Genomic DNA, 57,471 nt, shown 5'->3' with positions numbered 1-57,471 from the left:
GCGCGCACCGCGAACGAGACGTCGTCGACCATGGTGACGCCGCGGCCGTCGCGCACGGTGAGATTCTCGACGCCAAGCCGCACCTCGCGCGGCGCCGCGGGGCCCTTGTCGACGCGCAGCAGCACCCGGCGCCCGACCATCAGCTCGGCGAGTTCTTCCACCGTGGTCTCGGCGGTGCGCCGGGTCGCCACCAGCTCGCCGCGCCGCATCACCGAGACGGTGTCGGTGATCGCCATGATCTCGCGCAGCTTGTGCGTGATCAGGATCACCGTCTTGCCCTGCTCTTTCAGCACTTTCAGAATGCGGAACAGGTGGTCGGCCTCGGCGGGGGTGAGCACGCCGGTCGGCTCGTCGAGGATCAGGATCTCGGCGCCGCGGAACAGGGCTTTGAGGATCTCGACGCGCTGCTGCCGGCCGACCGGCAGCTCCTCGATCACCGCGTCGGGGTCGACGTCGAGGCCGTATTCGCGTTCGATCCGCTTCAGTTCCTCGCGCGCCGCCGCCGTGCCGCGGGCGAGCGTCGCGCCGCCCTCGGCGCCGAGCATGACGTTTTCCAGCACCGTGAAGTTTTCGACCAGCATGAAGTGCTGGTGGACCATGCCGATGCCCGCGGCGATCGCCGCGGCGCTGTCGCGGATCACGGTTTTTTGCCCGCCGATCAGGATGTCGCCGCGGTCGGCCTGGTAGAAGCCGTAGAGGATCGACATCAGCGTCGACTTGCCGGCGCCGTTCTCGCCGATGATGCCGTGGATCGAGCCGGCCGCGACGGCGAGGTTGATGTCGCGGTTGGCGTGGACCTGGCCGAAGCTCTTGTCGATGCCGACGAGTTCGATGGCGGGCGGCGCGGCTGCGGTCTGGGTCAAGATCGGCTCCGGCCTCCTGCTGAAATCACCGCCTGGACCTGGTCCGCCGGCCGGTCGGAGGCCACGGCCTGCCGCCGACGCGCCGGTCGCCGCGTTCACTCGGGCAACGCGCCCACCCTGCCTCATCCTGAGGAGGCCCGAAGGGCCATCTCGAAGGGCGAGGCAGCCCCTCGGGCACTGGGGCATGGCATCCGGGCCACCCCCGTCCTTCGAAACGCGCGCTTGCGCGCGCTTTTCAGGATGAGGTGGGGCGGGGGCGTCAGGCATGAAGCCGAACGACCCGCGCCCCGCCACTTCCCGGCCGGCTCAGAACGGGCAGGCGTTGTCCTTCATGTAGTCGTGCACCATCACCGTGCCGGCGATGATGTCGGCTTTCGCCTTGTCGACCGCCGCCTTGATGTCGTCGGTGATCAGCGCCGCGTTGTTGTCGTCGAGCGCCCAGCCGACGCCGTCTTCGGCAAGGCCCAGCGAGACCATGCCGGGGGTGAACTTGTCGTCCTGCACGTCCTTGAACGCCTGGTAGACGGCGACGTCGACCCGCTTGATCATCGAGGTCAGCACCGAGCCCGGGTGCAGGAAGTTCTGGTTCGAATCGACGCCGATCGAGAACTTGCCGCCGTCGGCGGCGGCCTGCAGCACGCCGAGGCCGGAGGCGCCGGCCGCGGCGTAGACGACGTCCGCGCCCTGGTCGAACTGCGACTTGGCGAGCTCGCCGCCGCGCACCGGGTCGTTCCAGGCGGCCCCCGTGGTGCCGATCATGTTGCGGAAGATCTCGGCGTTGGCGTCGGCCGCCTTGGCGCCCTGGGCATAGCCGCAGGCGAAGCGGCTGATCAGCGGAATGTCCATGCCGCCGACGAAGCCGACCTTCTTCGTCTCCGACTTGAGGCCGGCGACGAGGCCGACGAGATAGGAGCCTTCCTCTTCCTTGAACACCACCGAGCGCACGTTCGGCAGGTCCACGACCGCGTCGACGATGACGAACTTCGTGTCGGGGAACTCGGCCGCGACCTTCTCCATCGCGGAGGTCCAGGCGAAGCTGACGCCGACCACCGGGTTGAAGCCGCGCGAGGCGAAGTTGCGCAGCGCCTGCTCGCCCTGGGTATCGCCGGTCGGCTCGAAATCGCGGTATTCGACGCCGGTCTCGGTCTTGAACCGCTCGGCGCCGGCATAGGCCGCCTCGTTGAACGACTTGTCGAACTTGCCGCCGGTGCCATAGACCACCGCGGGCTTCAGCTCCTGCGCGAGGCTCGGTGCAGCGGCCAGCATCGCGGCCACGGCGACGCCCATCATCTTCGCGAACATCCTAAAGTCCTCCAACGATCAGAGACAGCCGACCCGGCCATGGCATGGCCGCGCGCCGGTCGAGCCTCCCGCCCGGCGATCCAGCTTGAGTAAATACGAAAATTCGATCCGGGCAATCCGCTTCCGTGGCGATTTTTTTGACAGTCGGACAATTTTTCCGGGCGATTTTTCGGCACCGGTCCGGCGCGCGGGGCACTTTGTCAACGCTGCCGAAAGTCGGTATACCCCGCTGACACCCGCCCGCCCCGCGCGGAACGAACCGGCCGCAGCCACGTTCCGAACGACACCAAACCTCTCGGAGACCGGATGCGCGAGACCCTGGATGCCCTCAGCTTTCCGGTGCTCTTCGCCGACATCGGCGGCACGAACGCGCGCTTCGCGCTGCTCGAGACGCCGGACGGCGAGCCGGTCTATCCGGGCAATCTCGAAACGCGCGACTTCGCGACACCGGTCGACGCGGTGCGCGACGGCGTGTTGCCCCGCACCGACCTGGTGCCCAGATCGCTGGTCTTCGCCGTCGCCGGCCCGATCCAGGAGGAGCGCACGCCGCTCACCAACTGCCACTGGATCATCGAGCCGCGCGCGCTGATCGACGCCTTCGGCCTCGACCAGGTGCTGCTGTTCAACGACTTCGAGGCGCTCTCGCTCGCGCTGCCGACGCTCGCCGGCGACGACCTCGCGCCGATCGGGCCGCAGGTGCCGCCGCCGACCGGCAACCGCATCGTCGTCGGCCCGGGCACCGGCCTCGGCGCCGCCGGCCTGCTCAACGTCGGCGGCAGCTGGGTGCCCGTCGCGGGCGAGGGCGGCCACATCGACCTCGCCCCGATGACCGACCGCGACAACGCGATCTGGCCGCATGTCGAGCGCACCGGCGGGCGGATTTCCGGCGAGACGCTGGTCTGCGGCTCGGGCCTGCTGCGCCTCTACCGCGCGATCGCGGCGACCGACGGCCTGCCGGCGCCGCTCGACACCCCGGCCGCCGTCACCGCCGCCGCCGAGGCCGGCGAGCCCGCGGCGCGCGAGGCGGTCGAACTCTTCGCCGAATACCTCGGCCGCACCGTCGGCAACCTCGCCCTCGTCTTCCTCGCCCACGGCGGCGTCTATCTCGCCGGCGGCATCGCGCCGCGCATCGCCGACGTGCTGCGCAGCGGCCGCTTCCGCGCCGCCTTCGAGGACAAGGCGCCGCACAACGCGCTGCTCGCCGGCATGGCGACCGCGGTGATCGTGCATCCGCGCCCGGCGCTCGCCGGCCTGATCGGCTACGCCCGCAATCCGCGCGCCTTCCTGATCAACCTCGACGGCCGCATCTGGTCCTGATCAATCCACGAAGGTCATCAGCTCTGACCGGGCTGGCGGTCACTTCCAGTGAGGCGGGCAAAAGCCTAGCCTCCGTCATTCCCGCGAAAGCGGGAATCCAACTCACCAATCGACGAGCCTGCATCAGGCGCTCGTCGTTGCCACGCGTTGCCCAACGGCGGGGCGCCTCACGCCTGGAGAGTTGGATTCCCGCTTTCGCGGGAATGACGACTGACAGTCAGCGCAAAAGGGATTGACCGCGGACTTCGTGATCGTTGCTCCCCCACGCCCCCACCGCAGCGCTCTCGCCTAAAAAACAGGCATGATTCGCCTATCTTTTGATATGGCGCGGAATCGGGCGCGGTGCGAAGATTCAGCTATCGGAGTTGTCGCGTGTCGAAGGTTCCTCCCGAGCTTACGTCCGACTCTTGACCTTTCCTCCCAGACTCAGGCCGGCAATGCCGGCCTGTTTTTTTGACCGGGGTGCCGTCTCGGCCTGACTTTTTCCGGACTGAACCCTAGCCCCGTCCGATCCTCACATCGCGCGTAGCGAAACCACCGGACCGCCCGCCGCCGCGGCGTCCTCCTCGTCGTGCGTGACGAGCAGCACCGGCAGCCGCCGCGCCCGCGCCACCCCGAACACGAGATCGCGCACCTGGCCGCGCAGCGAGCGGTCAAGCCGCGAGAACGGCTCGTCGAGCAGCAGCGCCCGCGGCCGGGCGATCAGCGTGCGCATCAGCGCGACGCGCGCGCGCTGCCCGCCCGACAGCGTCGCCGGATCGCGGTCGCCGAAGCCCTCCAGCCCGACCTCGCCGAGCGCAGCATCCACCGCGCTGCGCCGCGCCGCGCGGCCGCGCACGGCTGCGGGCAGCGCGAACAAGAGGTTGCCGGCGACATCGAGATGCGGGAACAGCAGGTCATCCTGAAACATCAGGCCGAGCCGGCGCGCCTGCGGCGGCAGCCGGGTGAGGTCGTCGTCGCCGAGCCGCACGCGGCCTTCCGCCATGAACGCCGGGTCGAGGAAGCCGGCAAGGAAGGCGAGCAGCGTCGACTTGCCCGATCCCGACGGACCCATCACCGTCGTCGCCGTACCGGGCGCGACGGCAAAATCGGCGCCAAGCAGCACCTCGCCGCCGCGCGTGATGCGCACCCCTTCGAGCCGCAGGCAGTCCGGCTGACCGCTCATCGCACGCCCCCCGCCGCGCGCTGTCCGCGATGCACGAGCCGCGGCAGCAGCGCCGCCGCCACGAACCCGGCGAACGGCAGCAGCGTCTGGGCCAGCGCATAGATCGCCAGCGTGCGCCGATCGCTGCCGCCGGCGCGGGCCACCGCCTCCGTGGTCAGCGTCACGACCCGCCCGCCGCCGGCGAGCAGCGTCGGCAGGTAGACCCCGACCGAGACCGCGAAGCCGACGGCCGCCGCCGTCGCCACCGGCCGGGCGAGCAGCGGCAGCCGGATCCGCCAGAAGATCCGCGCCGGGCTGGCGCCGAGCGCCGCCGCGGCGCGCGCATAGCGCCGGTCGAACGCCTGCCAGGGGTCTTCCAGCGACAGCGCCACATAGGGTACGACGAAGACGAGATGCGCGAGCAGCACCGGCGCGAGGCCCGGCGTGACGCCTGCGGCGAGCAGCAGCACCTGCAGCCCGAACAGGAACGCCACCTGCGGCACCAGCAGCGGCAGATAGATCAGCCCCGCCCCGGCGAGCCCTTTGCTGCCGCGCCGCTCGGCCGCCTCGAGGCTGCCGAGCACCAGCACCAGCGCGATCGCCGTCGAGGCTGCGGCAAGGGCGGCCGTGGTGCCGACGGTGGCGACGAGCTCCGGCAGCGCCGCGGACCAGCGCTCCAGCGAAACCGAATCCGGCAGGCCCGCCGGAAAGCGCCACTGTTCCGCGACCGACCAGAGGCCGAGCGAGACGAGCCCCGCGCCGACCGCCGCCGCCGCCAGCCCCGTCCCGGCGAGGCCGGCGGCGGCGAGCGCGTTATCAAAATGGTCGCGTCGCCCGCGCCGCGCCGCGCGGCGGGCAAGCATGGCCGCCGCCCGCTCGCCGAGCATCCAGATCGCCAGCGCCGAGGCCGTGACGCCGAGTTGCAGCAGCGCCGCCGCCGAGGCCTCGAAGCGCACCGCGAGGTCGGGGTCGGCGGCGAGCCGGACGAGGGCGACGGCGAGCGTCGGCGGCGTCGTCGGGCCGAGCACCAGCGCCATGTCGACGGTGCTGGTCGCATAGGCGATCACCGCGAAGATCGGCAGCCGGATCTGCGGATAGAGCCGCGGCAGCACCGCGAGCAGGAAGCCGGTGACGCGGCCGTAGCCGAGGCTCGCCGTCACCATCGCGGTCGCCGCCCCGCCGCCGCGCCCGAGCGCCGCCAGCGTCATCAGCATCAGGAACGGCACTTCCTTGGCGGCAAGGCCGAGCAGCAGCGCCGTCCCGGCCGGGTCGTTGATCACGAGGAGATCCGGCGGCCGGGTCCAGCCGGTCGCCCACGGCGAGGCGAGGCGGATCAGCCAGCCGGACGGCGAGACGAGGAAGGCGAGCCCGATCGCCGCCGCCGCATGCGGCAGCGACAGCAGCGGTGAGATCAGCCCGCGCAGCACCGAAAACGTCCGTGTCCCGGCAAAGCCCGCGACGAACAGCACCGTGGCGACGAAGGCGAGCAGCGCCGAGCCGAGCCCGGTCCACAGCGACAGCAGCGCCGAGCGCGCGATGCCCGGCCGCTCGGCCAGCGCCGCGAAGGCGCCCAGCGACAACCGCTCGCCGCCGAGCGCCGGCAGCCAGCCGAACGCCGGCAGCGCGACGCCGGCGAGCCCGGCGAGCACGGGGGCTGCGAGCAGCGCGATCAGCGCGACGGGAAAGAGGCCGAGGGCCGGGGAGCCTGCCGCCGCCGGCTCAGCTCGCGCCATAGCGCGCCGTCCACGCCGCCTCGATCCGCTCCATCCACGAGGGGTGCGGCTCGGGCAGGGCGCGGCCGAGCTCGGCGGGCGAGGGCGTCGCGACGCCGCGGGTGGCGGCGGCAAAGCGCGCCTTGTCGGCGTCCGGCAGCGCTTCGACGGCGAGCACGGTCGGGTCGCCCCAGACGGCGGCGTCTTCCTTCCGCGCCTGGGCTTCCGGCGACATCAGGAAGTCGGCGAGCACCATCGCGCCCGCGGCGGCGTTGGCGTTGAACGGCACCGCGACGAAGTGGGTGTTGCCGATCGTGCCGCCGTCGAAGACGTAGCCGCGCACGCTCTCCGGCAGTTCCCCGCTGGCGATCGCGTTCGACGCCGCGGCCGGGTTGAAAGCGAAAGAAAGGTCGATCTCGTCGTCGGCGAAGAGCTGCATCAGCGCCGTCGAGCTCTGCGGATAGGCCTTGCCCTGGCGCCAGAGATGCGGCGTCAGCGCGTCGAGATAGGAAAACAGCGGCGCGGTGACGGCATCGAAGCTCGCATCGTCCACCGGCTGCTGCAGCACGGCCGGGTCGGCGACGAGTTCGGCCGCGAGCTGCTTCAGGAAGGTCGAGCCGACGAAATCCGGCGGCTGCGGATAGGTCAGCCGGCCTAGGTTGGCCTCGGCATAGGCGAGCAGGGCGGCGGCGCTCTTCGGCGGTGCGGCGACGGTGGCGCTGTCATGGAAGAACACCAGCTGCGCCATGCCCCACGGCGCCTCCAGCCCCTCGACTGGAATGGTGAAGTCGAGCGTCGTCGTCGGCTTGCCGGCGGTGTCGACGTAACGGAAGTTCGGCAGCTGGTCGGCCCACGGCGCATCGCGCAAGAGGCCCTGCCGCTTCATGGCGGCGAAGTTCTCGCCGTTGATCCAGACGAGGTCGACGCTGCCGCCCGTGGTCCGCCCGGCCGATTTCTCGGCAAGCACCGTCTGCACCACGGTCGCCGTATCGCCCACCTTGACGTGCTCGACCGTCACGCCGTAGCGCGCCGCCATCTCGCGGGCCGCCCAGGCGAGGTAGTCGTTGATCGGCTCCGAGCCGCCCCAGGCATGGAAATACACCGTCTCCCCCTTCGCCTCGGCGAGCAGCCCGGGCCAGTCGGACGGGTCGGCCGCGGAGGCGCTCCCGGCGAGGCCGGTGGTGAGGCAGGCGGCGGCGGCGAGCAGGCGAACGGCGGCGGGGATCTGCGGCAAGGTCTGCTCCAGGGACAAGCGACGACTAAGGGCAAGTGACGACAAGATCTCAGATAGTGCTCGCCGGGGCGCGGCGGCGGGTCAAGACACGTGTCGTTGAAACGCCGTTGATGCGCCCGTCAGTCGCCGGCGATGCCGAGCGCCGCGGGAAGCTCCGCCACGCTCTCGAGTACCATGTCGCTCGCCGGGCCGAGCGTCGCGGCCGTGCCGGTGCCGGTGAGCACGCCGATGCGCAGGCCCGCGCCGCCGGCCTTCGCCATCGCCATGTCGTGCAGGTTGTCGCCCGCGACCGCCACGTCCGCGGCCGGCACGCCGACGGCCGCGGCGAACGCGGTCACCATGCCGCCGCCCGGCTTGACGCCGTGGCCGCTGTCGTAGCCGGCGATGAAATCGAGCAGGCCGTCGATGCCGTGGTGCGCGGCGAAGCGGCGGATCGCGCCCTCGCTGTCGCTGGAGGCGATGCCGAGCTTCAGCCCGCGCGCCTTCAGCGCCGTAAACAGCGCCGGCAGGTCGGTGACGGCAAAGCCGCCGTCGGCCGCGGCGGTGAACAGCGCGTCGAGCGCGGCGGTGAGTTCGTCCTGGCCGAGCGGGCTGCCGGCGGCGATCCAGCCGGCGGCGATCTCGGCGGTGTTGGCGGCGGCGAGCAGGCTGTCGGCGCGGGTGATGCCGGTCGCGTCGTCCATGCCGCCGACGCTGAGCAGCCGGGCGGCGAGGTCCGCGTCGCCGGCGCCGGCGATCGCGGCGGCGCCGCGGTTGATCGGCCCCCAGGTGCGGTGATAGTCGAGAAGGGTGCCGTCCTTGTCGAACAGCACGGCGCGGATGCGGGCCGCCATGGCGTCTCCGGTGCGGGGCCGGCGTGGCCGGCGGTGGGGCGTGGCGCCGGGTCTGCGACGCGGCTCCGGTCATAGCGCAGTTTTGCGCCCCGTGCCGCCCGCGCGATGCGACGCGCGGCTTGCCTCGCAGCGACGCCGGCCGCGAGACGGCCCCCGATGAAAGGTTCCGTTGCGATGCCCCGCGTATTCCTGATGGTCCTCGATTCCTTCGGCATCGGCGGCGCGCCGGACGCCGCCGCCTTCGGCGATGCCGGCGCCGACACCCTCGGCCACATCGCCGCCGCCTGCGCCGCCGGCCAAGCCGACGGCCACGGCCGCGCCGGGCAGCTGAAGCTGCCGAACCTCGAGGCGCTCGGCCTCGGCATGGCGGCCCACGCCGCCACCGGCGCCTTTCCGGTCGGCATGGCCGAGGTCTGGCCGACGGGGGTCTGGGCGGTGGCCGCCGAGCGCTCGAAGGGCAAGGACACGCCGTCGGGCCACTGGGAGATCGCCGGCGTGCCGGTGCCGTTCGACTGGGGCTATTTCCCGAACACCGTGCCCTGCTTCCCGGCGGGCCTCACCGACGCGCTGATCCGCGAGGCGGAGCTCCCCGGCATCCTCGGCAACTGCCACGCCTCGGGTACCGAGATCATCGCCGAACTCGGCGAGGAGCACGTCCGCACCGGCAAGCCGATCTGCTACACCTCCGCCGATTCGGTGCTGCAGATCGCGGTGCACGAGACGCATTTCGGCCTCGATCGGCTCGACGCCGTCTGCCGCATCGCCCGCCGCCTCGTCGACCCGCTCGGCATCGGCCGCATCATCTCGCGCCCGTTCACCGGCGACAGCGCCGCCACTTTCGTGCGCACGGCGAACCGCCGCGACTACGCCGTGCCGCCGCCCGAGCCGACGCTGCTCAGCCGCGTCGGCGCCGCCGGCGGCCGGGTGGTCGGCGTCGGCAAGATCGGCGACATCTTCGCCCACGTCGGCGTCGACGAGGTGGTGAAGGCCGGCGGCAACGCCGCGCTGATGGACGCGACGCTCGCCGCGATCGGCCGCGCCGGCGCCGGCGACCTCGTCTTCACCAACTTCATCGACTTCGACATGCTCTACGGCCACCGCCGCGACGTCGCCGGCTACGCCGCTGCGCTGGAGGCCTTCGACCGGCGCCTGCCGGAGCTCACCGCGGCGCTGCGGCCCGGCGACCTCCTGATCCTCACCGCCGACCACGGCTGCGACCCGACCTGGCCGGGCACCGACCACACCCGCGAGCAGGTGCCGGTGCTCCTCGCCGGCCCCGGCCTCGAACCCGGCTCCGCCGGCCGCCGCGACAGCTTCGCCGACATCGGCGAAACCGCCGCCAAATGGCTCGGCCTCGCCCCGGGCCGGCATGGCACGGCGATGATCTGAGGCCGGCCGGGGACGTCGTCCAAGGCTGTCTGGTCGGTCGTCGGGGGATAGGCCGGCGCACCCGGTCTCGCCCTTCGAGACGGCCCGTTCCGGGCCTCCTCAAGATGAGGCCTTCGAGGGGGTTTCTTTCGTTCTTTCAGACGCTTGTTCTTTTCCCTCATCCTGAGGAAGGCGCGAAGCGCCTGTCTCGAAGGGCGAGGGAAAAGCCGGGGCATCGGCGCGATCGGCACTGAGTCCTTGTCATCAACCCGTAGAACAGGATCGATGCGGCCGAAACAGGACAGCAGTAAGTCGGTTCCAGGCGGCTGCCACCTCGGCCCATCACTCGCCGCTCACATCCCCGCCGCCCCCTCCGCATAGGCCGCCACATATTCCCCCGACGGCGGGATCGGCCGGATCACGTCGATCAACACGCCGTTCGGGTCGGCGGTGATGAAATGCCGCTGGCCGAAGGCTTCGTCGCGCAGGGTGAGCAGGATCGGCAGGCCGGCCGCCGTCGCCGCGGCATACTCCGCGTCGACATCCGCCACCTCGAAGTTGAGCAACAGCCCGCGCGCCGTGGCCCGGCCTGCGGCCGGGATCGTCTCGTGGGTCGCCGCGACCAGCCCGAGGTTGACGCTCTCGTCCTCGGCCGACTGCAGATGCGCGTACCAGTCCGCCTCGAACAGCGGGCGGAAGCGGAAATGGCGGACGTAGAAGGCGGCGGTCGCCGCGACGTCGTCGACCATCAGCACGGGATAGTAGGAGGTGGAACGCATGACGGGCTTCCCTTCACATCACTGGAAACATACAGTCTGCATGTCAATAGCGATCAAATAACATACAGGCTGCACGCATGCAAGTTCCCCCCGCCCGCCGCAGCAATCGCGAGCGCAGCGACACGACGCGGCAGGCGCTGCTCGGCGCGGCGCGGGCGCTGTTCGTCGCGCGCGGCTATGCCGAGACGGCGACACCCGACATCGTCGCCGCCGCCGGCGTCACCCGCGGCGCGCTCTACCATCACTTCGAGGACAAGGCGGCGCTGTTCCGGGCGGTCGTCGCAGCGGAGTTCGAGGCGGTCGCAGCCGATATCGCCGCCGCTGCCCCGGCGGCGATGGACCCGGTGGCGGCGTTGAAATCGGGCGGCGCGGCGTTCCTTGCCGCCATGCAGGCAGAGGGGCGAACCCGGCTGCTGCTGCTCGACGCCCCGGCCGTGCTCGGCCGTGCCGGTGTGGATGAACTCGATGAAGCGCGCGGCGGGCTGAACGAGCTTCAACTCGGCGTCGAGGCGGCAATCGCGGCTGGCCGGTTTCCCGTCGTGCCGGCCCGCCCGCTGGCGCTGCTGCTGTCGTCCGCGTTCGATCGTGCCGCGCTCGCCGTTGCCGACGGCGAGGCGCCGGCGACCATGCAGACCGTAATCGAGGCCGTGATCGACGGCCTCGCCGCCGATCGGACCGATCCGGCCGGCACGGTGCGCCTGTAGGTCGAAACCGCAGCCGCAGCGGGATCGTCACCACTCGCAAGGGGGGATTCGACGATGAGCAACGACCAGACTTTGCTAGCGGACATCGACGCGTCCATTCGACAGACGCGGTTCGCGGCGCGACGAAACTATTTTTCGAGCCAGCTCATGTTCGTGGCGGCGATCATCGGCAGCGCGGCGGCCGGCGGCACCATGCTGGTCACCGACGAGTACCGTGTTCTTGCCGGCGTCGTGGCACTGGTTCCCGGCCTCTGCCTGACGCTGAACAAGGAGCTGAAACTGACGGCGCGCGCCAACTGGTATTATCAGAAGCTGCAGCGCCTGCGTGGATTGCGCCGGCAACTCGTCTTCGAGGGCGTGGCGATCGAACGGGTTTCGCGGCGGATGTCGGAACTGGAGATCACGCTGGAGCCGGGCATGCCGAGCCTCGACGACGACGTCGGCGGCGAAGCCCTGTCTCCGTCGGCGCCCGTCCGGCAGGTTGCAAGTCCGCCTGTCCTCACCCTTCCGGCGGCAAACCAGTCGGCAGCCCCGCACGCCGCGCCGTCGCAGCCGGCGCGCGCCAACGCCGGCTAGGCCGCTTCCCGCACGGGACAGCCAGACGGGCTCAGCGTCCGTCCGGCTCGGGCTTGGTGTCCCCCTTCATCCGGTAGCGGAAATCGCAGCGCTTGCCGCCCTGCATGATCGTGGTCGTCCGCTCCATGGTGATCGCCGGGTTGTAGCCGGTGCAGAAGCTGGCGTCGCGCTGGCAGGAGAGCACGTCGCCGATCTCGCCGAGGCCCATGCCGTGGTACATCTCGGCGTAGCGACAGCGGGTGACGTCATAGTCGAAGCGGTCCGGCGTCTCGGCCAGCACCTCGATCTCGAGCGCGTCGTCCTTGCGCCAGAGCGGCTGCAGCGCCGCAAAGCTGGTGAGGTCGACCGGCCCGGCTTCGGCGCCGGCGAAGCGGGCCCCCGCCGCGATCGCCGCTTCGGTGATCGCGGCGCGCAGCACCTCGCGCGCCGCCTCCGCGCCGAAGCGACGCTTCATCTCGGCGTGGATCGGCCGGATGATCTCCGCTTCGATCCGCCGCCGCGCCAGGATGCCGAGCCCGTCGATCGCCGCCTGCACGGCATCGGCCGCCGGGGTGGCCATCGGCGGGCTGTCCGGGGCGCCCGTGCCGGGAAGGGTCGGGTCGTCCATGCTGCTTGTCCTTCATTTGCATCGAATGTCATGGATCGTCCGCCGCGCCGCCCCGGTCAAGCCGCGAGACCGGCCCGTTGCGCCGCCCGCCGCCGCCGTGCCACTTTCGCCGCAGTCCCGCCGCCGCCGGAGGCCATCTTGCCGCTGTCGCCCCGCCTGCCCGATCCCGCCCTGCCGAAGCTCGAACTCCACTGCCACCTCGAGGGCGCGGCGCCGCCGGATCTCGTCCGCCGCCTCGCCGCCCGCCACGGCATCGACCTTTCCGGCCTGTTCACGCCGGCGGGCGGTTACGCCTGGAGTGATTTCACCAGCTTCATCGCCGCCTACGACGCCGCGGCGCAGGTGTTCCGGACGCCGGAGGACTTCGCCGAGCTCGCCGAAACCTATCTCGCCGCCTCCGCCGCCGAGGGCGTGATCTACACCGAGGTGTTCCTCTCGCCCGACTACGCCGCCCGCCAGGGCCTCGGCTATGCCGACTACGTCGCCGGTGTCGCCGCCGGCATGGACAGGGCCGAGGCCGCGCACGGCATCGTCGGCCGCATCATCCCGTTGGTCGAGCGCCACTTCGGCCCCGACCGCGCCCGCGCCGCCGCCGAAGCGGCGGTGAACAACCCGCATCCGCGCGTCACCGGCTTCGGCATGGCCGGCGACGAGCGCATGTTCGACGTCGCCGCCTTCGCCCCGGCCTTCGCGATCGCCGCCGAAGCCGGGCTCAGCCTCACCGCCCATGCCGGCGAGGTCTGCGGCGCGGACAGCGTGCGCGCGACGCTCGACGCGCTGCCCGTCCGCCGCATCGGCCACGGCGTCCGCGCGATCGAGGATCCGGACCTCGTCCGCCGCCTCGCCGCCGACGGCATCGTACTCGAGGTCAACCCGGGCTCGAACGTCGCGCTCGGCGTGTTCCCGAGCCTTGCGGAACACCCGCTGCTCCGCCTGCGCGATGCCGGGGTGAAGGTGACGATCTCCTCCGACGACCCGCCGTTCTTCGCCACCAGCATGGGCCGCGAGTATGCGGCGGTCGCCGAAACCTTCAAATTGGACGAGGCGGCGCTGCTCGCCTTCAGCCGCACCGCGGCCGACGCCGCCTTCTGTGACGCGGCGACCCGGGCGCAGCTTCACGCCCGCCTCGACGCCTTCGCGCCGGACCCCGCGGGGGCACCCTTCCCAACGTCATGAGAAACCGCCATATTTCGACTTTGAACGAACTGGAGGCGCCGGGTCTCGCACCCCGCGCGATGTGCAGCGCATGAGCGACAGCGGCAACCGGCCGACCCACATCCGCCTGACCTCGCATCCGGGCGCCGGCGCGCCGGTGCGGTTTCCGCTGCAATGGGGCGCCGCCAACCCGCGTGACCGCGGCCCGGTGATCGGCACCGTCTCGCGCCCCGGCGACCGCAACACCATCGGCAGCCACGGCGGCTCCTATTCGCTCTACCGCGCGCTCGCGGTCTCGGCCGGCGCGCTCAACCCGATCCAGCGCCCCGATCTCGCCAACACGATGCCCGTGGTGCCGTTCGGCCCGTTCCCGCAGTGGTCCGAGCCCGGCCGCATCGTCTCGCTCGATCCCTTCGGCCACACCGTCGCCGACGCTTTCGCCGACCTGATCGCGGAAGGCGTCGACATCCGGCCGACGATCGCCGTCACCAAGGCGCGGCTGACGCTGTTCGAACTGCAGCAGGCGATCCGCGACAAGCGCCTCGCCGTCGACGGCGAGATCGTCCGCGAGCACGGCGACATCTCGGTGATCAAGGCCGCGGTCGATCCGGTCTGGCATCTGCCGGGCATCGCCGCGCGCTTCGGCGTCTCGGAGGAGAAGCTGCGCCGCACGCTGTTCGAGCAGACCGGCGGCATGTACCCCGAGCTCGTCACCCGGCCCGACCTCGAAGCCTTCCTGCCGCCGATCGGCGGCATCAGCCTCTACATCTTCGGCGACCCGGCCGCGATCGCCGACCCGCGCCGCCGCCTCACCTGCCGCGTGCATGACGAATGCAACGGCTCCGACGTGTTCGGCTCGGACATCTGCACCTGCCGGCCCTATCTCGTGCACGGCATCGAGGAGTGCGTGCGCGAGGCGCAGGCCGGCGGCGCCGGCCTCGTCGTCTACAACCGGAAAGAGGGCCGGGCGCTCGGCGAGGTGACGAAGTTCCTCGTCTACAACGCCCGCAAGCGCCAGGAGGGCGGCGACACCGCCGCGAAATACTTCGAGCGCACCGAATGCGTCGCCGGCGTGCAAGACGCGCGGTTCCAGGAATTGATGCCCGACGTGCTGCACTGGCTCGGCATCACCCGCATCGACCGCTTCGTCTCGATGTCCGACATGAAGCACGACGCCATCACCCGCTCCGGCATCGCGGTCGGCGAGCGCGTGCCGATCCCCGACGACCTGATCCCGATCGACGCCCGCGTCGAGATGGAGGCGAAGAAAGCCGCGGGGTATTTTACCCCCGAGACCCCGCCCGACGCCGAGGACCTGCTGGCGACCCGCGGCCGGCCGATCGAGGAGTATTGAGGGTGGGGACGGGCGGAAGAGAAGCGCGAGCGGCGTGCGCGGTGTCTGCGGCGCGTCCCCCCCTCCCTGTCCCTCCCCCTCGAGGGGGGAGGGGACCACACGGCTGGCGCAGCGGCTCTTGCTTCCCCTCCCCCCTCGAGGGGGAGGGACAGGGAGGGGGGGAGCCCGTTGGGCACGACCGCCTCTCCGCCAGCTCCGATCCCCCCGCCCCCGTCCCCGGAGCCCGCCCATGACCCCGGCCGACCTGCTCTCCGCCGCCGCCGTCCGCGCCCGGGCGCACGCGATGCTCGGCCTCGGCCTCGACGGCCGGCTGGATCACTTCACCGTCGACCTCTCCCGCCTCGACGCCGCGGCCGACTACGTCATCGCCGTGATGCGCGCCAACTACTCCGACCTCGATGTGCCGTTCCACGCCCGCTGGCGGCATTTCGAGGCGGGCGGGCTCGACCGCTGGGCCTTCATCAGCGACGTGCGCGATTTCGCCGATCCGGCGGAGGCGGCCCGCGCCGCCTTCGACCTCGCCATCGTCTCCGTGCTGCTCGACGCGGGTGCCGGGCCGAAATGGAGCTATGCCGACGTCATCACCGGCGAGGTCTTCACGCGCTCCGAGGGGCTGGCGGTGGCGAGCGTCGCGATGTTCGTCTCGGGCCTGTTCTCGGCCGATCCCGGCGACCCGTTCCGCGCCGACGCCCGCGCGCTCGCCGCGCTGTCGGCCGAGGAACTCGCCACCGGCTTCCAGGCCGACGCCGCCAATCCGCTGGTCGCGCTGGAGGGGCGCGCCAACCTGCTCAACCGCCTCGGCCAGGTCGTCGCCGGCGCGCCGGAGGTGTTCGGCATCGTCGACACGCCGCGCCCGGGCGGCCTCTACGACGCGCTCGCCGCGAAGGCGGTGGCCGGCCAGCTTCCGGCGCCGGTGATCCTCGAAACCGTGCTCGCCGGCCTCGGCGGCATCTGGCCGGGGCGGATCCGGGTCGGCGGCGTCGACCTCGGCGATTGCTGGCAGCACCCGGCGCTGGTGACGGCCGACGAGACTTCCGGCCTCGTGCCGTTCCACAAGCTGTCGCAGTGGCTGTCCTATTCGCTGATCGAGCCGCTGGAAGCGGCCGGCATCAGGGTGACCGACGTCGACGGCCTGACCGGCCTCGCCGAGTACCGCAACGGCGGCCTGTTCGTCGATCTCGGCGTCATCGCCCTGAGAGATCCGGCCGAGGCGGAGGTCGCGCACGCCGTCGACTCGGCGCTGGTGGTCGAGTGGCGCGCGCTCACCGTCGCCCTGCTCGACCGCATCGCCGACGCGATCCGGGAGAAGCTCGGCCTCGACCGGGTCAGCCTGCCGCTCGCCAAGGTGCTCGAAGGCGGCACCTGGGCCGCCGGCCGGCAGATCGCGCGCGAGACGCGCGAGGGCGGCGGGCCGCCGATTCTCGTGGTGAGCGACGGAACGGTGTTTTGACACTCTCGCTTGCAGTTTTCAGGGGCCTCGGATGAACGATCTGGTCAAGTCCATCAACGAGTACTATGCCGCGCACGATAGCAAGCTCCGGATCGAAGACCCGTCGCCGGCCTTCCTCAGGGTGCTGGAGCGCGTCCGCATCCGTCAGTTCCTGCCCTTCACCGCCCGGCTGAGCACGGAAGAGCGCGCGGCTGTCCCGGAAACCGTTCTTCCCATGCTGTCGCTCGAAGAGTTCTTCGACGGCAATACCGACGAGGGCTGCATCTGGGGCAATCTTTCCGACCCCCCGCCGCCGCTGGCGGACATTCGCAGCTTTCTGGAATCGATTCGCGACCGCGCCGATGTCGACAATGTCTACGTGATGGTCACGAGCTGGGATGGTGGCAACTACTGGCCGTTTTCGGACACCATCTGGATCGTGACTTCGGCATCGGAGGAAGAGGTCGCGGACTGGATCCCGGAGGAGTATGCGCCGGACGAGATCAGCACCGGCTTCTTCGACCACTACAAGTGCGAGCAGCTGCCGATCCCGCCGGGCATGGCCGCGGTGAGCCTCTGGTACGACTGATCGGGCCGCGCGATCGCCGTGGACGCCGCGCAAAGGCGCTTCTTTCCATGGCTACAGCGGGATAGATTGCCCGCGACATCACGGGCAACGGGGGTTTCATGGACGGCGTCACGGTCATCGGCCATCCGCTGGTGCAGCACAAGCTCACCATCATGCGCGACAAGGAAACCTCGACGGCCGGCTTCCGCCAGCTGCTGCGCGAGATCGCGACGCTGCTCTGCTACGAGGTGACGCGCGACCTCGAGCTCGAGCTCGTCGACATCGACACGCCGCTCGGGCCGATGCAGGCGCCGATGCTGGTCGGCAAGAAGCTGGTGTTCGCCTCGGTGCTGCGCGCCGGCAACGGCCTGCTCGAAGGCATGCTCGACCTCGTCCCCGCCGCCCGCGTCGCCCACATCGGCCTCTACCGCGATCCAAAAACGCTGACGGCGGTCGAATATTACTTCAAGGCGCCCGAGGATATCGCGAGCCGGCTCACCATCGTCGTCGATCCGATGCTCGCCACCGCCAACTCCGCCGTCGCCGCCGTCGAGCGGCTGAAGGAGCGCGGCGCGAAGGACCTCCGCTTCGTCTGCCTGCTCGCCGCCCCCGAAGGCGTCGAGCGCTTCCGCGGCGCCCACCCCGACGTGCCGATCTACACCGCCTCGATCGACAGCCACCTCAACGAGAAGGGCTACATCGTGCCGGGGCTGGGGGATGCGGGGGACCGGATGTACGGGACGAAGTAGGGGCGCGGTGCTCTTCGGGCTCGCGCCGCGACAGGCCGCCGACGCCGAAACCCCTCCCGACCCGGCTGCGCCGGGCCACCCCTGCTCCGGAGCCACGGGTCTCCTCCGCCTGCTGCACATCCCCACAAGGGGGAGGGATTCCTAACGCACTGACGCTGCGGTGAAAACATCCCTCCCCCTCGTGGGGAGGGTGGCCCCGCGAAGCGGGGTCGGGAGGGGTCAGCAGCCTCGCCGCGTCCTCCGTCCCCTCCGCCGTCATCCCCGCGAAAGCGGGGATCCAACTCTCCGCGTGGGCGGAAGTTGCGGCCCGTGCCGAGGACCATCCACCAACGCCTCTCGTGCGGACAGTTGGATCCCCGCTTTCGCGGGGATGACGACCGATGAGACGTAGCCGTGAACGAACTGATCCCACCCCTCGACGCGAAGCTGGGTCGGGAGGGGTCAGCAGCGGCGGCGGGAAACCTCCGCACCCGCAACGACCAAACCCCAAAACCTACCCCCCCACCACCGCCGGCACCTTCTCCGCCGGCGGCGTGTTCCGGCTGCGCCCCGTCCGCACCACGCCGTCGATCACCGTCATGCCGATGCCCGGCAGGTCGCCGAGCCGGATCGAATCGAGGAAGTCCGTCCCCGCCGAGTGCTGCGCCTTGTCCATGAACACGAAATCCGCCGCGCGGCCGACCTCGATCAGGCCGCAGTCGAGGCTGCGCATGCGGGCGGTGTTGCCGGTGGCAAAGCAGAAGGCGATCTCGGCCGGCACGTCGCCGAGCGACGACAGCATCGAGACCATGCGCACGATGCCGAGCGGCTGCACGCCCGAGCCGGCCGGGCCGTCGGTGCCGAGGATGACGCGGTGCAGCTCGCCGATCTCGCGCGCGGTGCGCATCGCATAGAGCGCGGCGCGCTCGTTGCCGTTGTGCACGAGTTCGAGGCCGGCCTTGCAGCCCTCGCAGATGCAGCGGATTTCCTTGTCGGGCAGGGCGGTGTGGCCGCCGTTGATGTGGCCGACGACGTCGGTCGCGGCCTCCAGCACCACGTCGGCGCCGATCAGCCCGGAGCCGGGGATCGACGGCCCGCCGGTGTGGATGGTCGACTGGATGCCGTATTTCCGCGCCCAGGCCACCATTTCGCGCGCCGTCGCGCCGTCCTTGACGCCGCCGAGGCCGACCTCGCCGAGCAGCTTCACGCCGGCGGCGGCGAGCTCCTTGAAATCCTCCTCGACCATGCCCGGCTCGATCACCGGCGCGCCGGCGTGCACCTTGACGCCGCTCGGGCGGAAGGCGGTGAAGGCGCGCTGGGCGAAGATCGCCATCGCCTTCAGGCCGACGATGTCGCGCGGACGGCCGGGGGTGTGCACCTCGCCGGCCGAGATCATCGTGGTGACGCCGCCGTGCAACGTGGAATCGATCCAGCCGAGCTGGTTCTGCCGCGGCGTCCAGTCGCCGGCGACCGGATGCACGTGGCTGTCGATCAGCCCGGGCGCCAGCACGGTGCCGTGCGCGTCGATCACGGTCTCGGCGCCGTCGAGGTCGAGGTCCTTCGCCTTGCCGACCGCCGTGATCCGCCCGCCGGCGGCGATGATCGTGTCGGCGTCGAGGATCGGGTTGCCGATGTCGCCGCTCAGCAGCAGGCCGATGTTGCGGATCACCAGCTTGCCGGTACCGGAAGCCTTCGCGGGTTCGTCGTGCGCCATGCCGCGGTCCTCTCGTTTCGCGCGGAGCCCGCGCCGTCGATGATGCCAGAGTGTTCATTGGTGCACGAACAAAACCGCACCGCAAGACCGAAGCGGCCCGCAGCGGTGGATTGGTGGCGCAGGCAATGAGGATAGCAGCGCCGCAGCGCGGCGCTACTCGCGGCGCAGCTGCAGCGAGCGGAACACCCGCGGCCGCATGAAGGGCTCGCCCCAGGCGACGGGCAGGGTGGCGAGCCGCGGCTGCTCGCGGCGCACGTCGCCGACCGTGCGGCCCTTGCCGAGCATCTGGATGTCGGGCTCGCTGTCGGCGAGGATCAGCGTCGCCCCGTTCGGCCGCGCCTCGATGACGAGCCCCTCCACGTCGCGGCGCTGGTGGGCATGGCGGAAGATCAGCGGGTAGTGCCAGCGCGCCGCGCCGCGCGGTGCCGGCTCGGCGCGGAGCTCGCGCCGTGCCGGGAGACCGCTGCTCGGTCCGGGCCGGTCGATCTCGGCGAAGGCCGTCTTCGGGAAGCGGTAGGCGGTGGCGACGAAGAAGCCGACCACCAGCGCGTAGAGCGCGGCCAGCGCCAGCAGCAGCCGCAGCAGACAGTCGAGCGCGGCGGTGCGAAGGTCGATCGCCGCGCGCACCGGCGCCGTGGCCCGCGCGCTCTCAGGGCCGCCCGGCGCCAGCACCGCGTCGATGCCCGTCGGCAAACGGCCGAACACCTGCAGCAGCCCGAGCACGCAGGCGCAGCGCGCGCTCGAAACCGTCGCGGCGACGCTGCGCCCGTCCGGCCGCACCACCACCGTCGCAGCGAGCCAGCCGGGTTCCGGCACGACCACATCTCCGGCCTCCAGCCGCTCGCCCGGGAACAGCCCGCGCACTTCGAACACCAGCGCGATGCCACGGCTCAGCGCATCGAGGTCGAGCACCGCCGGTGCCGCCGCAGCGGCCTGCGTGCCGACGTCGTCCGGAGCCGGGTCGGACAGGGCTCCGGCACCGTCGACCCCGGCATAGACGAGCGACAGCCCGCTGCGATCGACCCGGAAGCTGCCCGCGACCTTGGCGCTGCCGCGCAGCGGGGCGACGGCCTCGAGCCGCAGCTCCAGCGACGCGTCGCCGCGCGGCGGCGGGCCCGTGAACGGCCGGCGCACGATGGCGAGGCGGCGTTCGTCGCCGGGGCCGAGCGGGAAGGGGCCGTCCACGGCGCCGCGGTCCTCCGGGACGAGGGCAAGGCCATCGGGCAGGCTCTCCGGAACGAGGCGGACCTCGCCGAGTGGCCCCCCGTCGCTGCGCCGGATCACCAGCGTGCCGAGCCGCCGCTCTCCGGCCGGATCGCGGCCATCGTCGACGAGGTCGCCGCCGCGGCAGGCCGTGCAGTCCGGCGCCGGCTCGATCGTCATGGCCAACCCGGCCGCCGGCGGCACCACCTCGATCACCAGCGGTCGCGCCGTCTTGATCACGAAGCCGGGCAGCGAGAACTCGGCGAGTGCCGCCATCCGCCCGGGCACCGTGGTGCCGAACGGCGCCAGCGCCCGGTCGCCGCCGTCGTCGCGCGCGAAGGCGAGCGGCATCGGCGCGGCGCCCTCGATGCGGCCGCGGAACGCCGTCGAGGCGGGGAGTTCGGCGAACGGCACCCGGCGCGCGCCGCGCGGGGCGGCCGGGTCGCGGTCGTAGAGCAGCGCGGCGATCCGGTAGGCGCCGCCGGCGACGACCTCGACGACGCCGTCGGCCCGTGGCGCAACCGGCGCGCCACCGGTGTCGACCACCCCGAGCTCGATGCGGGCCTGGGTGTCGAACAGGAGCAGCGTGTTGGCGCCGACCGGCCGGTCAAAGTCGACGGTGACGGTGCCGGGCGGCAGGGCGGGGTCGAAGGCGAACCGGCTGGTGCGTGCCGCGCGGGCGGGCGAGCGCCAGTTGCGGCGGACATCGTCTGCCGCCATCCGGCTGCCGATCTCGATCGGGGCGGCGCCGGAAAAACTGGTCCCGGCGACGGCCGGCAACCGCGCATCGGCCGGCCCGTCGACGACGACGGTGAGCCGGTGCAGCGAGAACGGCGAGTCGACGAGGATGCGGGCGCCGTCGATGCGGGCAAAATCGCTGCGGTCCGACCGGTCGGTCGAGGAGACCCGCGCGATGACGTCGAGCATGGCGTCGACGAGACCCGCGGTGTCGGTGACGACGCGCAGGCCCTCGTTCGCCGTGCCGTTGAAGGTGCCGAGCAGCGTCGCGGCGACGGCTTGCTGATTGACGGTCTCGAGAAACGCCCGGCTGGCATTGCCGGCCGGCGAGATCAGCACATAGTCGGCCCGCAGTCGGCCGCGCATCGCCGTGCGGTAGTGCGCGAACAGGCGGGCGAGGTCCGGCGCCCGCGGCAGGTCCGGTCCCCGGAAGCGCGTGCCGCGTTCGATCTTGCCGTCGGTCAGCACGATGAGAAAGGCTTCGTCCTCCGGACCGGTCTCGGCCGCGAGCCGCTGCAGCATCAGTTCCAGCGGCTCGAACGGGGTATCGGTGGACGGTGGCGCCGTCCACCCGTCGCGGATGGCATCGACCAGCGCCTGCTGCGCTGCCGGACCGGGCAGCGGCCTCTCCTCGACGAGGTTGCCGGCGAGGGCGGTGATCGTCGGCGCCAACGGGATCGGATAGGTCGCCGCCGCCGCCAGCCGGTCGCGCAGGGCAGGATTCGCCTCAATCGCCGCCTCGAACTCCGACAGCCGGATCGAGAACAGCCGGTCCTCCGGGCTGAGCGACGACGCGAGCACCTGTGCGCCGAAGGCGGCGAGGTGGAAGCGTCCGTCCATGCTGCCCGAATCGTCGAAAACGATCCCGACCAGCCGCTTGCGGGCCGCCGCCGGGTCGGGGGCGAACGCGGCGACGAGGGCGAGCAGCAGCAGCGCCAGCCGGGCGACCAGGGGCGCGGCCCGGCCCCTCATCACGTGCCACCCGGGTGCAGGCCGCGGATCAGGTCCGCCGCCGCCGCGAAGTCGAACTGCGGCGGCAGGTCCGCGCGGTCGAACCGGTAGTGCAGATCCGGCCGCGCGGCGTTGGCGACGAGCCAGTCGAGCCAGGCGAGCAGCGCCCGCTCGACGCTGGCGAACTGGGTCGACAGGATGTTGACGACGCCGAGGTCGCTGCCCCAGTCCTCGACCACGACCAGATCGACCGTCCGCCGCCCGTCCTCCGGCGCCACCCCGAGAAAGGCGGCGATGGTCGGCTCCAGCGTCGGGCTGAGGTCGCGCACCGCCGCGTAGGGCTCGCTGCCGAGCAACTCGCGCGAGGGCACCATTTCCATGAGATCGAGCTGGCCGTACCACGCCGACAGGAAGTCGGCGTCGACGGCGTCGTTCGGCCCCGTCCCTGCGGCCGCGGGATCGGCGGGGAGGCGGAAGTTCCGGGCCTGCGGCGAGAGCACCGCGATGCGGTGGCCGATCTCGGGCAGCAGCGTGAGGATGACGTCGGAGAGGCACGCCTGCAACGTGCAGGCGATACGGGCCAGTGCCAGGTCGCCGGGAGGCGCATCGATTTCGATGCGCAGGATCAGGAACGCGGCGCTGCCGTGTTCGGCGACCACGGGGTGGTTGCCGTAATCGACGCGGGTGTAGCGCCGGCCGTTGGGCGCCGCCGGGCGGACGCGGTCGAACTGGAAGTGGCCGAAGGTGCGGCGGCGGACGTCGGTGCGCCCCTGCCCGACGATCCGCCGAAGCCGCCCGTGCGGCTGGATGTTCGGTGCGCCGATGCGTACCGCCGGCAGTCGGGCCCCGGGGCCGAGTTCGGCGGCGTCGGCCACCCACTCGAACTCGATCCGGAAGTGCCGCTGGAAGCGGTAGCGGACCGCGCCCTCGACATGGGCGTTGCCGGCCGCGTTCACGGCCGAGCGCACGCGGACGGCGCCCTCGGGGCCGGGCAGGGTCAGCACCTCCCGGTAGTGACCCGCGGCGAGGATGAGCGTGCCCGGCGCATAGGCGAGCCCGGCGTCACCGCGGGCGATCCAGCCGATCGGCTCGCCGTCGTGCTGGCCGCGGATCGGCGCGAGGCTGCCGAGCCGGGCGAGTGCGGCCGCCGCCTCCGGCAGCCGCACGCGGTCGTCGTCGGCGCGTCCGCCGGGTGCCGCCGGGTCGTCGTCCGGGACGCGCTCCAGCTTGAAGCCGGCGCCGAAGACGAAATCGAACAGCCGCCGCAGGCCCGGCGGGGTCGGCGCGATCCGGCGGGCGCGCAGGAGTTCGGGATTGGCCCGACGCAGGATCCTGTCGATCTCCGCCCGTCCCATGCCGGCGCCGCCCTCGGCGACGAGGCGCGCGAGGATGATGCGCGCGACCTCCGCGAGCGCGATCCGCGGCCACGGCACCAGCGGCCGGAACATCTGCCGCCAGCCGCCGTCCCGGCTTTCCGCCTCCTGCCGGAAGCGGTCGACGAGGAAATCGCGGAGCGGATAGTCGGCCGCGACGACGAGGGCGAGCGCCTCGTCGGCGTCGCCCGCCGCGGCGAGATCTTCGATCGCCTGCACGAGATTGCCCGGATCACGCACGGCGACCACCGTGCGCGGATGCGGCACCAGCGGCGGCACGCTGCGGGGCTGCGTGCTCAGCGCGCGGCTGCCCGGCTCCGCGGCGGCGACCCGCAGCGTCTCGGCCCGCAACCACGAGCTCTGGTCGGGCAATTCGGTGCCGGTGAGCTGGATCAGGTCGGTCGCGGCCCGTGCCGCGGCGACGGCTATCAGCGGCAGGGTGTCGACCGCTTCGCCGGCCGCCGGCAGCGCGCCGGCGCCCTTGCCGAGCAGGTGCTGCAGCGCCTGTCTGCGGCTCGCGGCGCCGTCGCCGAACACGAGCCGGTAGGCCGTCCCGGCGGAGCCCGGAAACGACACGGGATGCCACTGGCGTTCGGTCGGCTCGAACAGGTCGAGCACGTCGTCCAGCGCGGTGCGGTCGGCCGTCTGCACCAGCACCCGCACTCGCTGCGCCGGCACGATGGCGAACAGCACCAGCATCTGCAGCCGCAGGATCGGCAGGTCGAAGCGATGGAACTCGAGAGCGACGATGAAGCGGATCCGCTCCAGCGTCCGTACCACGACCGGCTCGCGCCGCGACAATAGGTGACGCTGCAGCCCGTCCTCGCCGGCGACGAGCATGGCGTAGAGCCGGTTCGGCGCGAGGTCCCCCTCCCGCTGGCTCCACCAGTTCGCGGCGACATCGAAGGCATGGGCGCGGGCGCCGTCCTCCAGCAGCGCCACCACCTCCTCGAGCGCCTGCGCCGGGCAGAGCACCAGCACCGACCCGCCTTCGCCGTGCGCCATGGCGGCCGTGCGGCGGATGATCTCGCAGTGGTCCTCGTTGAGCGGTCCGGTCAACAGCACGTTCCGGCCGCGCGCCTCGGACCACGGCGCGACCGGTCGCAGCGGGTTCGGCGCCAGCCGCCGCGTCGCCTCCCGCACCGCGGCGTCGCGGGCGACGCTGGCGTCCTCGGCCCGGGCTTGTGGTTTCATCTCTTCCCAGTCGAGCAGGCCGCCCTCGGCCCCCACCTGGCGGTACCGCTCGTAGAGACGGCGCAGCGGTGGCAACTCGGTCACGACGAAGCCGATCACGAGGCCGGTGGTCTCGACCGGGCGCGGCAGGTCGCCGGTGCGCAGCAAGAGGATCAGCGCCGCGAGCAGCGCACCGGACCAGATCGGGCCGACCTCCGGCAGGGCAAGGCCCGCCATGCGGCCGAGGACGAGCAGCACGGCGAAGCAGCCGACCCCGGCGAGGATCGCCAGCGCCGCCGCGCGCGCGCCGCCCCGCGGCGGCGACGGATACGCCTGCGCTGCGGCGTCCGGCACGATCATGCCGAACAGGCCGGACAGCACAGCCGCCGCCACCGCGACCGCGAGCGTCCCCGGCAGCAGTCCGGCGAGGACCAGCCCCTGGGCGACGAGTTCGGCCTGCGGCGGCGGGAGCACGAGGTCGAAGTCGAGGGCGAAGAGCTCGAAGATGCGCCCGGCTACGCGCGGTCCCGCGGCGGCGATGCCCTGCAGCGTCCACTCCAGCGGTACGGACTTGAAGTTGTGCAGCGGGCCTTGCCCGATCCGGACGACTTCGGCGGTCAGGACGACGCCGGCGAGGGCCGCGAAGCCGGCGCCGACGAGCAGGGCGCGATGGCTCCACCACGGCCGCCGGGCCGTCAGCGGCGCAGCGGAAGGCGGGGATCGGCGGAAGGGCGAGGGCAGGCGCATCAGCCGGCGCCCTGCAGCGGCGCGGGCCAGACGCTGCGGACGTCGAGTTCGATCTCGCCGAGAAAGCTCGTCGTCTCGCCCGTGAACCGGGCCGCGCCGACGCCGTCGAGGGTCTCGATGATGGTGAGAGCGGCCGGGCGGCGATGCGGCGCGAGCTTCTCGTGGTCCAGCATGAAGTCGCGGATCCAGTTGCTGTCCGGTGTCGCGGGTGTCCGGTCCAGCCTCTCGTCGATGGCGGCGAGATCGCCGTCGCCGACGGCGAGCGCGGGAAGCCCGGCGCGCGCCCCGCGCGGCGCGATCGCCGCCAGGGCGTGCTCGATCGGCTCGGCCGCCAGCATTCTGGCATGCGCGTCGAGGCGCGAGAGCGCGAGCTCGGGATAGAGCGCGAAGGCGGAGATCAGCATGTGGTCCCACGCCGCCCGGGCGATCGCCGTCGCCTCGCCGACCAGCGCGTCGCGGCGGCGAATCAGGTCCTCCACCGCGTCGATGTAGCGTCGGCGCCGGCCCGCGACCGTGCGCCCGAACAGCAGCCCCCCGATCAGGAACGCCAGCAGCGAGATACTCCAGAGCGGCACGACCTCCGGCGCGAGCAGCCGCGCGAGCAGGTCGCCGGCCGGCGGGCCGACGTCCACGATCTCGATGACGACGGCGGCGAGCAGCGAGCCCGCCAGCAGCAGGCCGGCGAGCAGATAGCGCAGCGGCACCAGGCGCTCGGCGGCGTCACCGACCGCCTGGAACGCCGCGACATAGGGCGCGTAGGTGGAGAAGACCTCGATGGCGAAGCCGATCCGGCGCACCGCCTTCTGCTCCAGCGGCGCCCGCTGCTCGACGAGGCGCGGCTGCACCACCTCGAAGATGCGTTGGGCCTGCTGGGCCCGCAGCAGCCAGGCGGTGTGCAGGTCGTCGATCGGTCGGCGGCGGCGGTTCAGCTCGTCGCTGGCGCCGCTCTCGCCGGGGGCGGGCAGCGGCAGGTTGGTGATGGCGCCGCGCAGTTCGGTGTCGAGGCGGTTCACCATCCGCTCCTGCAACTCCTGCGAGGTTTGCTCGATCCGCCTGGCGAGGTCGAGGCCCCAGTTCACCAGTGCGTCGTTGTCCCGGACACGCTGTTCCTCGATCGGCCGGAGACGGCGGCGGTCGAACCAGGTCGCGATCCGGCCCGGCAGCAGCGTCGTCGACGTCCGCAGGGGATCGATCGTGATCTGGCCGATCGCCGCACCGCCGCGCTTGGCCTCGCCCAGCATCGCCTCCAGCCGGTCCCCGAACTGCTGCCAGCGGACATCGCGGTCGCGGTCGACGCTCTGCGGCCGGGCGCCGCGGCGGTCGTGCACGCCCTGCAGCACGGCGGCCAGGAACTCCGACCGCGTCGCCGCGGCGCTCACGAGGCCGATCGTGACGACGCGGCCGTTCGTGTCGCTGAAGAAGGCACGCAGCGGCTGCGCCGCCCCGTCCTGCGCGGCGGTGCCGACGGCGCGCACCGCGGTCACGAGGTCGACCACGGCGCGCAGCGTCAGGAACTGCAGTGTCGTCGCCGCGTCGTCGGACAGCCCGATCGGGCGGGTGAGGGCGAACATGCGCTCGCACGGCTGCCCTCCGTTGCGATCGGGGTCGGCGAGCAGCAGCTCGGGCATCGTCGCGGCGGGGCCGAACTCTGCGAGGTCCGGCAGCGGGCGAAGCACCGCCTCCACGGCGCCGGTGAGCCGCACGACGGCGTGGCAGCGCAGCTGGCCGAAGTCGCGCCGCACGGCGGGATCGAGCCCCGACACGAAGCGCTCGACCAGCCGGAGCCCGCTCACCGTCGCGGCCGGATCATCGGCCGCGAGCACAAAGATCACGTCGGCCCGGCGGCGCTGAACGTCGTCGGCGAGGTCGTCGAGCAGGCTCTCGGCTCCGGTCGGATCGTCCTCGTCGAGATCGTAGACGCGGGGCCAGCGGCTGCCCCACACGCTCTCGACGACGCCGGCTGCCTTCGCGGCGGCGCGCGGACGGATACTGCGCACGACGAAGCGGCGCTGCCGCCCGGCCGGGTAGAGGTCGAGCAGGAAGCGCTGGCAGAGATCGACGACGTCCCAGCCCGGATCGAGATTGACGAGGATCGTGCGGTGCGCCGGGTTCGTCATCGCCGACCCGCCCCCGCCGACGCCCTCATGCCGGCACCGGCGGCTGGGCCGCCTTGCGCACCAGCGCGCGCAATTCACGGGCGGTCTCTTCCCGGAGGCCGGCCGCCGCGGTGGCGGCGAAGGCGGCGGCCACCGCGGCGGCGTCGATGCGCTCGGCGAGGTCGGCGCGCCCGGGCGCGTCGAGCTGCGGCGCAAGCCGCCGCACCACCGTCTCGAGCAGTTGCCGGCGCCCCTGCAGCAGGACGAGACAGGCCGGCATCCGGGCTTCGACGTCGATGCGCGGCGTGCCGATCGCGATCACCTCGGAGAGCAGCGTCGGCCCGGCGAGCGCCGCGACCAGCGGATCGGTCGCGGGATCGGCGACGGGGGCGAGGCCGGCGAGGCGGGCCTGCCAGTCGGCAAGCACCGCGCGCTGCAGGTCGGTGCGCTCGCGGAACGCCGCCCAGAGCTCGAACGGATCGTGGGTCGCCGCGACCTGGTCGCGGATCGCCGGCATGCCCGGCGCCGCGACGTCGATCTCGGCGACCGGCCGGTCGTAGCTCGTCTGGCGGCTGAGCAGCCCCAGTCCGAGCGCGACGAGAAACGCCACCGCCGCGTCGAGCCGCTGCCGCAACTGCAGTTCGGGATGGATCTCCGGCAGGTGTCCGCCGCGATGCCAGTCGCGGTGGATATGCGGCGTCAGCACCGACGCATAGCGCCGCGTCGTCCCCACCTGCCGCAGCACCAGTTCCTCCGCGATCAGCCGGTCGATCCGCGCCGCGTAGGCGCGGTGGTAGGCGCCGATGCCGGCCTCGTTGACGTTGCCGCGCACCGGCGGCGGGTTGAACTTCGCGAGGTGCTCGATCGAGAGGTTGACCCGGCTGGAGACGCAGAGCAGCTCGGTGTCGGCGAAGGCCGCTTCCTCCAGCGGCTGGGTTCCCTGGTCGCCGCTGAACAGCACGTCGAAGCGGCCGTCGTCGCCGTAGTCGGCGCGCGTGCGCGGCGACATCGCCCAGAAGGTGAGGTTCTGGCCGCGGCCCGGGTCGTCGAGGGTGAGGAACGGCCGCGCCTGCGCCGCGGCGATGTCCACCGCCCGGCGCAGCAGTTCGCGCCAGTCGCCGGCGGCGTCGCTGCCTTCGAGGTCGGCCTCGCGGCGCGCCGCCTCGATGATCGGGAAGTCCCAGACGCGGCGCTGGTCGCGCCGGACCACCTGCGCGACGAAGCCGTCGATGACCGTCTCGGTGAACAGCGGGCCGAGGTCGGGGGGCCGCTTGGGCGCCCGCGCGCCCGACGCGGCGCGCGCCAGCCGGTAGAGCGCCTCGTTGAGGCGCCCGTTCGCCGCCTCGTCGAGCCGCAGCGCCGCCGTCTGGCGGCGCAGGTCGTCGAAGGCGGCGCGCTTGGCGGCCGGCGAGGCATGGAGGAACAGGTTGCCGCCGGTCGCCGCCCCCTGCACGACGTGGCGGTTCTCCGCGCGCTCGACGTCGTCACCGAGACGCTCCAGCACCTTGCCGATCTCGCCGAACATCCGGGCATAGACGCCGAGCAGGGTGTCGACCTCCTGCGCGAGCACGTCGAGCACCTTGGTGGTGATCGTCGCTTCGGCATAGCTGCGGATATGCGTCGCCGACGCATTGGCATAGTCGACGTAGGTCTCGATGAAGGTCTGCTGGCGCCGGCGCAGGCGGTCGAACAGCGACGGATCGGCATGGCGCCGGGCTTCGGTGAGGATCGCCGGGTTGGAGCGCGGCCGGCTGCGGTCGGCCCCGGCGGGACCGGCATCGGCCTCGCGGTCGAACAGCGCGCCGGCGTCGAGCACGAGCTTGCGGGCGGCGGCGGGGTCGGTGCGGCGGCGCAACTCGTCGATCGCGCGGGCGAGCCCGAACAGGAACAGCCGCGCCTGCACCGGATGCTGCCCGCCGGCGTGGAGGTAGAGCCCGAGATGGTGCGCCCGCAGCTCGCCGGCCGCGAGCGTGTCCTCGTTGGCGAACACCGAGATGGCGATGTCTTCCGGGCGGCGGATCAGCGCCGCGTCGACGGCGCGCAGATCCGCGTCGAGCATCGTCTCGATCTGGCGCACCTGCGTCTCCAGCCGGGCGAGCGGCTTCAGGTTGTCGGTGCCGAACGGCGGCCGGGCGCGGATGTCGGCGAGCGCCGTGGTCGCCCAGAACGAGTCGCGCACGAAACCGAGCAGCGCGCCGAGATAGATTTCCGTCAGCGGCCGCGCGGTCTCCTCGCCGTGCTGGTCGCGGCCCGTGACGACGAGGGCGGCGCGAATCTCGCCGAAGAACGGATGGCGCTCGCGCAGCGCCAGCTGGTCGAGGTCGCCGAGGAAGCTCTCGCCCTGCTGCGGTTTCGGCTCCAGCGTCGCCCCGGCGGCGCGCTGGTCGTCATAGGCGCGCAGCCGCTGCTGGTAACTGCGGTCGAGCCGCAGCCAGTCGCCGGTGATCATCTCGCGCGCAAGGCGCAGCACGAGATAGTCGGCGACCTCCTCGGCCGGGTAGATCACGCCGCAGATGCCCATCCCGGCGTACATGTTGCTGGTCTCGGCGGCGGCGGCGCCGAGCTTCGCCTGGGCGTCGTTGATCGTCCGGCTCGCGGTGCGGTCGCCGATCGGGGTGAAGATCTGCAGGAACACCGCCCGCGCCACCATCGCCTTGTAGTGCGCGATGTTGGGGCCGAGGTTGCCGCCGGTGACATTCTCGTAGTCGATCAGCGTGATGCTGCGGAACGGCAGCTCGCCGTCGGCGAGGAACAGGCCGGGGGCGAACTCGTACTGGAAGCCGCGCGCCGACGGGTGACCTTCGGCCCGGGCGATGGCGGCGTTGAGTTCGCGCAGGCTGGCGTAGCCGTTGGCCCGCACGTTGTCGATCTGGTCGACCCCCAGCCCGGCCGCCTTGATGAACACGTCCGGCAGCATGAACACGCCGGAGACGTGGATCTTGATGCCGCGCTCCTCGGCCTCGCGGCGGAGCAGTAGCGCGATCTGCACGAAGCTGCCCGAGCCGGTCGCGCCGGCGAGCGAGCCGGTGACGATGACGTTGACGACGCCCTCGAAGCGGGTGCGCGCGTCGTTCCGGGCGATCTGGGCGAGCACGGCGCCGAGCTGGCGCTGCAGGTTGCCGATCTCCTGCCGCGTATAGAGCGCCATGTGCGAGAACATGCGGATCTGCGCCGCGCCCTCGATCAGCCGCATGTTGAGCAGCGTGTCCGGCAGCGACTGCTGCGGCACGCTGAACCGCGCCTCGACCGAGGGATGCTTGCGCATGATCTGGTAGACGGTGTCGGTCGACGAAAAGCGGATCCGGTTGCGTTCCGGGATCGCGCCGCGCGCGGCCATGTCGCCCTGGTCGGTATCGAGGCCCATCACGGCGACGCGGGAGGCGAGTTCGCCGTGCGCGCCTGCGGCCTCGCTGTAGACCCGCTCCGCGATCTCGCAGCCGGTGCCGCCGATGCCGACGATCAGGGTGGGGCGCAATTCTGGAGCGGCCATGCGCAATGAGACCTCGGGCAGGGGATGGGATCAGGACGAACCGGACGGCGGGCCGGGCTGCGCGCCGGTGAGGAAAAAGCTCAGGAACAGCGACGAGCCGAACACCAGCGTGAACATCACCGGGATGAACGCGGCTTCGAGATAGACGAGGAAGAGATCGCCGACCGTCAGCCGCTGGCCATGCGGGGCGGTGGCCTCGACCCGGTGCTGCATCGCCGCCGCGATCGTGGTCGCGACCTTCTGCGACGCGGCCTGCAGCCGGGCGATATCGTTCTGCGACACCGTCGAGAGAAAGTCCCGCCGCTCCGTCGGCCGGAAGACGTGCAGCAGCGCCGCGTCGAGATCGCCGGCGCTGTCCTGCACCGCGGCGAGCCGGATCGGGGCGAGCACGAGGTCGCGCCGCCGCAGGCGCTCCAGGCGATCGGCGAGCTCCGTGAAGGCGGCGCGCGCCGCGGCGACGTCGCTCGGCGCGAAGGCGGTCGGCAGCAGGTAGGGCATGCTGTCGCGCAGCGGTGCGGTGAACGCCGGGCAGGCGGTCCAGGCCTTGCGGCCCTCGCTGAAGGCCATCGCAGCCTCCTGCGGCAGGGCGGCGAGCGCGGCGTCGGCCTGCGCCAGCTCCATCAGGCCGATCAGCGGGGCATGCGCCATGCGCAGCCGCGCGCCCGGAACGGGCGCGGCGTCCTCCCAGGCGTCCATCATCCGCACGGCGGCGCGCAGGCACGAGGTCAGCGGATCGAGCACCTCGCGGGCGACGATCCGCTCGCGCTCGGCGGCGGGCGGGTCGCCGACGAGCACGTGCACCGACCGCTCGACGACGCTGCCGCTGCGGAAATCCATCAGGTCGAAGAGGTTAGCCGCCGAGGGCTCGGGCCCGCCGCCACCGCGGTCGAGGATCGCGAACACCCCGGCGTGGTCGCGGATGACGAAGTCCTCATAGGCGATCTGGTCGCGTCGATCGGAAATGAACCAGCCGAAGCCGAGCAGAAACCCGATCACGACAACGGCGGTTCGGATCGCAAGGCCACGGTTGACGCGCAGGGTCTGCAACCATGGGCTGCTGCTAGGGGGGCGGCATGAGGCATCCGTGGCGTGGCGGGGGCGTGGCGACGAAGCGGGGTTGTCACGAGCAATAGCGTATTTTAGATTGCATTAATTGGCATCTTGCAACCATAAAGTTTGAGACGGCTGCCGTGAATGCGGGATTGGAAATGCAATCTGAAGTTGCCATTTTTTCAGGGGCATGGGCAGTCGTCGTCGCCGCCTGTCGGGCTGCCTGCGCCGGTATCGCGCTCACCGCCGCGCTCGCCTGCCTGGTGGCGACACTGCCCGCCGCGGCGCGCGAACCCTGGCGGGTGCCGGTGGATGATCTGCCGCGCGTCGTCTACTCGGACGCCGAGCGCCTCGACATCCACGATGCGCAGGTCGGCATCGTCACCGGCGCCCATGTCGGCAGCTATGCCGAGCTCGGCGACGACATCGTCCGCCTCCTCAACGACCGCGCCGGCCGCTCGCTGCGCATCCTCGCCGTGACCGGGCAGGGGTCGATCAACAGCGTCGACGACCTGCGCAACCTGCGCGGCATCGACTTCGCGATCGTCCAGTCCGACGTGCTCGAAGCCTACGAGGGGACCCCCGCCGGCGCCGAGCTTCGCCGCACGCTGCGCTACGTCAGCCGCCTCCACACCGAGCAACTGCATGTCCTCACCCGCACCAGCGTCGCCGGCGACGACGCCGTCGACGTCTGCGCCCTCGCCGGGCGCCGGATCACCGTCAACGTCGGAGGCCCGCGCTCCGGCACCGCGCTCACCGTGCGCACCATCATGCAGGGCATGCTCGGCCTCGACCTCGCCTTCGATCCGAGCACCTCGGGCAGCGAAGGCCTGAAGCAGCTCGCCGACGGCCGCGTCGACGCGCTCGCCTTCGTCGTCGGCAAGCCGGCGTCGCTGTTTCGCGACATTTCCCCCGAGGACTTCGACCGCCTCGGCCTGCGCTTCCTCGCCGTGCCGGTCGCGCGCCTCGAAACCGGCTGTGCCGGTGGTCCGCAGCCCGCGGTCCGGCTTTCCGGCACCAGCTACGAGGCGAGCGCCATCACCGCCGCCGACTATCCGGCGCTGCTCGCGATCGGCGAGGAGATCCCGACCATCGGGGTGCCGGCCGTGCTCGCCGCCTATGCCTGGCCCGAGGGCAAGGGCCGCTTCGCCCAGGCGCGGCGCTTCGTCGAGGCGCTGTTCGCGCGCGGCACCGCAGCGAGCGGCGGCTTTGGCGACGCTGCCCGCGGCTTTTCACCGAAATGGTGCGGCATCGATTTTGCGCGCGACGTTCGCGGGCTCGAGCGCTTTTCCGTCGCCGCCGATCTCGTCGCCGCCGCCGCTCCCGGCAGCCTGCGGATCGATTGCGCCGGCGCGACGAGGTCGCTCGCGCCGGTCGCCCCTGCGCCCGACTGCGGCAGCGAGGCTGGCGTGCTGAAGGCCTTCGCCGACTGGTACGAGACGCAGCCCGATCGCAGCACCGCGCCGGATCTCGTCGCCCGGGCCTACACCGACTTCCGCGCCCGCGTCTGCCGGCCTTGAGCGACGCATGCGGCCCCGCCCGGTCCAGACCTTCGGCTCCGCCCGCCCGCGCCCTGTCCTCTGGCGGGCGCTGTCTCTGGCGCTGCTGCTGCTCGTCGGCGACCCGGCGCGGCTGCACGCCGCCGAGCCCGATGAGATCGAGTATCTGATCTTCCTCGACGGACGCGCGCTGCCGCGGCCGGCCGAAAGGTCCGGTTCGACCACCGGCTGGCCGATTACCGAGAAGCTCCAGCACTATCTGATCCGCCGCGCCGCCGCCGCAGCCGGCCAGACCTCGGTCGTCGGCAGCCGTGTCGTCTTCATCCCCATGATCAATCATGGAAACTGGCCGCAGCTGGTGCTGGACGATCCGGACGATCCGCCGGATCGGGACGCCTGTACCCCGGGCAGGGCGTCGGCCATCCCCCCTCTGCCGTCCGCGATCGACCGGATCGTCGTTCGGGTCGGCTGCTTCATCGAGCGGGCGGCGCGCGAGGCTCCCGACGTGGACCGCGACCCGCCCCGGATCGAGAACATCGTCACCCGGATCGCCCGCATCGTTCGCGAACGGACGGACGTCAGCCGGGGGCCGCGCATCTTCTCCGTCCATCTCGTCGGCGACGACTGGCGGATCGGCACGGCAGCGCCGGTGCTCGGCGTGGCGCAGCAGCCGCCCGGCAACTTTCCGGCCGCGGACCTCCGCCGCTATCGCCTGTCGCGCGGCTGCTTCGTTGGCGAGGGGCTGCGACGGCTGCTGATCGAACCCGGATCCGGCCGCCCGCCGGCCGGGCTGGTGGTGAGCGTCGTCGGCCTCACGGTCGCGGGCGAGCGCGCGGCGACACCGGGTCTCGACGCCAATCTGGCGCTGGCACTCTGGGGTTCTCCCGACCCGGGCGAGGAGGTGCCGGTGTTCCGCGACTGGCTCGACTGCGGCGGCCCCGTCGGCGAACTCTCCGCCGCGGCCACGCACGACACCACCTGCCGCGCCGGCGAGCGCTGGGAGGCGCCCGACAACCAGCCCTATGTCGGTCACATCTGTCCGGCCCTGCCACCCGCGGCGCGGCGCGAACGGGTGGCCGCGGTACTCGCGCGCCAGGCCGCCCGCCTGACGTTCCGCGAGGCGCCCGAGGGCGAGGCCGTCGATCTGCCGGATGGCGCCGGAGCCGCGGCGGCCAAGGGCGACCGGGTGGCCGAAGTCGCGGTCTCGCCCCCCGCCGCGACGCCCCCCGCCGATCCCGCCGCGCCGCCGCCGGCTGCGGTTCCGCCCGCCGCCCCGCCTTCGTCCGACACGCCGCCCGCTGCGCCCTCCGCGGCGTGGGGGCCGGACATCGCGGCGGTGCCCCCCGCGGTCGCGTCGCCGGCGCGGTCGGCAGCATCCGGCGCCATGGCCACGATGCGCAGCGTCGCGCCGCGCTTCACGTCCAATTTCCGGGGCCGGCTGCGCGAGGCGGGCAGCCGGCGGCTGCGCGGGGATATCGAGGTGTTCGGCCGCCGGGTCGGCGGCGACGCGGCGGGAGGCCCGGTCCGGCTCGATGGCGCCTGGGGGCAGGGGCGGTGGTCCGGCGGCGGCGCCGCGCACCGGATCGAACTCAGCCTGCCGGCCGGGCTCGCCTGCCCGCCGGACGGGGTGTTGCGGCTGGTCCTCGAACTCGACGGCCGGCTGCTGACCGACGGCGCGGTCGACGTCGACCTCGCCGTCCCGCTCGCCTGCGATGGCCGGCCGCGGGTCGTCGACACCGGCGTCGCGGTCCGGATCGACTGACCCACCCGCCTCAGCGGATCAGACCAGCACCTCCTGCTTCACCATCCCCCGCGTGCCGAAGACGCGGCGGTAGCGGTCGATCTCGCTCTGCGGGCCGGTCGCCTTGGTCGGGTTGTCGGAGAGCTTCACGGCGGGCCGGCCGCCGGCCTCGATCACCTTGCACACCAGCGAGGTCGCCCTGAGCAGCGTCTCGTCGCCGTTTGGAATGCAGCCGCGGAAGTCGTTGGTGAGGTGGGTGCCCCAGCCGATCGGCACCGAGCCGATCTTGCCGCGGAAATAGCGCACGCAGTGCTCGATGCTGTCGATGTCCATGCCGTCGGAGAGGATCGCCACCTTGCCCAGCGGATCGCGGCCGCGCGCCTTCAGCCAGGTGATGTATTCCTCGACCGCCTCCACCGGCTCCTTCGAATCGGGGCGGAGACCCGTCCAGTCGGCGAATTCCTCCGGCGCGCGCTCGAGGAACTCGGTGGTGCCGAAGGCGTCGGGCAGGATGATGCGCAGGTTGCCGGAATAGAACGACGCCCAGTCGCGCAGCACCTCGTAGGGCGCCTCGCGCAGCGCCGCGTCGTCGGGGGCGAGGGCGGCGTAGACCATCGGCAATTCGTGCGCGTTGGTGCCGAGCGCTTCCAGGCCGAGGTCCATCGCGTGCTTGACGTTGGAGGTGCCGGTGAAGCTGTCGCCGATCCCCTCCATCATCGCCTCGATGCACCAGCGCTGCCAGAGGAAGCCGTGCCGGCGGCGGGTGCCGAAGTCGCCGACGCGCAGGGTGGCCTCCGCCTCGAGCTTGCGCAGCCGCTCGATCTTCGCCCACAGCTTCGCCTTGGCGCGGGCATAGAGCACGTCGATCTCGAACCGGCTCATCGTCTTCAGCACGGCGCGGGCTTTCAGCTCGCTCATGATCGCCAGCGCCGGGATCTCCCAGGCCGTCGCCTCGGCCCAGGTGCCCGAGAAGCGCAGCTCGAACTGGTCCTCGACGACGCGCAGCTCGTAGTCGGGCAGCCGGAAATCCTCGAGCCAGGCGATGAAGTCGGGCCGGAAGATCTGCTTGGTGCCATAGAAGGTGTTGCCGGCGAGCCAGATGATCTCGTTCTTCTGGAAGCGCAGGCTGCGGGCGTGGTCGAGCTGCTCCTCGAGGTCGCGCCGGTCGATGATCTTCGCGAGCGGCAGGTCGTGCGCCCGGTTGATCAGCTGGAACGTCACCTTCAGGTCGCGGTGCAGCGTGTGCGACATCTGCTGCATCAGCAGCTTGTAGAAATCGGTGTCGAGCAGCGTCCGGACGATCGGATCGACCTTGAACGTGTGATTGTAGGCGCGGGTCGCGACGTCGACGATCATCGAGGGTCCGTCTGGCGGGGCGGCGGGATGGTCCTGGACGACCCGCCGCCTCGCTGACGCCGTCCTTGCCCCGGCGTGCTGCCGGAAGAGGCAGGCCTGCGGCATAGTTGCTCAACTACAGTACTTTACCGCGGTGATCCATCACCGGGTTCCAAATCCTGCGACAGAACGCCCCCGGGGTCATGCGAGCTGGTAGTGCGGCCCGTCGAGGAAATCCTTGCCCGGGTGCCGCACCTGATAGGCGTTGACGTCGGCCGACAGCCCCAGCGCCGTCTCGGACAGCGTGTCGAGCTCCCGGTCCCACACCGCACCCCAGACGAGGGAAACACCGACCTCGATGCTGGCGGTGCGCACCGCCTCGGCGATCGGGTAGATCGCCGGCCATTCCCAGCGCAGCTTGCCGTTGATGAAGGGCACGAGGTCCACCGCGTGCCCATAGCCGTCATCCTGCAGAAGATGCTTGCTTTTCATCGTCTTCGACGCGCCGGCCTTCACCAGCGCGGTCTGCTCCTTCACCGTGCGGACGCCGTCGTGCACGCCGAAGTCCTGCGTGGTGATCTGGATCGCCCGCTCGACGACCCGAACCAGGTCGGGATGGACGCCGGCGAGTTCCTTGATGCTGCTTTTCCCGAGTGAAAAACCCATGTCATTTCCCCCCAGACTGCAACGGCGTGCTGGCCACGCCGAAACCCAGAGTGGATCTCGAGACGGCTATCTGCAATCTAAAAGTGTATAACGAGACGACCGCGTCTCCAGCTTGCCCCGACGCGACGAGACGCCGCTTGAGCGGCCCGGGCGCCTCCGCTTAAGTCCGGCCAGTATCTGCTTCGATGGGGGACGGGACTTGATCGACGATCCGCGCAGCTTCCTGACCGGCCTGTTCCACACCGCCGTCGCCGCCGCCGATCCCGACCGGATCATTGCCCGGCACCTGCCCGAGAAGCCGAAGGGCCGCACCGTGGTCGTCGGCGCGGGCAAGGCGTCGGCGGCGATGGCGCAGTCGTTCGAGAACGCCTGGGAGGCGGCCGGCAACGGCCCGCTCGAGGGCATCGTCGTCACTCGCTACGGCTATGCCCAGCCCTGCCGCCATATCGAGATCGTCGAGGCGGCGCATCCGGTGCCGGACGCGGCGGCCGGCGAGGCGGCGCGGCGCATCTTCGCGCTCTGCGAGAGCCTCGACGAGGACGACCTCGTCGTGGCGCTGATCTCGGGCGGCGGCTCGTCGCTGTTGTCGATGCCGCCCGACGCCGTCGGCGCCGAGGCAAAGCGCGCCGTCAACCGGATCCTGCTGCATTCGGGCGCCTCGATCCACGAGATGAACTGCGTGCGCAAGCACCTGTCGCTGGTGAAGGGCGGCCGGCTCGCCCGCGCCGCGCACCCCGCCCGCGTTGCGACGCTGGTGATCTCGGACATTCCCGGCGACAACCCCGCCCTGATCGCCTCCGGCCCGACACTGCCCGACGCCGCCGGCCGCGCGGAGGCGCTCGCCATCGTCGCGCGTTACGGCATGGACCTGCCGCCCGCGGCGCTCGCCTGGCTGAACTCGGCCGCCGCCGACGCGCCGCAGCCGGGCGAGCCCGGCTTTGCCCGCGACACCCTCGCCGTCATCGCCGCGGCCCAGATCTCGCTCGACGCTGCGGCGGCCGAGGCGCGCGCCGCCGGCATCGAGACCCACATCCTCAGCGATGCGATCGAGGGCGAATCGCGCGACGTCGGTCTCGTCCATGCCGCGATCGCCCGCCAGGTCGCCCTGCGCGGCGAGCCGTTCGCAAAACCCGTGCTGCTGCTCTCGGGCGGCGAGACCACCGTCACCGTGCGCGCCAAGGGCAAGGGCGGCCGCAACGCCGAGTTCCTGCTCTCCTTCGCGATCGGCATCGACGGCCTTGCCGGCGTCACCGCGCTCGCCGCCGACACCGACGGCATCGACGGCTCGGAGACCAACGCCGGCGCGCTCTGCGATGGCGACACCGTGCAGCGCATCTTCGCTGCGGGGCGCAATCCGAAGGAACTGCTGGCCGGCAACGACGCCTGGAGCGCCTTCGACCTCGTCGGCGACCTGCTCGTCACCGGCCCGACCCGGACCAACGTCAATGATTTCCGCGCGATTCTCATCCGCTGAGCGGAGAGGCGCCGAACCCGGCACCGCGCGTCGTCCCTCGCCCGACCGCCTCAAAACGGCATAAATCGCATTGCTTTGCGCCGGAACAATCTGCCCCACCTCGCGTTTTTGTACTCGCGAAAGGTCGGCTGGCATGATGGATCAGGGCGTGACAGAGCGGGTGAAACGGAAGCCGAAACTGGCGGTGCGCGTCATTGAAGCCTTGAAGCAGCGCATCGAGGTCGGCGAGTTGCAGCCCGGCAATCGACTGCCGCCGGAAACGGCGCTGGTGGAATCCTTCGGCGTCAGCCGGACGGTGGTGCGCGAGGCGATCACCGCGCTCGCGGTTGACGGCTACGTCGAGCCGCGCCACGGCGCCGGCGTCTTCGTGCTCGCACGCGAGATGTCGGTCTCGCCGATGCGGCTCGGCTCTCCGGCATCGCTGCTCGACTGCATGGAACTGCGCATCGCCGTCGAGGTAGAGGCCGCAGCGCTCGCTGCCGTTCGCCGATCCTCCGCGCAGGAGGCGGCGATCCGCGAGGCGCACAAGGCCCTGCACCGGCTCGGCGAGGACGGTCGCGAGGCCCGCACGCGTGCGGATGTCGAATTCCACCTCGCGGTCGCGAACGCCACCAACAACACCTGCTTCATCGACGCCGCGGAAATGCTAGCCCACCGAGTGATGCCGCTGCTGCGCCCGAACGGCGAGACGCTCGATCCGATCAACGGGGCCGGCGAATCCGGCCAGCGGGACGGCGAGCGCCTGCGCGCCATCGTCGAGGAGCATGCTGCGATCCTCGACGCGATCTCGGCCGCCGATCCGGCCGCGGCGCGCTCGGCGATGCGGCTGCACCTTTCCAACGCCGAACGCCGGCTGCAGCGCACCCAGGCCCTCGGTCTCGCGAGCTGATCCGGCTCGCGCGCCGATCGGGCTCGGCGTGAAGTCCGGGCGCCGGGCGGGGCCGTCCGCCCCGGACCCAGCGCCGACGCTCAGGCCGCCTCGGCCCCCTCCAGCACCATGACGTCCTCGCGCGCGAAGCTGACGGTCGCGGCCGAGCCGCGCACGGGCGGCGGGATGTTCGGGTTGTTGAAGGTATCGAGCGAAATCAGGTTGTCCTTGAAGCGGACCCGGATGCGGATCACCGCGCCGAGGAAGTGCACCTCGTCGATGGTGCCGTGCATCACGTTGCGATCGGCTGACGAGGTTGCCGCCAGCGTCACGGCCTCCGGGCGCAGCGCGGCGGAGCGGATCTCGCCGGTCTTGAGGTCCGCAATGCCGCGCCCGGCGAAAATCTGCTGTCCGTCGACTTCGATCCGGCCCGAGGCCGCATCGAGCACCTTGCCGCGCAGCAGGTTGAGTGTGCCGACGAAGGACGCGACGAAACGGGTCCGCGGGAAGTTGTAGACCTCGAACGGCGTGCCGACCTGCTCGATCCGACCCTCGTTCATCACCACGATCCGGTCGGAGATCGACAGCGCCTCTTCCTGGTCGTGGGTGACGAAGATCGTGGTGATGCCGAGCGCCCGCTGCAGGCTGCGGATTTCGTCGCGCAGCGAGACGCGGATCTTGGCGTCGAGCGCCGACAAGGGCTCGTCGAGCAGCAGCACCTTCGGCTTCGGCGCCAGCGCCCGGGCGAGCGCCACGCGCTGCTGCTGGCCGCCGGAGAGCTGGTAGGGATAGCGGGCGCCGAGCTGCGGCAGCTTGATGATGCCGAGCATCTCCGCGACCCGCGCGTCGATCTCCGCCTTCGGCTTGCCGGCGATCTTGAGGCCGAAGGCGACGTTCTGCGCCACCGTCATGTTCGGAAACAGCGCATAGGCCTGGAACACCATGCCGATGTTGCGCTGGTTCGGCCGGAGGTGCGTCACGTCCTCGTCGCCGATGCGGATCCTCCCGGCCGACGGCGTCTCGAAGCCGGCGACCATGCGCAGCATCGTCGTCTTGCCGCAGCCGCTCGGGCCGAGGAAGGAGACGAACTCGCCCTGCGCGATCGGCAGGTTGAACTCGTGCACGACGAGCTGTGCGCCGTAGGCCTTCCGGACCTCCTGGATGTCGAGAAAACTCATGCTGCCCCCGGCCCGGTGTCGATCGTCGGGCGAAGCGCCCGCTGGAAGTTGCAAGGAGAGGTCATCGCGTGCCCGCCGACGAGCCGCGCGCGCCGCGCCCGATCACCTGGATCAGGCCCATGCAGGCCCAGGTGACGATGAAGGCGATGATCGCCAGCGCCGAGGGCTCGTAGGCCCGGTTGGCGCCGATGTTCTGGAGATAGGGCCCGAAGGCCGGCCGGTTGAGCAGGCTCGCCAGCGTGAACTCGCCGATCACGATCGCAAAGGTCAGGAACGCCCCCGACAGCACCGCGACGCGCACATTGGGCAGGATCACGCGGAACAGGATCGTCCACCAGCTCGCCCCGAGGCTCTCGGCCGCCTCGGTCAGCGTCTTGACGTCGATGGCGCGCAGGCCCGTGTCGACCGAGCGATACATGTAGGGCAGGGCGAGCGTCGCGTAGCCGAACACGAGAAGCAGGTCGGTCGCCCGGGCGCTGGATGTGAACGGCAGCCAGGACGACGAGTTGTAGAGCCGGAGATAGCCGAACACGATGACGATCGCCGGGATCACCAGCGGCAGCAGCGTGACGAACTCGACGAACGGCCTGAGTTGCGGCAGCCGCAGCCGGATCACATAGGCGGTCGGCACCGCGATCAGCACGCCGACCACGATGGTCGCGATCGCCACCGAGATCGAATAGCTGAAGCTCTGCAGGAAGCGCGGGTCCTGCAGCACGACGGCATAGGCGTCGAAGCTGTACTCGCCGCGACGCTTCTTCAGCGAGAATTCGACCGTGGCGGCGAGCGGAACGAGGAAATACAGCGCGCCGATGATCACCGCGATCCAGGCGCCGAGGCGGGAGGTCTTCATTTCAGCCACCTCTCGCTGCGGGTCCGAAGCCAGATGTAGGCGACGTTGGAGAACCCGGTGATCAGGATCATGCCGAGCGCCAGCGCGTAGCCGAGGTGCGGGTCGTGCAGCACGTCGCCGCGGATCTGGGCGTAGAGCAGGATGGGGACGATGTTGAGCGACGAGCCGGTCAGCGCATAGGCAGTCGCCACCGCGCCGAAGGCGTTGGCGAACAGCAGCAGCGTCGCACCCAGCAGGCTCGGCCACAGCACCGGCAGCGCCACATGGCGCCAGTATTGCGCCTTGGTCGCGCCGAGGATCGCCGCCGCCTCGCCCCATTCCTTCTTCAGCCCGTCGAGCGCCGGCATCAGGATCAGCACCATCAGCGGGATCTGAAAGTAGAGGTAGGTGATCGCGAGGCCCCAGAACGACAACAGGTTGAAGCCCGCGCCGTAGAGGTTGAAGCCGAAGAGGTCGCGCAACAGGATCGTGACGAGGCCGGCCCGGCCGAGTGTCGCGAGGAAGGCGAAGGCGAGCGGGATGCCGGCGAAATTCGACGCGACGCCCGAGAAGGTCGTCAGCGTCGGCCGGATCCACGCCGGCAGGCCGCCGCTCACCGCCGCATGGGCGAGGAAGAAGCCGATCAGCGCGCCGAGCAGCGCCGAGGCGAGGCTGACCTGGATCGAGATCTTGTAGGCGCTGATGATCGTCGGCTGGTTCAGCCGGGCGATGTTGTCGAGCGTGAAGCCGCCGGTCGGCGTCTGGAACGCGCCGATCATCAGGTCGAGCGTCGGCAGGATCAGGAACAGCGTCGCAAACGCGAAGAACGGCACGACGCCGAGCCAGGCGAGCGGCAGCGAGGCGCGGGTGGCCGGCTTCGGCGCGGAGGGCGCGGCGGCGAGGGCGGAAGCGGTCTGGTTCGGCATCGGCGCCTGTCGCTGGGGTAAGAGCTGGCGGAACGGGGCGGTCGAGGATCGGTCGGTCGGCGCGGCGTGCAGCTAGGTCGGCGTGGCGAGAACCGCTCGCTCCGCCCGATTTCAGTGTCAGTTGAACCCGCCCACCGCGCAAGCCGGCTCGCAAAAAGCAAGTCCGGGGCCGTTTGCCGGCGCCGGCGGCGCCCTGGCGCCGATCTTCCGTCCGGCCGTCGCATCCGTTCAGCCACGGCAACGCAGGGGGCGGCAGGCGGCCGAAGCAGGCAAGGCGAGGGGATCAGGCGGGGGAAATCTGCTTTGCCGGCTTACAACCGGGCAAACGACTGACGCCTGCATTCCGCAGGGCTGTCGGTTTCGTTCTGCCGAGGCACCGGAGGCGGGAGGAGCAAACCAGGTCCCTGCCACAAAAGCGGGCAGGAGCAGCCCGGCCGGGGAGACGGATCTCCCCGGCCGCACCGGACGGCGAGATTACTGAACGTTGGCGCCGACGACGCTGTCCCACTGCTTGGTGATCACGTCCTTCGACGCGGCCTGCTCCTCGAGCGACGGGAACTTGGCGGCCTCGTAGGCGGCGGCCGGCGGCAGCTTGTCGAGCAGGTCCTGCGGGATCTTGCCGTTCTTGGCGAGATCGTTGAACCGGATCGGGTGGCAGTAGCCCTTCAGCCAGATGAGCTGGCCCTCGTCGGAGTAGAGGTGCTCCATCCAGAGCTTGGCGGCGTTCGGATGCGGCGCGTAGGCGCTGATCGCCTGCACGTAGACACCGGCGACGACGCCGGTCTTCGGGATCACGACTTCGGTCGGCGGGTTGCCGGCGAGGGTGTCGCGGTCGGCGAGGGCGTTGTAGTCCCAGCGGATCACGATCGGGGTGGTGCCCTGCGCGATCGAGGCAGCCTTGCCGATGACCGGCACGAAATTGCCCTTCGCGTTCAGTTCCTTGAAGAAGGCGAGGCCCGCTTCTCCGGCCTTGGCCGCATCGCCGCCGGAGGCTTCGAGGCCGGCCGCGTAGACCGCCTGGATCGCCTGGTTCGACGCGCGCGGATCACCGGCGAGCGCCACGGCGTTGGCGTACTCGTCGCTGAGCAGGTCGGCCCAGTCGGTCGGCACGGTCTTGATGATGTCGGTGTTCACCTGGATGGCGAGCACGCCGTAGTAGTCGCCGTACCAGTAGCCGTCGGCGTCCTTGGCTTCGGCCGGGATCGAGTCCCAGGTCGCGACCTTGTAGGGCTGCAGCAGGCCTTCGGCCTTGGCCGACGGGCCGAACGACAGGCCGACGTCGATCACGTCGGGAGCCTGCGGGCCGGTGTTGCCCTTGTTCGCCTTGATCGCCTCGATCTCGTCGCCCGAACCCGCGTCGGGGTTGAGCTCGTTGATCTCCAGGCCGTACTTCTCCTTGAAGGTCGACAGCATCTCGCCGTAGTTGCACCAGTCGTGCGGCAGCGCGATCGTGGTGAGCTGGCCCTCGGCCTTGGCGGCAGCGATCAGTTCGGCCGACGGCTCGGCGCGCACGAGGCTGGTCGAGGCCATGACGGCCAGCAGCGACAGCGATGTCGCGCGTTTCAGATGGATCTTCATTTTGGTCACCCCTCGGTCGTTATCGCGCCGCCGGCATTCGCCGTGCGGCCAAATCTTTTCCGTGTTCCATCGCGGATGCAAGTCGCTACCACGGTCGTTTGAAGCTTCTGTGTCACTCGTGCCGCGCCCCTCGATCCCGGTTTTCCCGCCGGTTTCGGTTTCGTTGCAGGTGCGGAAAGCCTCGGTTCGGCATGTTACATGAATTACAGGCCCCGGAAATCCGGCTCCTGCCGTAACATTAAGCAGATGATTTGCCGCGCAAGGAAGCAGTTTCGCACGGTCGCGGTCGTCTTTCGCGCCGGAAGGTGGAACTTGATCTCGCCGTCGCCACTTCACCATGACACAAAGGACGGGAACCGGGACGGACCGGCGGATGCTGCGCCGTTACACCGTCTGGCGCGGCCGGCGCGCCGATACCGGAAAGCGCGGCGCGCGCCAGCCAGCGCAGGACCAGCGACGGGAAGGGTGATTGATGAAGGTGATGGACTACGTCTGGCCGATCGTCGGCCTCGGCGCAGTGGTGCTGTCGGGCTGGCTGCTCTATCACGAGCTGCGCGGCATCTCGTTCGGCGACGTCCTCGACAGTCTCTCGGCGATCACCGTCCTCGACTGGACGCTCGCCGCCGCCGGTGCCTTCATCGCCTATGCGGCGCTCGCCTGGTACGACCGCATCGCCCTGATGCACCTCGGCCGGCGCATCTCCTGGGTCTTCATTTCGCTCTGCTCGTTCACGACCTACGCGCTGTCGCACAACATCGGCGCGTCGGTGCTGTCGGGCGCCGTGATCCGCTACCGGGCCTACACCTCGCGCGGCCTGTCGGCGGCCGAGGTTGGCGTGCTGGTCGCCTTCTGCTCGTTCACCTTCGCGCTGGGAACGGTACTGCTCGCCGGCTTCGTGCTGGCGCTGCAGCCGGACCTGATCGGCCGTGTCTTCGACGGCGCCGCGCCGGAGCTTTCCTATGTGATCTCCGCGGTGCTGCTGCTGCTCGTCGCCGGCTATGTCTTCGGCAGCCTGCGCGGCTTCCGGCCGCTCAGGCTCGGCGGCTTCGCCGTGCATTATCCCAAGCCGCAGATCGTGTTCCGTCAGCTGTTCGTCGCACCGGTCGAACTGATCGGCGCCGCGGCGATCATCTATTTCGCGCTGCCCAACCACGAGAGCCTGACGTTCCTCACCGTGCTCGGCGTCTTCCTGCTGTCGTTCTCGGTGGCGCTGCTGTCGCACGCCCCGGGCGGCCTCGGCGTGCTCGAGGTTGTCTTCGTCACGGCGCTGCCCGAGATCGACCAGGCCGACGTGCTGGCCGCGCTCATCGTGTTCCGGCTGCTCTACCTGCTGATCCCGTTCGCGCTGTCGCTGATCGTGGTGGTGGCCTTCGAGCGCTCGCGCCTCGCGCAGCTCATGTCGCGCCGCGTCAGCGGCGAGCCGCGCTGACGCGCCGCCTCAGCCGCCGCTGAGGCTCCGCAGCCCGGCCGCCATCCGCGCCGCCGCCGCCTCCGGCGCGCCGTCATTGACGATGTCGACGACGTCGGCGCCCTCGACCGGGCAGGCGTCGGCCCGGTCGAGGCGGGCGAGAATGTCGGCGGCGCTTTCCCGGCCGCGCGCCGCGAGCCGGGCGGCGAGCACCGGCGCCGGAGCGGTGACGTGCAGCACCAGCGTGCGCGGGTAGCGCGCCCTGCCTGCATCCAGCACATCGCGCGAGACGTTGGCGACCACCACCTCGCCGGCAGCGACGCCTGCGTCGATCTCGGCCGGCAGGCCGTAGCCGAGCCCGTGCGCCCGCCAGTGGATCGCGAAGCGCCCGGCGGCGACGGCGGCGTCGAAGGCCGCATCGTCGAGAAAATCGCTGTCCTCGTTGTCGTCGGGCAGCCGGGTGATCGTCCGGCGCACGAAGCGATAGCCCGGTTCGGCGCCGAGTTCGGCCCTGACCAGCGCCAGCAGCGTATCCTTGCCCGCGCCGCTCGGCCCGCACACCATCACGAATGCACCCCGGCCGGGCCCCGGTTCGCTCACGACACCCGCCGCCCGGTCCGCCACACGCCGCGCACCAGCGGCACCTCGTGGTCGAGCCGCACGCGGATCACGTCGCCGCGCCGCCCGGGCAGGATGGCGCCGCGGTCGGTGAGGCCGACCGCCTCGGCCGGATTGCGGCTGACCAGCGCGATCGCGTCGGGCACCGTCAGCCCGGCGTCCGGCCCGGTCAGCAGGAAGGCGCCGTGGATGAGGCTGAACGGCACGTAGTCGGACGACAGGATGTCGAGCAGCCCGGCGGCGGCGAGGTCGCTCGCCGAGACGTTGCCGGTGTGCGAGCCGCCGCGCACCACGTTCGGCGCGCCCATCAGGATGCTGAGCCCGCCCGCCCGAGCCGCTTCCGCCGCGGCGAGCGTCGTCGGGAACTCGGCGACGGCGACGCCGTGCTCGATCGATTCGGCGACGTGCGCCGCGGTGGCGTCGTCGTGGCTGGCGATCACGATGCCGGCGGCGCGGCAGCGTTCGGCGATCGCCTGCCGGTGCGCCTCGGCATGGCGGGCGGCCCGTTCGATGCGCGCGGCGAGCATCTCCTCGAACGCCGCGTCGGTCAGGCTGTTCTTGGCCTGGTAGTAGGCGCGCCAGTGCTCGAGGCTGGCGAACTGGCGCTGCCCCGGCGTGTGGTCCATCAGCGAGGCGAGCCGCACGCGCGGATCGGCCTCGAACAGCGCGAAGGCCTCGAGCGAATCCGGCGCGCCGACCTCGCAGCGCAGATGAATGAAATGATCGGCGCGCAGCCGGTCGCCGGCAACCCCGGCCTCGATCGCATCGGCGAGCCGGCGCATGTCGTGCCCGTCGAGCTTCGCCTCGAAGTCGGTGCCGATGCGCAGCGCGTCGAACACCGTGGTGATGCCCGAGGCGGCGATCTGCGCGTCGTGCGCCTGCACCGCCGACAGCGGGTTCCAGCGCACGCCGGGGCGCGGCGCATAGTGACTTTCGAGATGGTCGGTATGGAGTTCGACGAGGCCCGGCAGCAGCCAGTCGCCGCCAAAATCCTCGCCGGCGCGGCTCGGGCCGGCGGAGACATCGGCGATCAGCCCGTCGCGGATCGATACGGTGCCGGTGAGGACCTCATCGGGAAGCACGATGCGGGCGTTGGTGAAGACGGCGTCGGCCATGGCGGCCGGGGAAACGGTCGTGGTCATGCCCCAGCCTTACCCTCTCCCCCGGCGAGCGGGAAGAGCGCGGCGACCTCGAACGGCGCTCCTGGGGCGCGCTCCACGAAGATGGCGAGGTGGGTGCCGCGCACCGGGTCGGCCAGCGCGACGCCGAAATGCGCCGCCGCGGCGGCGAGCACGGTCCTTGCGAGGTCGGGCTCCAGCCGCCGCGTCAGCGTCATGTGGAAGCGAAACTCCTCGAACACGTAAGGATAGCCCCAGCGATCGACGTAGTCCGCCTGCCGCGGCGTCAGGCCGGAGGCGTGCCGGCGGGCGAGCTGCGCCGGCGACAGCGGCGCCCGGAACGGCTCGAACGCCTCGACGCAAGCCGCCGCAAAGCCGTCGAGGTCCGGCGCCGGTCCGGCCGGCACCACGGCGAGAAACCCGCGCAGATCGGCAACGTGCATCGGCCCGGCCTCGAACGCCGGCGTCGCCCGGGCAAACGCCTCGGCCGCGGCGAACAGCGCCACCTCGCTCTGCCCCTCGTGCAGCGCGAAGGGCGCCTTCAGCGTGCCGTGAAAGCCGTAGCGCCGCGGCTCGGCGGTGATCTCGGCGAAGGCCTCGGCGTCCAGCCCCGCGATCTCCGGCTGGGCGGTCGCCGCCCCGGTGAAGGCATCGCGGCCGAGCCAGCGGGCGCCAAGCCGCGCGAGGTCGTCGCCCGGCGGCGGGGTGAAGTAGAGCGCATAGCGCAAGGACGGATCTCCGACGGGGTCGTTTCGGGCGGGTTGGGGGGAAGCGATGGCGGATGATTCGGGCGCGGCGAGGGCGGGGGATGGGGATTGCCGTGTGGCATCCCCCCTCCCTGTCCCTCCCCCGCTTCGCAGGAGAGGGGACGATGGGCGAAAAGTCTTTCGTCCAACAGATGTTTAGCCGAACCGCAGCGTCAGTCGGGATGGCAATCTAACCTCCTTCGTCCCCTCTCCTGCTAAGCGGGGGAGGGACAGGGAGGGGGGAGGCCACACGGCAAGGCCCCCCAGTAAAACCCTACCCCGGCCGCGGCAGATGGATCGTCGCCGAAAGCCCGCCCTCCGGCCGGTTGGCGAGCCGGATCTCGCCGCCGTGCGCGTGCACGATCGAGCGCGCGGTGGCGAGGCCAAGGCCGACGCCGCCGGTGTCCTGGCTGCGCGAAGTCTCGAGCCGCAGGAACGGCTCGAACACGTCGTCCATCCGGTCGGGCGGAATGCCCGGGCCGTCGTCGTCGATACGGATGCTGAGGTCGTCGGTGCCCTCTTTCAGCGTCACCCGCGCAGCGCCGCCATAGCGCAGCGCGTTCTCGATCAGGTTGCGCAGCGCCCGCCGCAGCGCGGTCGGTCGCACCACGAGATCGAGCCGGGCGGGCACGTCCGCGCTGACGGCTTCGCCCATGTCGGCGAAGTCGTCCGCCACGGCCGCCACCAGCGCGGCGAGGTCGACGGCGCGGGCCGGCTCGTGGCTGGCATCCTCGCGGGCAAAAGCCAGCGTCGCCTCGGTCATCCGGCTCATCTCGTCGATGGTCTCGATCAGCTTCGCCCGGATCTCGTCGTCGTCGACGAACTCTGCCCGCAGCCGCAGCGCGGTCAGCGGCGTGCGCAGGTCGTGGCTGATCGCACCCAGCAGCCGGGTCCGGTCGGTGACGAAGCGGCCGATGCGCTCCTGCATGGCGTTGAACGCCGCGGTCGCCTGCTTCACCTCGATCGGCCCGGTCTCGGGCAGTTGCGCCACGCTCTCGCCGCGGCCGAAGCGGTCGGCGGCCTCGCCGAGCGCCCGCAGCGGCCGCGTGATCCGCCGCACGCTGAGCGCCACCACCAGCACCATCGCAAGGGTGATCGCCAGCGTCGAATAGAACGCCGGCCCGAGCAGTGGCGGCGGCGGGCCGAACTGCGCGAAGACGTTGAGGAAGCGCCCGTCGGCGAGCGGCACCGAGATCGCCGCGGTGACGCCGGCCGCGCCGTGCCGCGGCCGGCCGTCGCGCTCGCGTTCCGCTTCGCGCGCGCGCCAGCGCTCCAGCCGCTCGGCGGCGCGCTGCTCGCGCCGGATGCGCTCTTCCGCCGTCTCCGGCCCGCCTTCGGCGGCTTTCCGCTCCGCCTCGCGGGCGCGGTCGCGCGGCCGCGGCGGGCGGTCGATGTCGATCGCGGCGCGGATGTCGGGGGCGTCGTCGAGCATTTCCGACAGGGCGCCGGTGACGGCGATCTCGCCCCGCGACTGCGGCGCGCGCGTCACGCTCGCCTCGGGATCCACGGTGAAGGTCAGCCGGCCGCCGCTCGCCGTGTCGAGGATGCGCTGGTGCACCGAGGCCGGCGTCTCCTCGATCAGCCGCACCAGCGACGCGGTGCGCGACAGCACCTGCTCGCGGTTGGCGATCTGGATCGCGTTGCGCCGTTCGTCGACGAGCAGCACCAGCGTCAGCGCCTGCGCCGCCAGCGCGACGGCGATCAGCAGCGCGACGAGCTGCCACGCCATCGAGCGCGGGAACAGCCGCAGCCGCGGCAGGCGGGCGAGCAGCCGGGTCATGCGCCGAGATCCGTGACGTCGGCGGTGAACATGTAGCCGCCGCCCCACACTGTCTTGATCAGCGCGGGAGTCTTCGGGTCGGTCTCGATCTTCTTGCGCAGCCGGCTCACCTGGTTGTCGATCGAGCGGTCGAACACCGCCGGCGAGCGGCCGCTGGTGAGGTCGAGCAGCTGCTCGCGCCCGAGCACCATGTTCGGGCGCTTCAGGAAGGCGGTGAGCAGCTGGAACTCGGCGGTCGACAGCGCCGTCGCGACCCCCGCCTCGTCGATCAGCTCGCGGCGGCGCACGTCGAGCACGAAGCGGTCGAAGCCGAGCCGCTCGGTCTCCAGCGGATCGCGCTGCTTGGGCACCGCCGTCGTCCGCCGCAGCACGGCGCGGATGCGGGCGAGCAGCTCGCGCGGGTTGAACGGCTTCGTCACATAGTCGTCGGCGCCGATCTCGAGCCCGATCACCCGGTCGGTGTCGTCCGCCATTGCGGTGAGCAGGATGACGGGGATGTCCGCCGTCTCGCGCAGGTGGCGGCACAGCGACAGCCCGTCCTCGCCCGGCATCATGATGTCGAGCACGATGAGGTCGACCGACGCCGCCTTCAGCATCCGCCGGGCGGCGGCCGCGCTCTCGGCGACCGAGACGCGCAGGCCGTTCTTGGCGAGGTAGCGGCCGATCAGGTCGCGGATGTCGCGATGGTCGTCGACGACGAGGATGTGGCTGCTGGTTTCGTTCATCGCGCTGGCGGCGGCCGGGGCCGTCAATCCTCCGTTAACCAAGTTCGGGCCAGATGGCCGCTGATCAAACCCATGCGCCGCGGGAGACCCCAGGTCTCCGAGCGGTCACGGCCAGGATGGCAGGGGGTACGGATGGCAAGCTATGGCGTTTCGGCGAGCCGCGTCGACAAGTACGGCATCTACCAGACACGCAACCGCTCCACCATGAACCGGAGCACCGCCCAGACCGCGTGGAACACCCAGAACACCCTCGGCCAGAACGTCTTCTCCGTCACGGTCGCGTCCTCCGCCTCGGCGGTGACGACGTCCCTGTCGCAGATTTCGCTCGCCCAGAAGCAGTCGTCCGTCGCCACCGCCATCAAGCAGCTCCTCGCCGTCGATCTGACCGTCTGAACCACCGCACATGGCGACAGGTTCAATCTAGCGACGATCCGGCGCGGCCTCCGGGGTAAATTGTAACGAGATGTAAGCAGCGGGCGGCCTGCGACACCTCGCGACCAAAACGGCAAATCTCGTCGTAGTTCCACGACGTTCATCCCCCATCTTCAGGTCACCGGTGAGCAACCTTCGGGACTGCCGCCGCCGTGAATGAATGATTGGGAGTACATCATGAAGAAGACCACTGGCGCGATCATCGCCGCCCTCGCACTCGCCGGAACCATGGTCGGTGCCGGCGTCGCCTCCGCCGACGGCTGGGGCCGCGGCCACGACCGGGGTGGTCCGCATGGCAAGGGCCATCACGGCCGCATGGCGGCCGAGCTGATGGAACGCTACGACACCAACGGCGACGGCCGCATCACCCAGGAAGAGATCGACGCGGTCCAGGCGACGCGCTTCGCCGACGCCGCGGCCGGCGGCGACGCCGTCACCCTCGACAACTTCAAGACGTTCTGGCTGCAGGAGCACGACGAGCGCGTGGTGCGGGCCTTCCAGCGCCTCGATCGCGACGGCGACGGCCGCATCACCGCGGAGGAGTTCAACCGCCGGACCGACGGCCTCGTCGAGCGCCTCGACCGTGACGGCGACGGCGCCCTGTCGCGGGTCGACCGCCCGCGCGGCCCGCACCACGATCGCCGCGGCCCGCAGGGTGACCACGAGCGCGGCGAGCGCGGCCCCGGCCGCGATGCGCCCCCGCCGCCGCCCCCGGCCGGCGACGCCCCCGAAAGCGCCCAGTAAGCCGGCTGCACAGCCGCAGTGAGTTAAGGACGGCCGGCATCTGCCGGCCGTCTTCGTTTGGAATGGCGCACCGGCCGCGTCCTTCGAGACAGCCGCTGCGCGGCTTCCTCAGGACGAGGCCTTCGAGGCTTTCTTTTTTAATTCAGACGCTTGCCCTTTTCCCTCATCCTGAGGAAGGCGCGTAGCGCCTGTCTCGAAGGGCGAGGGAAAAGCCGCGGCGCCGACCCTTCAGCGGTCGGTCGCGCTGCGATGCCCGCCACTGCCTCAGGCGAGGCGCAGGTACCAGGCGTAGTCGCGGTCGGCGATCTCGGCGAAGAAGCGGTCGCATTCCGCTTCCTTGATGGTGAGGAAGATGTCCGTGAATCGCGCGCCGAGCCGGCGCGGCAGGATCTCGGAGGCGCGCGCCCGGCGCAGCGCCTCGGGCCAGTGCCGCGGCAGCGACGGTGCGATCTGGGCATAGCCGTTACCGGTGATCGGCGCCGACGGGGTCAGCCCGGCCTCGATGCCCTCCAGCATGCCGGCGAGCACCACGGCGAGCGCGACATAGGGGTTGGCGTCGGCGCCGCACACCCGGTGCTCGAGATGGCGCGCCTGCGGTGGCCCGGCGGTGACGCGGATCGGTACCGTGCGGTTGTCGAACGCCCAGGCCGGACCGGTCGGGGCATAGGAGTTCGGCCGGAAGCGGCGATAGGAATTGGCGTTCGGCGCGAAGAACGCCATGCCCTCGGCCATCGTCGCCTCCAGCCCGGCGATTGCGGCGAGCAGCAGCGGGCTGTCGTCCGGGCCGGATCCGGCGAAGAGATTGCCGCCGTCCGGGCCGGCGAGGCTCGCGTGCAGGTGCATGCCGCTGCCCGAGAAACCGGCGTGGGGCTTCGCCATGAACGTCGCCACCAGCCCGTGCCGCTCGGCGACGCCCTTGACGAGGCGCTTGTAGAGGATCGCGTCGTCACAGGCGCGCAGCGCATCGCTGCGATGTTCGAGCACGATCTCGAACTGCGCCGGGGCATATTCGGAAATCAGTGTCCGCGCCGGCAGCCCCATCGCCGCGGCGCCGGCATAGACCTCGTCGAGGAAGCCGGCAAAATCGGCGAGATCCTGCATCAGATAGGCCTGCAACTGGCTCTGGGCGAAGCCGTTCGCCGCCGTCGGCGGCACCGCCTTGTGCGACGCCGCCGCCTTGGCGTCGAGCAGGTAGAACTCGAGCTCCACCGCCACCACCGGCGTGAGGCCGCGCGCGGCGAGATCGCCGACGACGCGGCCGAGCGCATGGCGCGGATCGGCCTCGCTCGGGCGGCCGTCCGGCTCGAAGCTCGTCAGGATCACCTGCGCCGTCGGCGTCTCGCGCCACGGCGACAGGGTGATCGTGCCCGGCACCGGCCGGCACGGCCGGTCGGAATCGCCTTCTTCCCACAGCAGCCCCGTCTCCTCGACATCGGCGCCGGTCATGTCGAGCGACAGGATCGAGCAGGGCAGGGGACGGCCGTGCGCATAGGCCCCCGGCAGTTCCGACGGGCGCAGGATCTTGCCGCGCTGCACGCCGGACGGGTCGGTCAGGAACGCCTCGATCTGCACGATCTCGGGATGGGCGGCGAGGAAGGCCTCGGCTTCGCGGCGGGCGCGGGCGGGATCGTGCTCGGTCATGATCGTCTCGGGCGGGTCAGCTCGGCCGCGCTCCGGAGCGGCGCGCGGCGCCGGAAACCCCCGGCAGGCTGGGTCTGGCGGGTCTAGCTGAGAACGGCGCGGCGGGGAAGGGTACCGGTCGGCAGCGGATCGTCCGAAGGAGGCGTCCCGGCCGCCTCGGTCCTGGCATACGCCGGGGCTGCCGCCGCCGGCTCGCCGCCGCCGCGCGGGGCAAAGGAGACGCGGTCGCGGCCCGCGGCCTTGGCGGCATAGAGCGCCCGGTCGGCCTGCTCGAGCAACTGGTCGAGGCCGAGCCGGCCGGCGACGTCCGTCACGACGCCGACGCTCACCGTCACCACGACGGCACCCTCGCCGAAGTCGATCGGCGTGCTCGACACCGCAGCGCGGATCCGTTCGGCGATGTCGCCCGCCTCGGAAAAGCCGGTGTCCGGCAGCATGGCGGCGAATTCCTCGCCGCCGAGCCGGCCGATCACGTCGGTATGGCGCATCGCCTCGCGGCAGCGCCGGGCGAATTCGATCAGCACCCGGTCACCGACGGCGTGCCCGTAGCGGTCGTTGATCTGCTTGAAGTGGTCGATGTCGAACATCAGCACGGTGACGAGCGAGCCGAGCTGTTCGGGATCGGCGAGGCAGCGGGCGGCCTGGTCGAAGAAGTAGCGCCGGCTGCCGAGGCCGGTCAGGCTGTCGGTGGTTGCCATCTCCAGCAGCATCGCCTCGAGGCGGCGCTCGCGGGTGACGTCGAGGTAGACGTTGAGCAGCGCGCTGCCGACGGCGCGGAAGCGGAACTGCACGGTCTTGCGGCTGCCGTCCTTGCAGGTGATCACCCACTCTTGGGGCAGCATCTCGGCGTTGGTGCGCCGCGCTTCCTCCACGCCGGCAAGCCAGCTGCGTCGGACTTCCTCGCGGTAGTCGGGATCGGGATAGGCGGCCGCCCACCAGTCGTCGAGCCGGCCGGTCTCCTCGACCGTGTAGCCCCACATGCCGCGCGAGTGGCGGTTGACGAGCACGGTGTCCATCGCCTCGTCCATGATCTCGACGCCGACGGGCAGGCTGTCGAGGATGGTGCGCATCTCCTCCTGCCAGGCAAACAGCTGCAACCGGGCGTCGTCGACGTCGGTGCGGTCGGTGACGGTGACGAGGAAGCCGGTCTCGGGCGGTGACAGCCGGCGCGGCCGGAGCGCGATACGGCGGTCGAAGCCGTCGAGGACGCAGGCGATCTCGCACTCGGGGGGCAGGTCTTCGGAAGCGGGCGCAATCGCGCCGAGGGCTGCCGCCAACGCCTCGGCGGCGGCCTCGCCGAACACGGCCGCCGTCGACGCGGGCAAGGCGGGCACCGCGAGCACGCCGACCAGCGTCACCGCATCGTGGTTCAGCCGGCGGATCGTGCGGCCGTCGGCGTCCACCACCATCAGCGGGGCGGCGACGAGGTCGAGCAGGTCAGTGATCGAGCCGCTTGCCATGAGGCGGATGCTTCCCGGAGAGTGCACCGGCTCGAGTGCGCAATTGCACAGGACCACCGGTAAACTCCACTGACGGGAACCTTACCCGGCCTTTCTTACCATTCAGTTGGTGGCGAAGGGGAAAACCTGGGGTGGTAGAGGGGAAAGCCGGGATTTTTCAGACCACGTCCTGCACGTCGGCCGGGGTGATCGCCGACACCTTCTTCTGCCGTTCGAAGATGAACAACCCGGCCGCGACGATGATCGCGGCGCCGAGGATCATGCTCGGCCCGGGCACGTCGCCGAACACGAAATAGCCGAACAGCAGCGCCCAGACGAGCAGCGTGTACTGGATCGGCGCCACCACGGCCGCGGGCGCGAGTTTCAGCGCCCGGTTGATCAGCATGTGCGCCGACATCGCGACGATGCCGAGCAGGCCGAGCAGCGCGGTGTCGGTGAGGTCCGGCGTCACCCAGGCGAACGGCGCGATCACGATGCCGGCGATCAGCGCGCCCGCCGTCTGCCAGAACACGAGCGCCGTGTCCGAGGTCGCGCGCAGCTTGCGGCTGAGCACGATCATCAGCGCGAAGGCGAGGCTGCCGGCGATGGCGATGAAGGCCGCTGGCGACAGCGAACTGCCCGATGGTGCGAGCGCCACCACGACGCCGACGAAGCCGACGCCGATCGCGCTCCAGCGCCGCCAGCCGACCCGCTCGCCGAGCAGGAACGGCGACAGCGCCGCGACCCAGATCGGCGCGGCGAGGTAGAAGGTCATCACGTCGGCGAGCGGCAGCGCCATCACCGCGACGTAGAACAGGATCAGCTCGGCGGTCGACAGCACGGCGCGGACGAACTGGATGCCGGGCCGCTCGAGCCTGAACAGGTTCGCCGGCCCGGCGCGCCAGATCAGCGGCGACATCACGACGAGGGCGACGGCGCTGCGCACCAGCAGCACCATGCCGACGGAGTAGGTGCCGACCAGCCATTTGCCCATCACGTCGTTGACGGCGAACATGAAGTCGCCGAGGAACATCAGGCCGACGCCAAGCGCGACGCTGCCGCTCTGGACGGCGACGGTGGTCGAAGCCTTGCCGATGGTCATGATCCGGGCTCTTTTGTCGATCTTCTATGCGCGGCGCACGCCGTGGGCCCTCCGATACACCGGCCGTGGCCCGGCGGCGAGCGCTTCCCTGCATGTCCGCCCCGCGCCCTTTCCTTCGGCGCGTCCGGACCCATGTTCGCCGCTGCGGCGCGTTGGCCGCGAGCCGGAACCACGAGGTCTGCGTCCTTGGCAAAGTTTCCCGTCCCTGCCGCCGTCGTGCGTTTCGCCGCCGTCCTGCTGTTCGCCGCCACCCTCGGCGCTTGCGCGGCGCGGCCCGAAGGCGGCTCGCTGCTGCCGAACGCCATCGAGGCGCCGGGCGCGGTGACGCAGGAGATCTTCGTCGCGACGACGCGCCAGCGCGCCGACTCCGAGGCGCTGATGTTCAACGGCGAGCGGCGTTCGCTCGACGAGGACGTCTCCGACCTCGATTTCGCCCGCGTCGCGGTGTCGCTGCCGCCGAACCATGTCGCGGGCAACATCGAGTGGGCGCGCCGGCTGCCGGGCGATCCGTCGAAGGAGTTCGTCACCCGCTCGCGCAGCTACGTCGACAGCGCCGACGCCTTCCGGGATCAGCTGCGCCAGGCGGTGGCAGCGAAGCCGAAGGGCAAGCGCCAGGTGCTGGTCTTCGTGCACGGCTTCAACACGAAGTTCGACGAGGGCGTCTACCGCCTCGCCCAGATCGCCACCGACACCGGCTTCGAGGGCGTGCCGGTGCTGTTCACCTGGGCCTCGCGCGGCGGCGTGCTCGAGTATGTCTACGACCGCGACAGCTCCACCGTCGCCCGCGACGGCCTCGAGGAGACCCTGCGCGCCGCCGCCGCCTCGGGGGCGGAAAGCGTCGTGCTGTTCGCGCATTCCATGGGCAACTGGGTCGCCATCGAAGCGCTGCGCCAGGCGAAGATCGCCGGTACGCCCGACTTCGGCGGCAAGCTCGGCGACGTCATCCTCGCCTCGCCCGACATCGACGTCGACGTGTTCAAGGCGCAGATGCGCCGCTACGGCCAGCCGAAGCGGCCGTTCCTGATGTTCACCGCGCGTGACGACCGCGCCCTGCTGGTCTCCGCGCTGATCGCCGGCGACCGGCCGCGCGTCGGCGGCTATACGAACGACAGCGAGATCGCCGAACTCGGCGTCATCGTCGTCGACCTCACCAACGTCGACAGCGGCGACAACCTCAACCACGCGAAGTTCACCCTGGTCGGCGCCGGCTTTGCCGAACGCCTGCAGGCGCGCCTCGCGGCCGGCGACGCGCTGGAGGAGGAGCAGGGCACCACCCTCGGCGACCGGGTCGGCCAGCTCGGCCGCGGCCTCGGCAACACGGTGGGCGCCACCGCGGGCATCATCATCACGACACCGCTCGCGATCCTGAGTGCCCCGATCGAGTTGCTCGGCCCCTGACGGCTCCCCGGCGCA

The 57,471-nt window shown here is 71.3% G+C and carries 45 protein-coding genes (1 of these 45 only partly in view); 17 read left to right on the top strand and 28 right to left on the bottom strand.

Annotated elements, in window-relative coordinates; translation table 11 throughout:
• Nucleotides 1–863, bottom strand: partial view of an ABC transporter ATP-binding protein gene (locus tag I5731_RS12225; RefSeq protein WP_235981727.1) — the 5' portion only. Its footprint begins 679 nt before the window's first position; only the first 863 of its 1,542 coding nucleotides appear in the window; its start codon is at nt 861–863; its stop codon lies off the left edge, out of view.
• Nucleotides 864–1,169: 306 nt separating this feature from the next.
• The gene (locus I5731_RS12220) at nt 1,170–2,165 is read right to left on the bottom strand and encodes a BMP family lipoprotein (protein ID WP_197311654.1); all 996 of its coding nucleotides are present in this window, start codon (nt 2,163–2,165) and stop codon (nt 1,170–1,172) included.
• Nucleotides 2,166–2,471: 306 nt separating this feature from the next.
• Between I5731_RS12220 and I5731_RS12215 the strand changes: the two genes are divergently transcribed.
• Nucleotides 2,472–3,482 (top strand): glucokinase, encoded by a 1,011-nt coding sequence (locus I5731_RS12215; RefSeq protein WP_197311653.1) that lies wholly within the window; start codon nt 2,472–2,474, stop codon nt 3,480–3,482.
• 514 nt (nt 3,483–3,996) lie between these two features.
• Here the strand turns inward: I5731_RS12215 and I5731_RS12210 are convergent.
• From I5731_RS12210 to I5731_RS12195, 4 genes are all read right to left on the bottom strand, one after another.
• Nucleotides 3,997–4,647: an ATP-binding cassette domain-containing protein gene (locus I5731_RS12210; protein WP_197311652.1), complete on the bottom strand. Its 651-nt coding sequence runs from the start codon at nt 4,645–4,647 to the stop codon at nt 3,997–3,999.
• The gene (locus I5731_RS12205) at nt 4,644–6,359 is read right to left on the bottom strand and encodes an ABC transporter permease (protein ID WP_197311651.1); all 1,716 of its coding nucleotides are present in this window, start codon (nt 6,357–6,359) and stop codon (nt 4,644–4,646) included. The genes I5731_RS12210 and I5731_RS12205 overlap by 4 nt, the downstream gene beginning before the upstream one ends.
• The gene (locus I5731_RS12200) at nt 6,346–7,563 is read right to left on the bottom strand and encodes an ABC transporter substrate-binding protein (RefSeq protein WP_197311729.1); all 1,218 of its coding nucleotides are present in this window, start codon (nt 7,561–7,563) and stop codon (nt 6,346–6,348) included. Before I5731_RS12200 ends, I5731_RS12205 begins: the two co-directional genes overlap by 14 nt.
• A gap of 128 nt (nt 7,564–7,691) precedes the next feature.
• Nucleotides 7,692–8,405: an HAD family hydrolase gene (locus I5731_RS12195; RefSeq protein WP_197311650.1), complete on the bottom strand. Its 714-nt coding sequence runs from the start codon at nt 8,403–8,405 to the stop codon at nt 7,692–7,694.
• 174 nt (nt 8,406–8,579) lie between these two features.
• Here I5731_RS12195 and I5731_RS12190 point away from each other — a divergent pair, with 174 nt between their 5' ends.
• Entirely contained in the window at nt 8,580–9,794 is a 1,215-nt protein-coding gene (locus I5731_RS12190) for a phosphopentomutase (RefSeq protein WP_197311649.1), read from the top strand.
• Between the two features lie 332 nt (nt 9,795–10,126).
• Here I5731_RS12190 and I5731_RS12185 read toward each other — a convergent pair whose 3' ends face one another.
• Entirely contained in the window at nt 10,127–10,552 is a 426-nt protein-coding gene (locus I5731_RS12185; protein WP_197311648.1) for a VOC family protein, read from the bottom strand.
• Nucleotides 10,553–10,629: 77 nt separating this feature from the next.
• Here I5731_RS12185 and I5731_RS12180 point away from each other — a divergent pair, with 77 nt between their 5' ends.
• Together I5731_RS12180 and I5731_RS12175 are read left to right on the top strand one after the other, a co-directional pair.
• Nucleotides 10,630–11,256 (top strand): TetR/AcrR family transcriptional regulator, encoded by a 627-nt coding sequence (locus tag I5731_RS12180; protein ID WP_197311647.1) that lies wholly within the window; start codon nt 10,630–10,632, stop codon nt 11,254–11,256.
• 54 nt (nt 11,257–11,310) lie between these two features.
• On the top strand, nt 11,311–11,832 hold the full coding sequence (locus I5731_RS12175) for a hypothetical protein (RefSeq protein ID WP_197311646.1): 522 nt from the start codon (nt 11,311–11,313) through the stop codon (nt 11,830–11,832).
• A 31-nt stretch (nt 11,833–11,863) separates the two neighbouring features.
• Here I5731_RS12175 and I5731_RS12170 read toward each other — a convergent pair whose 3' ends face one another.
• Complete coding sequence (locus I5731_RS12170; protein WP_197311728.1) at nt 11,864–12,391, bottom strand: L-2-amino-thiazoline-4-carboxylic acid hydrolase; 528 nt, start codon at nt 12,389–12,391, stop codon at nt 11,864–11,866.
• 186 nt (nt 12,392–12,577) lie between these two features.
• On the opposite strand from I5731_RS12170, the gene I5731_RS12165 reads away from it, so the two are divergent.
• The 5 genes from I5731_RS12165 to upp all read left to right on the top strand — a co-directional run bounded on the left by I5731_RS12165 (nt 12,578) and on the right by upp (nt 17,694).
• Nucleotides 12,578–13,615, top strand: a complete 1,038-nt coding sequence (locus I5731_RS12165; protein ID WP_328838710.1) for an adenosine deaminase — start codon at nt 12,578–12,580, stop codon at nt 13,613–13,615.
• A 70-nt stretch (nt 13,616–13,685) separates the two neighbouring features.
• Nucleotides 13,686–14,948: a GTP cyclohydrolase II gene (locus I5731_RS12160; protein WP_197311644.1), complete on the top strand. Its 1,263-nt coding sequence runs from the start codon at nt 13,686–13,688 to the stop codon at nt 14,946–14,948.
• A 229-nt stretch (nt 14,949–15,177) separates the two neighbouring features.
• Entirely contained in the window at nt 15,178–16,398 is a 1,221-nt protein-coding gene (locus I5731_RS12155; protein WP_197311643.1) for a URC4/urg3 family protein, read from the top strand.
• A gap of 31 nt (nt 16,399–16,429) precedes the next feature.
• Nucleotides 16,430–16,966, top strand: coding sequence for a hypothetical protein (locus I5731_RS12150; protein ID WP_197311642.1), 537 nt, complete (start codon nt 16,430–16,432; stop codon nt 16,964–16,966).
• A gap of 98 nt (nt 16,967–17,064) precedes the next feature.
• Nucleotides 17,065–17,694 (top strand): uracil phosphoribosyltransferase, encoded by a 630-nt coding sequence (upp, locus tag I5731_RS12145; RefSeq protein ID WP_197311641.1) that lies wholly within the window; start codon nt 17,065–17,067, stop codon nt 17,692–17,694.
• Between the two features lie 493 nt (nt 17,695–18,187).
• Here the strand turns inward: upp and I5731_RS12140 are convergent, their stop codons facing one another.
• The 6 genes from I5731_RS12140 to I5731_RS12115 all read right to left on the bottom strand — a co-directional run bounded on the left by I5731_RS12140 (nt 18,188) and on the right by I5731_RS12115 (nt 32,205).
• Nucleotides 18,188–19,387, bottom strand: a complete 1,200-nt coding sequence (locus I5731_RS12140; RefSeq protein WP_197311640.1) for an amidohydrolase family protein — start codon at nt 19,385–19,387, stop codon at nt 18,188–18,190.
• Nucleotides 19,388–19,540: 153 nt separating this feature from the next.
• The gene (locus tag I5731_RS12135; protein ID WP_197311639.1) at nt 19,541–22,300 is read right to left on the bottom strand and encodes a hypothetical protein; all 2,760 of its coding nucleotides are present in this window, start codon (nt 22,298–22,300) and stop codon (nt 19,541–19,543) included.
• A complete protein-coding gene (locus I5731_RS12130) occupies nt 22,300–25,572 on the bottom strand; it encodes a hypothetical protein (RefSeq protein WP_197311638.1) in 3,273 nt (1,090 codons plus the stop codon). Before I5731_RS12130 ends, I5731_RS12135 begins: the two co-directional genes overlap by 1 nt.
• Nucleotides 25,572–27,689 (bottom strand): hypothetical protein, encoded by a 2,118-nt coding sequence (locus I5731_RS12125; RefSeq protein WP_197311637.1) that lies wholly within the window; start codon nt 27,687–27,689, stop codon nt 25,572–25,574. Before I5731_RS12125 ends, I5731_RS12130 begins: the two co-directional genes overlap by 1 nt.
• A gap of 25 nt (nt 27,690–27,714) precedes the next feature.
• The gene (locus tag I5731_RS12120) at nt 27,715–31,158 is read right to left on the bottom strand and encodes a tubulin-like doman-containing protein (protein WP_197311636.1); all 3,444 of its coding nucleotides are present in this window, start codon (nt 31,156–31,158) and stop codon (nt 27,715–27,717) included.
• 30 nt (nt 31,159–31,188) lie between these two features.
• On the bottom strand, nt 31,189–32,205 hold the full coding sequence (locus tag I5731_RS12115) for a hypothetical protein (protein ID WP_197311635.1): 1,017 nt from the start codon (nt 32,203–32,205) through the stop codon (nt 31,189–31,191).
• A 161-nt stretch (nt 32,206–32,366) separates the two neighbouring features.
• Here I5731_RS12115 and I5731_RS12110 point away from each other — a divergent pair, with 161 nt between their 5' ends.
• Nucleotides 32,367–33,728 (top strand): TAXI family TRAP transporter solute-binding subunit, encoded by a 1,362-nt coding sequence (locus tag I5731_RS12110; RefSeq protein ID WP_197311634.1) that lies wholly within the window; start codon nt 32,367–32,369, stop codon nt 33,726–33,728.
• 7 nt (nt 33,729–33,735) lie between these two features.
• Nucleotides 33,736–35,469 carry a hypothetical protein gene (locus I5731_RS12105; protein WP_197311633.1) on the top strand — a complete coding sequence of 578 codons (1,734 nt, stop codon included), beginning with the start codon at nt 33,736–33,738 and terminating at the stop codon, nt 35,467–35,469.
• Nucleotides 35,470–35,487: 18 nt separating this feature from the next.
• On the opposite strand, the gene I5731_RS12100 is transcribed toward I5731_RS12105, so the two are convergent.
• Both I5731_RS12100 and I5731_RS12095 read right to left on the bottom strand, forming a co-directional pair.
• On the bottom strand, nt 35,488–36,804 hold the full coding sequence (locus I5731_RS12100; protein WP_197311632.1) for a nicotinate phosphoribosyltransferase: 1,317 nt from the start codon (nt 36,802–36,804) through the stop codon (nt 35,488–35,490).
• A gap of 180 nt (nt 36,805–36,984) precedes the next feature.
• On the bottom strand, nt 36,985–37,449 hold the full coding sequence (locus tag I5731_RS12095) for a M15 family metallopeptidase (protein WP_197311631.1): 465 nt from the start codon (nt 37,447–37,449) through the stop codon (nt 36,985–36,987).
• A 199-nt stretch (nt 37,450–37,648) separates the two neighbouring features.
• Here I5731_RS12095 and I5731_RS12090 point away from each other — a divergent pair, with 199 nt between their 5' ends.
• Together I5731_RS12090 and I5731_RS12085 are read left to right on the top strand one after the other, a co-directional pair.
• Nucleotides 37,649–38,923, top strand: a complete 1,275-nt coding sequence (locus I5731_RS12090) for a glycerate kinase type-2 family protein (RefSeq protein WP_197311630.1) — start codon at nt 37,649–37,651, stop codon at nt 38,921–38,923.
• A gap of 70 nt (nt 38,924–38,993) precedes the next feature.
• Complete coding sequence (locus tag I5731_RS12085; RefSeq protein WP_197311629.1) at nt 38,994–39,812, top strand: FadR/GntR family transcriptional regulator; 819 nt, start codon at nt 38,994–38,996, stop codon at nt 39,810–39,812.
• A gap of 80 nt (nt 39,813–39,892) precedes the next feature.
• Here the strand turns inward: I5731_RS12085 and I5731_RS12080 are convergent, their stop codons facing one another.
• The 4 genes from I5731_RS12080 to I5731_RS12065 form a co-directional block, all read right to left on the bottom strand.
• Nucleotides 39,893–40,969 (bottom strand): ABC transporter ATP-binding protein, encoded by a 1,077-nt coding sequence (locus I5731_RS12080; RefSeq protein ID WP_197311628.1) that lies wholly within the window; start codon nt 40,967–40,969, stop codon nt 39,893–39,895.
• 61 nt (nt 40,970–41,030) lie between these two features.
• Entirely contained in the window at nt 41,031–41,822 is a 792-nt protein-coding gene (locus I5731_RS12075; protein ID WP_197311627.1) for an ABC transporter permease, read from the bottom strand.
• A complete protein-coding gene (locus tag I5731_RS12070; protein ID WP_197311626.1) occupies nt 41,819–42,727 on the bottom strand; it encodes an ABC transporter permease in 909 nt (302 codons plus the stop codon). The genes I5731_RS12075 and I5731_RS12070 overlap by 4 nt, the downstream gene beginning before the upstream one ends.
• Before the next feature lie 474 nt (nt 42,728–43,201).
• Entirely contained in the window at nt 43,202–44,305 is a 1,104-nt protein-coding gene (locus I5731_RS12065; protein ID WP_197311625.1) for an ABC transporter substrate-binding protein, read from the bottom strand.
• Nucleotides 44,306–44,777: 472 nt separating this feature from the next.
• Here I5731_RS12065 and I5731_RS12060 point away from each other — a divergent pair, with 472 nt between their 5' ends.
• Nucleotides 44,778–45,734, top strand: coding sequence for a lysylphosphatidylglycerol synthase transmembrane domain-containing protein (locus I5731_RS12060; RefSeq protein ID WP_197311624.1), 957 nt, complete (start codon nt 44,778–44,780; stop codon nt 45,732–45,734).
• A gap of 9 nt (nt 45,735–45,743) precedes the next feature.
• Here I5731_RS12060 and phnN read toward each other — a convergent pair whose 3' ends face one another.
• The 5 genes from phnN to I5731_RS12035 form a co-directional block, all read right to left on the bottom strand.
• Nucleotides 45,744–46,277: a phosphonate metabolism protein/1,5-bisphosphokinase (PRPP-forming) PhnN gene (gene phnN / locus I5731_RS12055; RefSeq protein WP_197311623.1), complete on the bottom strand. Its 534-nt coding sequence runs from the start codon at nt 46,275–46,277 to the stop codon at nt 45,744–45,746.
• A 32-nt stretch (nt 46,278–46,309) separates the two neighbouring features.
• On the bottom strand, nt 46,310–47,473 hold the full coding sequence (locus I5731_RS12050; RefSeq protein ID WP_197311622.1) for an alpha-D-ribose 1-methylphosphonate 5-triphosphate diphosphatase: 1,164 nt from the start codon (nt 47,471–47,473) through the stop codon (nt 46,310–46,312).
• Nucleotides 47,470–48,177 (bottom strand): DUF1045 domain-containing protein, encoded by a 708-nt coding sequence (locus I5731_RS12045; protein ID WP_197311621.1) that lies wholly within the window; start codon nt 48,175–48,177, stop codon nt 47,470–47,472. The genes I5731_RS12050 and I5731_RS12045 overlap by 4 nt, the downstream gene beginning before the upstream one ends.
• 292 nt (nt 48,178–48,469) lie before the next feature.
• Nucleotides 48,470–49,975, bottom strand: a complete 1,506-nt coding sequence (locus I5731_RS12040; protein WP_197311620.1) for an ATP-binding protein — start codon at nt 49,973–49,975, stop codon at nt 48,470–48,472.
• Entirely contained in the window at nt 49,972–50,700 is a 729-nt protein-coding gene (locus I5731_RS12035; protein WP_197311727.1) for a response regulator, read from the bottom strand. The genes I5731_RS12040 and I5731_RS12035 overlap by 4 nt, the downstream gene beginning before the upstream one ends.
• 132 nt (nt 50,701–50,832) lie before the next feature.
• Here I5731_RS12035 and I5731_RS12030 point away from each other — a divergent pair, with 132 nt between their 5' ends.
• Nucleotides 50,833–51,093: a hypothetical protein gene (locus tag I5731_RS12030; RefSeq protein ID WP_197311619.1), complete on the top strand. Its 261-nt coding sequence runs from the start codon at nt 50,833–50,835 to the stop codon at nt 51,091–51,093.
• A gap of 216 nt (nt 51,094–51,309) precedes the next feature.
• Complete coding sequence (locus I5731_RS12025) at nt 51,310–51,876, top strand: EF-hand domain-containing protein (RefSeq protein WP_197311618.1); 567 nt, start codon at nt 51,310–51,312, stop codon at nt 51,874–51,876.
• Between the two features lie 264 nt (nt 51,877–52,140).
• Here I5731_RS12025 and I5731_RS12020 read toward each other — a convergent pair whose 3' ends face one another.
• The 3 genes from I5731_RS12020 to I5731_RS12010 form a co-directional block, all read right to left on the bottom strand.
• Nucleotides 52,141–53,517 (bottom strand): glutamine synthetase family protein, encoded by a 1,377-nt coding sequence (locus tag I5731_RS12020; RefSeq protein WP_197311617.1) that lies wholly within the window; start codon nt 53,515–53,517, stop codon nt 52,141–52,143.
• Between the two features lie 83 nt (nt 53,518–53,600).
• Entirely contained in the window at nt 53,601–54,977 is a 1,377-nt protein-coding gene (locus I5731_RS12015; protein ID WP_197311616.1) for a GGDEF domain-containing protein, read from the bottom strand.
• 157 nt (nt 54,978–55,134) lie between these two features.
• The gene (locus I5731_RS12010) at nt 55,135–56,058 is read right to left on the bottom strand and encodes a DMT family transporter (protein WP_197311615.1); all 924 of its coding nucleotides are present in this window, start codon (nt 56,056–56,058) and stop codon (nt 55,135–55,137) included.
• 186 nt (nt 56,059–56,244) lie between these two features.
• Between I5731_RS12010 and I5731_RS12005 the strand changes: the two genes are divergently transcribed.
• Nucleotides 56,245–57,456 (top strand): alpha/beta hydrolase, encoded by a 1,212-nt coding sequence (locus I5731_RS12005; RefSeq protein ID WP_197311614.1) that lies wholly within the window; start codon nt 56,245–56,247, stop codon nt 57,454–57,456.
• The last annotated feature ends 15 nt before the right edge of the window (nt 57,457–57,471 follow it).

Source organism: Methylobrevis albus (assembly GCF_015904235.1).
Taxonomy (GTDB): Bacteria; Pseudomonadota; Alphaproteobacteria; order Rhizobiales; family Pleomorphomonadaceae; genus Methylobrevis_A; species Methylobrevis_A albus.
Note: the sequence above shows the minus strand (reverse complement) of the source record. Positions and strands in the feature narration are given on the sequence as shown.

Bases quoted from the DNA above. Each gene is read 5' to 3' on its own strand.
- I5731_RS12220 (WP_197311654.1), bottom strand. From the start codon at position 2,165: ATGTTCGCGAAGATGATGGGCGTCGCCGTGGCCGCGATGCTGGCCGCT.
- I5731_RS12215 (WP_197311653.1), top strand. From the start codon at position 2,472: ATGCGCGAGACCCTGGATGCCCTCAGCTTTCCGGTGCTCTTCGCCGAC.
- I5731_RS12210 (WP_197311652.1), bottom strand. From the start codon at position 4,647: ATGAGCGGTCAGCCGGACTGCCTGCGGCTCGAAGGGGTGCGCATCACG.
- I5731_RS12205 (WP_197311651.1), bottom strand. From the start codon at position 6,359: ATGGCGCGAGCTGAGCCGGCGGCGGCAGGCTCCCCGGCCCTCGGCCTC.
- I5731_RS12195 (WP_197311650.1), bottom strand. From the start codon at position 8,405: ATGGCGGCCCGCATCCGCGCCGTGCTGTTCGACAAGGACGGCACCCTT.
- I5731_RS12190 (WP_197311649.1), top strand. From the start codon at position 8,580: ATGCCCCGCGTATTCCTGATGGTCCTCGATTCCTTCGGCATCGGCGGC.
- I5731_RS12185 (WP_197311648.1), bottom strand. From the start codon at position 10,552: ATGCGTTCCACCTCCTACTATCCCGTGCTGATGGTCGACGACGTCGCG.
- I5731_RS12180 (WP_197311647.1), top strand. From the start codon at position 10,630: ATGCAAGTTCCCCCCGCCCGCCGCAGCAATCGCGAGCGCAGCGACACG.
- I5731_RS12175 (WP_197311646.1), top strand. From the start codon at position 11,311: ATGAGCAACGACCAGACTTTGCTAGCGGACATCGACGCGTCCATTCGA.
- I5731_RS12170 (WP_197311728.1), bottom strand. From the start codon at position 12,391: ATGGCCACCCCGGCGGCCGATGCCGTGCAGGCGGCGATCGACGGGCTC.
- I5731_RS12160 (WP_197311644.1), top strand. From the start codon at position 13,686: ATGAGCGACAGCGGCAACCGGCCGACCCACATCCGCCTGACCTCGCAT.
- I5731_RS12155 (WP_197311643.1), top strand. From the start codon at position 15,178: ATGACCCCGGCCGACCTGCTCTCCGCCGCCGCCGTCCGCGCCCGGGCG.
- I5731_RS12150 (WP_197311642.1), top strand. From the start codon at position 16,430: ATGAACGATCTGGTCAAGTCCATCAACGAGTACTATGCCGCGCACGAT.
- upp (WP_197311641.1), top strand. From the start codon at position 17,065: ATGGACGGCGTCACGGTCATCGGCCATCCGCTGGTGCAGCACAAGCTC.
- I5731_RS12140 (WP_197311640.1), bottom strand. From the start codon at position 19,387: ATGGCGCACGACGAACCCGCGAAGGCTTCCGGTACCGGCAAGCTGGTG.
- I5731_RS12135 (WP_197311639.1), bottom strand. From the start codon at position 22,300: ATGAGGGGCCGGGCCGCGCCCCTGGTCGCCCGGCTGGCGCTGCTGCTG.
- I5731_RS12130 (WP_197311638.1), bottom strand. From the start codon at position 25,572: ATGCGCCTGCCCTCGCCCTTCCGCCGATCCCCGCCTTCCGCTGCGCCG.
- I5731_RS12125 (WP_197311637.1), bottom strand. From the start codon at position 27,689: ATGACGAACCCGGCGCACCGCACGATCCTCGTCAATCTCGATCCGGGC.
- I5731_RS12120 (WP_197311636.1), bottom strand. From the start codon at position 31,158: ATGGCCGCTCCAGAATTGCGCCCCACCCTGATCGTCGGCATCGGCGGC.
- I5731_RS12110 (WP_197311634.1), top strand. From the start codon at position 32,367: ATGCAATCTGAAGTTGCCATTTTTTCAGGGGCATGGGCAGTCGTCGTC.
- I5731_RS12105 (WP_197311633.1), top strand. From the start codon at position 33,736: ATGCGGCCCCGCCCGGTCCAGACCTTCGGCTCCGCCCGCCCGCGCCCT.
- I5731_RS12100 (WP_197311632.1), bottom strand. From the start codon at position 36,804: ATGATCGTCGACGTCGCGACCCGCGCCTACAATCACACGTTCAAGGTC.
- I5731_RS12095 (WP_197311631.1), bottom strand. From the start codon at position 37,449: ATGGGTTTTTCACTCGGGAAAAGCAGCATCAAGGAACTCGCCGGCGTC.
- I5731_RS12080 (WP_197311628.1), bottom strand. From the start codon at position 40,969: ATGAGTTTTCTCGACATCCAGGAGGTCCGGAAGGCCTACGGCGCACAG.
- I5731_RS12075 (WP_197311627.1), bottom strand. From the start codon at position 41,822: ATGAAGACCTCCCGCCTCGGCGCCTGGATCGCGGTGATCATCGGCGCG.
- I5731_RS12070 (WP_197311626.1), bottom strand. From the start codon at position 42,727: ATGCCGAACCAGACCGCTTCCGCCCTCGCCGCCGCGCCCTCCGCGCCG.
- I5731_RS12065 (WP_197311625.1), bottom strand. From the start codon at position 44,305: ATGAAGATCCATCTGAAACGCGCGACATCGCTGTCGCTGCTGGCCGTC.
- I5731_RS12060 (WP_197311624.1), top strand. From the start codon at position 44,778: ATGAAGGTGATGGACTACGTCTGGCCGATCGTCGGCCTCGGCGCAGTG.
- phnN (WP_197311623.1), bottom strand. From the start codon at position 46,277: ATGGTGTGCGGGCCGAGCGGCGCGGGCAAGGATACGCTGCTGGCGCTG.
- I5731_RS12050 (WP_197311622.1), bottom strand. From the start codon at position 47,473: ATGACCACGACCGTTTCCCCGGCCGCCATGGCCGACGCCGTCTTCACC.
- I5731_RS12040 (WP_197311620.1), bottom strand. From the start codon at position 49,975: ATGACCCGGCTGCTCGCCCGCCTGCCGCGGCTGCGGCTGTTCCCGCGC.
- I5731_RS12035 (WP_197311727.1), bottom strand. From the start codon at position 50,700: ATGAACGAAACCAGCAGCCACATCCTCGTCGTCGACGACCATCGCGAC.
- I5731_RS12030 (WP_197311619.1), top strand. From the start codon at position 50,833: ATGGCAAGCTATGGCGTTTCGGCGAGCCGCGTCGACAAGTACGGCATC.
- I5731_RS12025 (WP_197311618.1), top strand. From the start codon at position 51,310: ATGAAGAAGACCACTGGCGCGATCATCGCCGCCCTCGCACTCGCCGGA.
- I5731_RS12020 (WP_197311617.1), bottom strand. From the start codon at position 53,517: ATGACCGAGCACGATCCCGCCCGCGCCCGCCGCGAAGCCGAGGCCTTC.
- I5731_RS12015 (WP_197311616.1), bottom strand. From the start codon at position 54,977: ATGGCAAGCGGCTCGATCACTGACCTGCTCGACCTCGTCGCCGCCCCG.
- I5731_RS12010 (WP_197311615.1), bottom strand. From the start codon at position 56,058: ATGACCATCGGCAAGGCTTCGACCACCGTCGCCGTCCAGAGCGGCAGC.